Annotated in this window: 55 protein-coding genes (1 of these 55 cut by a window edge); 34 read left to right on the top strand and 21 right to left on the bottom strand. The window is 64.0% G+C overall.

The genetic code is table 11. The features are described from left to right. Together D2V07_RS06335 and D2V07_RS06330 are read left to right on the top strand one after the other, a co-directional pair. On the top strand, positions 1-732 hold the 3' portion of the coding sequence (locus tag D2V07_RS06335) for a TIGR02186 family protein (protein WP_119585819.1). The gene continues 36 nt to the left of window position 1, outside the view; only the last 732 of its 768 coding nucleotides appear in the window; the start codon falls outside the window, past its left edge; the stop codon is at positions 730-732. A gap of 97 nt (positions 733-829) precedes the next feature. After that, complete coding sequence (locus tag D2V07_RS06330) at positions 830-2,560, top strand: ATP-binding protein (RefSeq protein ID WP_119585817.1); 1,731 nt, start codon at positions 830-832, stop codon at positions 2,558-2,560. A 259-nt stretch (positions 2,561-2,819) separates the two neighbouring features. Here D2V07_RS06330 and D2V07_RS06325 read toward each other — a convergent pair whose 3' ends face one another. Further along, entirely contained in the window at positions 2,820-3,554 is a 735-nt protein-coding gene (locus D2V07_RS06325) for a 7-carboxy-7-deazaguanine synthase QueE (protein ID WP_119586131.1), read from the bottom strand. Positions 3,555-3,667: 113 nt separating this feature from the next. Further along, on the bottom strand, positions 3,668-6,481 hold the full coding sequence (locus D2V07_RS06320) for a valine--tRNA ligase (RefSeq protein ID WP_119585815.1): 2,814 nt from the start codon (positions 6,479-6,481) through the stop codon (positions 3,668-3,670). 86 nt (positions 6,482-6,567) lie between these two features. Between D2V07_RS06320 and D2V07_RS06315 the strand changes: the two genes are divergently transcribed. The 4 genes from D2V07_RS06315 to D2V07_RS06300 are packed head-to-tail and all read left to right on the top strand — an operon-like array spanning position 6,568 to position 10,090. Beyond that, entirely contained in the window at positions 6,568-7,677 is a 1,110-nt protein-coding gene (locus D2V07_RS06315; protein ID WP_119585813.1) for an MlaE family ABC transporter permease, read from the top strand. Next, positions 7,674-8,531 (top strand): ABC transporter ATP-binding protein, encoded by an 858-nt coding sequence (locus tag D2V07_RS06310; RefSeq protein ID WP_119585811.1) that lies wholly within the window; start codon positions 7,674-7,676, stop codon positions 8,529-8,531. The genes D2V07_RS06315 and D2V07_RS06310 overlap by 4 nt, the downstream gene beginning before the upstream one ends. Positions 8,532-8,540: 9 nt before the next feature. Further along, complete coding sequence (locus tag D2V07_RS06305; RefSeq protein WP_119585809.1) at positions 8,541-9,488, top strand: MlaD family protein; 948 nt, start codon at positions 8,541-8,543, stop codon at positions 9,486-9,488. A 17-nt stretch (positions 9,489-9,505) separates the two neighbouring features. Continuing rightward, entirely contained in the window at positions 9,506-10,090 is a 585-nt protein-coding gene (locus D2V07_RS06300) for an ABC-type transport auxiliary lipoprotein family protein (RefSeq protein ID WP_119586129.1), read from the top strand. A 1-nt stretch (position 10,091) separates the two neighbouring features. Here D2V07_RS06300 and D2V07_RS06295 read toward each other — a convergent pair whose 3' ends face one another. Genes D2V07_RS06295 through crcB form a run of 6 tightly spaced genes read right to left on the bottom strand, consistent with a single transcriptional unit; the run spans position 10,092 to position 13,814 of the window. Then, the gene (locus D2V07_RS06295; protein WP_119585807.1) at positions 10,092-10,787 is read right to left on the bottom strand and encodes an ATP12 family chaperone protein; all 696 of its coding nucleotides are present in this window, start codon (positions 10,785-10,787) and stop codon (positions 10,092-10,094) included. Next, a complete protein-coding gene (locus D2V07_RS06290) occupies positions 10,784-11,011 on the bottom strand; it encodes a hypothetical protein (protein WP_119585805.1) in 228 nt (75 codons plus the stop codon). Before D2V07_RS06290 ends, D2V07_RS06295 begins: the two co-directional genes overlap by 4 nt. Beyond that, entirely contained in the window at positions 11,004-11,657 is a 654-nt protein-coding gene (locus D2V07_RS06285; protein ID WP_199698735.1) for an HAD-IA family hydrolase, read from the bottom strand. Before D2V07_RS06285 ends, D2V07_RS06290 begins: the two co-directional genes overlap by 8 nt. Beyond that, entirely contained in the window at positions 11,654-12,253 is a 600-nt protein-coding gene (locus tag D2V07_RS06280; protein ID WP_119585803.1) for an FMN-binding negative transcriptional regulator, read from the bottom strand. The genes D2V07_RS06285 and D2V07_RS06280 overlap by 4 nt, the downstream gene beginning before the upstream one ends. Further along, entirely contained in the window at positions 12,253-13,404 is a 1,152-nt protein-coding gene (locus tag D2V07_RS06275; RefSeq protein ID WP_119585802.1) for an RluA family pseudouridine synthase, read from the bottom strand. The genes D2V07_RS06280 and D2V07_RS06275 overlap by 1 nt, the downstream gene beginning before the upstream one ends. After that, a complete protein-coding gene (crcB, locus tag D2V07_RS06270) occupies positions 13,401-13,814 on the bottom strand; it encodes a fluoride efflux transporter CrcB (protein ID WP_119586125.1) in 414 nt (137 codons plus the stop codon). Before crcB ends, D2V07_RS06275 begins: the two co-directional genes overlap by 4 nt. A 207-nt stretch (positions 13,815-14,021) precedes the next feature. On the opposite strand from crcB, the gene rpsU reads away from it, so the two are divergent. From rpsU to D2V07_RS06215, 11 genes are all read left to right on the top strand, one after another. Then, a complete protein-coding gene (gene rpsU / locus D2V07_RS06265) occupies positions 14,022-14,228 on the top strand; it encodes a 30S ribosomal protein S21 (RefSeq protein WP_119585800.1) in 207 nt (68 codons plus the stop codon). Between the two features lie 120 nt (positions 14,229-14,348). Then, entirely contained in the window at positions 14,349-14,936 is a 588-nt protein-coding gene (locus D2V07_RS06260) for an FKBP-type peptidyl-prolyl cis-trans isomerase (protein WP_119585798.1), read from the top strand. Between the two features lie 21 nt (positions 14,937-14,957). After that, entirely contained in the window at positions 14,958-16,628 is a 1,671-nt protein-coding gene (locus tag D2V07_RS06255) for a DUF4153 domain-containing protein (RefSeq protein ID WP_119585796.1), read from the top strand. Positions 16,629-16,668: 40 nt separating this feature from the next. Beyond that, a complete protein-coding gene (gene gatC, locus D2V07_RS06250) occupies positions 16,669-16,971 on the top strand; it encodes an Asp-tRNA(Asn)/Glu-tRNA(Gln) amidotransferase subunit GatC (RefSeq protein ID WP_119585794.1) in 303 nt (100 codons plus the stop codon). Between the two features lie 17 nt (positions 16,972-16,988). Then, positions 16,989-18,452, top strand: coding sequence for an Asp-tRNA(Asn)/Glu-tRNA(Gln) amidotransferase subunit GatA (gene gatA / locus D2V07_RS06245; RefSeq protein WP_407641588.1), 1,464 nt, complete (start codon positions 16,989-16,991; stop codon positions 18,450-18,452). Continuing rightward, entirely contained in the window at positions 18,449-18,811 is a 363-nt protein-coding gene (locus tag D2V07_RS06240; protein ID WP_147366915.1) for a hypothetical protein, read from the top strand. The genes gatA and D2V07_RS06240 overlap by 4 nt, the downstream gene beginning before the upstream one ends. Positions 18,812-18,972: 161 nt before the next feature. Further along, entirely contained in the window at positions 18,973-19,590 is a 618-nt protein-coding gene (locus D2V07_RS06235; RefSeq protein ID WP_119585788.1) for a hypothetical protein, read from the top strand. 58 nt (positions 19,591-19,648) lie between these two features. Then, positions 19,649-21,148, top strand: a complete 1,500-nt coding sequence (gene gatB, locus D2V07_RS06230) for an Asp-tRNA(Asn)/Glu-tRNA(Gln) amidotransferase subunit GatB (protein ID WP_119585786.1) — start codon at positions 19,649-19,651, stop codon at positions 21,146-21,148. A 72-nt stretch (positions 21,149-21,220) separates the two neighbouring features. Then, a complete protein-coding gene (locus D2V07_RS06225; RefSeq protein ID WP_119585784.1) occupies positions 21,221-21,763 on the top strand; it encodes a hypothetical protein in 543 nt (180 codons plus the stop codon). Then, positions 21,763-22,683 (top strand): hypothetical protein, encoded by a 921-nt coding sequence (locus D2V07_RS06220; protein WP_119585782.1) that lies wholly within the window; start codon positions 21,763-21,765, stop codon positions 22,681-22,683. Before D2V07_RS06225 ends, D2V07_RS06220 begins: the two co-directional genes overlap by 1 nt. Continuing rightward, on the top strand, positions 22,646-23,173 hold the full coding sequence (locus tag D2V07_RS06215; RefSeq protein WP_119585780.1) for a tRNA (cytidine(34)-2'-O)-methyltransferase: 528 nt from the start codon (positions 22,646-22,648) through the stop codon (positions 23,171-23,173). The genes D2V07_RS06220 and D2V07_RS06215 overlap by 38 nt, the downstream gene beginning before the upstream one ends. Here D2V07_RS06215 and D2V07_RS06210 read toward each other — a convergent pair. Next, positions 23,170-23,478 carry a hypothetical protein gene (locus D2V07_RS06210; protein ID WP_119585778.1) on the bottom strand — a complete coding sequence of 103 codons (309 nt, stop codon included), beginning with the start codon at positions 23,476-23,478 and terminating at the stop codon, positions 23,170-23,172. The two genes, D2V07_RS06215 and D2V07_RS06210, sit on opposite strands and share 4 nt — an antisense overlap. A gap of 24 nt (positions 23,479-23,502) precedes the next feature. Next, entirely contained in the window at positions 23,503-26,397 is a 2,895-nt protein-coding gene (locus D2V07_RS06205) for a M16 family metallopeptidase (protein WP_119585776.1), read from the bottom strand. Between the two features lie 277 nt (positions 26,398-26,674). Between D2V07_RS06205 and clpB the strand changes: the two genes are divergently transcribed. The 5 genes from clpB (at position 26,675) to D2V07_RS06180 (ending at position 35,469) form a co-directional block, all read left to right on the top strand. Next, complete coding sequence (gene clpB, locus D2V07_RS06200) at positions 26,675-29,254, top strand: ATP-dependent chaperone ClpB (protein ID WP_119585774.1); 2,580 nt, start codon at positions 26,675-26,677, stop codon at positions 29,252-29,254. A 245-nt stretch (positions 29,255-29,499) separates the two neighbouring features. Next, entirely contained in the window at positions 29,500-33,117 is a 3,618-nt protein-coding gene (locus D2V07_RS06195; RefSeq protein ID WP_119585772.1) for a TonB-dependent receptor domain-containing protein, read from the top strand. A gap of 131 nt (positions 33,118-33,248) precedes the next feature. Further along, positions 33,249-34,034: an SDR family oxidoreductase gene (locus D2V07_RS06190; RefSeq protein ID WP_119585770.1), complete on the top strand. Its 786-nt coding sequence runs from the start codon at positions 33,249-33,251 to the stop codon at positions 34,032-34,034. Between the two features lie 11 nt (positions 34,035-34,045). Then, the gene (gene mtnP / locus D2V07_RS06185) at positions 34,046-34,945 is read left to right on the top strand and encodes an S-methyl-5'-thioadenosine phosphorylase (RefSeq protein WP_119585768.1); all 900 of its coding nucleotides are present in this window, start codon (positions 34,046-34,048) and stop codon (positions 34,943-34,945) included. 47 nt (positions 34,946-34,992) lie between these two features. Next, positions 34,993-35,469, top strand: a complete 477-nt coding sequence (locus tag D2V07_RS06180; protein WP_119585766.1) for a MarR family winged helix-turn-helix transcriptional regulator — start codon at positions 34,993-34,995, stop codon at positions 35,467-35,469. Between the two features lie 81 nt (positions 35,470-35,550). Here the strand turns inward: D2V07_RS06180 and D2V07_RS06175 are convergent, their stop codons facing one another. From D2V07_RS06175 to D2V07_RS06145, 7 genes are all read right to left on the bottom strand, one after another. Continuing rightward, positions 35,551-36,555, bottom strand: coding sequence for a type II secretion system F family protein (locus D2V07_RS06175; protein ID WP_119585764.1), 1,005 nt, complete (start codon positions 36,553-36,555; stop codon positions 35,551-35,553). Between the two features lie 19 nt (positions 36,556-36,574). Beyond that, the gene (locus tag D2V07_RS06170; RefSeq protein ID WP_119585762.1) at positions 36,575-37,546 is read right to left on the bottom strand and encodes a type II secretion system F family protein; all 972 of its coding nucleotides are present in this window, start codon (positions 37,544-37,546) and stop codon (positions 36,575-36,577) included. A gap of 81 nt (positions 37,547-37,627) precedes the next feature. Continuing rightward, positions 37,628-38,923, bottom strand: coding sequence for a pilus assembly protein CpaE (locus D2V07_RS06165; protein WP_119585760.1), 1,296 nt, complete (start codon positions 38,921-38,923; stop codon positions 37,628-37,630). A 3-nt stretch (positions 38,924-38,926) separates the two neighbouring features. After that, complete coding sequence (locus D2V07_RS06160; RefSeq protein WP_119586123.1) at positions 38,927-39,577, bottom strand: CpaD family pilus assembly protein; 651 nt, start codon at positions 39,575-39,577, stop codon at positions 38,927-38,929. Positions 39,578-39,582: 5 nt separating this feature from the next. Continuing rightward, positions 39,583-41,157, bottom strand: coding sequence for a type II and III secretion system protein family protein (locus D2V07_RS06155; RefSeq protein ID WP_119585758.1), 1,575 nt, complete (start codon positions 41,155-41,157; stop codon positions 39,583-39,585). Positions 41,158-41,222: 65 nt separating this feature from the next. Continuing rightward, a complete protein-coding gene (gene cpaB, locus D2V07_RS06150; protein WP_119585756.1) occupies positions 41,223-42,347 on the bottom strand; it encodes a Flp pilus assembly protein CpaB in 1,125 nt (374 codons plus the stop codon). 75 nt (positions 42,348-42,422) lie between these two features. Then, positions 42,423-42,923 carry an A24 family peptidase gene (locus tag D2V07_RS06145; protein WP_119585754.1) on the bottom strand — a complete coding sequence of 167 codons (501 nt, stop codon included), beginning with the start codon at positions 42,921-42,923 and terminating at the stop codon, positions 42,423-42,425. Positions 42,924-43,074: 151 nt separating this feature from the next. On the opposite strand from D2V07_RS06145, the gene D2V07_RS06140 reads away from it, so the two are divergent. From D2V07_RS06140 to D2V07_RS06130, 3 genes are all read left to right on the top strand, one after another. Further along, positions 43,075-43,983 (top strand): alpha/beta fold hydrolase, encoded by a 909-nt coding sequence (locus tag D2V07_RS06140; protein WP_119585752.1) that lies wholly within the window; start codon positions 43,075-43,077, stop codon positions 43,981-43,983. Positions 43,984-43,992: 9 nt separating this feature from the next. Beyond that, positions 43,993-45,093, top strand: a complete 1,101-nt coding sequence (locus D2V07_RS06135; RefSeq protein ID WP_119585750.1) for an NAD(P)/FAD-dependent oxidoreductase — start codon at positions 43,993-43,995, stop codon at positions 45,091-45,093. A 79-nt stretch (positions 45,094-45,172) separates the two neighbouring features. Beyond that, a complete protein-coding gene (locus D2V07_RS06130) occupies positions 45,173-45,349 on the top strand; it encodes a YegP family protein (RefSeq protein WP_119585748.1) in 177 nt (58 codons plus the stop codon). A 3-nt stretch (positions 45,350-45,352) separates the two neighbouring features. On the opposite strand, the gene rnhA is transcribed toward D2V07_RS06130, so the two are convergent. The 3 genes from rnhA to ispH are packed head-to-tail and all read right to left on the bottom strand — an operon-like array spanning position 45,353 to position 47,743. Next, positions 45,353-45,787, bottom strand: a complete 435-nt coding sequence (gene rnhA, locus D2V07_RS06125; protein WP_119585746.1) for a ribonuclease HI — start codon at positions 45,785-45,787, stop codon at positions 45,353-45,355. Continuing rightward, positions 45,784-46,758, bottom strand: coding sequence for a homoserine kinase (thrB, locus tag D2V07_RS06120; RefSeq protein ID WP_119585744.1), 975 nt, complete (start codon positions 46,756-46,758; stop codon positions 45,784-45,786). The genes rnhA and thrB overlap by 4 nt, the downstream gene beginning before the upstream one ends. 10 nt (positions 46,759-46,768) lie before the next feature. Next, the gene (ispH, locus tag D2V07_RS06115; protein WP_119585742.1) at positions 46,769-47,743 is read right to left on the bottom strand and encodes a 4-hydroxy-3-methylbut-2-enyl diphosphate reductase; all 975 of its coding nucleotides are present in this window, start codon (positions 47,741-47,743) and stop codon (positions 46,769-46,771) included. Positions 47,744-47,848: 105 nt separating this feature from the next. On the opposite strand from ispH, the gene D2V07_RS06110 reads away from it, so the two are divergent. From D2V07_RS06110 to tatC, 9 genes are all read left to right on the top strand, one after another. Beyond that, on the top strand, positions 47,849-48,499 hold the full coding sequence (locus tag D2V07_RS06110; RefSeq protein ID WP_119585740.1) for a hypothetical protein: 651 nt from the start codon (positions 47,849-47,851) through the stop codon (positions 48,497-48,499). A 45-nt stretch (positions 48,500-48,544) separates the two neighbouring features. After that, on the top strand, positions 48,545-50,290 hold the full coding sequence (gene argS / locus D2V07_RS06105) for an arginine--tRNA ligase (protein ID WP_119585738.1): 1,746 nt from the start codon (positions 48,545-48,547) through the stop codon (positions 50,288-50,290). 3 nt (positions 50,291-50,293) lie between these two features. Further along, a complete protein-coding gene (locus D2V07_RS06100; RefSeq protein ID WP_119585736.1) occupies positions 50,294-51,007 on the top strand; it encodes an SPOR domain-containing protein in 714 nt (237 codons plus the stop codon). A gap of 85 nt (positions 51,008-51,092) precedes the next feature. Next, positions 51,093-52,112 carry a beta-N-acetylhexosaminidase gene (gene nagZ / locus D2V07_RS06095; protein WP_119585735.1) on the top strand — a complete coding sequence of 340 codons (1,020 nt, stop codon included), beginning with the start codon at positions 51,093-51,095 and terminating at the stop codon, positions 52,110-52,112. Between the two features lie 5 nt (positions 52,113-52,117). Beyond that, positions 52,118-52,936 carry a segregation and condensation protein A gene (locus D2V07_RS06090; RefSeq protein ID WP_119586121.1) on the top strand — a complete coding sequence of 273 codons (819 nt, stop codon included), beginning with the start codon at positions 52,118-52,120 and terminating at the stop codon, positions 52,934-52,936. Next, entirely contained in the window at positions 52,929-53,630 is a 702-nt protein-coding gene (gene scpB, locus D2V07_RS06085) for an SMC-Scp complex subunit ScpB (RefSeq protein WP_119585734.1), read from the top strand. The genes D2V07_RS06090 and scpB overlap by 8 nt, the downstream gene beginning before the upstream one ends. 31 nt (positions 53,631-53,661) lie before the next feature. Beyond that, positions 53,662-53,922: a twin-arginine translocase TatA/TatE family subunit gene (gene tatA / locus D2V07_RS06080; protein ID WP_119585733.1), complete on the top strand. Its 261-nt coding sequence runs from the start codon at positions 53,662-53,664 to the stop codon at positions 53,920-53,922. Positions 53,923-53,950: 28 nt separating this feature from the next. Further along, positions 53,951-54,397, top strand: a complete 447-nt coding sequence (gene tatB / locus D2V07_RS06075) for a Sec-independent protein translocase protein TatB (protein ID WP_119585732.1) — start codon at positions 53,951-53,953, stop codon at positions 54,395-54,397. Then, the gene (tatC, locus tag D2V07_RS06070; protein ID WP_119585731.1) at positions 54,397-55,230 is read left to right on the top strand and encodes a twin-arginine translocase subunit TatC; all 834 of its coding nucleotides are present in this window, start codon (positions 54,397-54,399) and stop codon (positions 55,228-55,230) included. The genes tatB and tatC overlap by 1 nt, the downstream gene beginning before the upstream one ends. Before the next feature lie 98 nt (positions 55,231-55,328). On the opposite strand, the gene D2V07_RS06065 is transcribed toward tatC, so the two are convergent. Then, positions 55,329-55,568 carry a hypothetical protein gene (locus D2V07_RS06065; RefSeq protein ID WP_119585729.1) on the bottom strand — a complete coding sequence of 80 codons (240 nt, stop codon included), beginning with the start codon at positions 55,566-55,568 and terminating at the stop codon, positions 55,329-55,331. Positions 55,569-55,570 lie beyond the last annotated feature (2 nt).

Genomic DNA, 55,570 nt, shown 5'->3' with positions numbered 1-55,570 from the left:
GTCGCCGCTCAGGCGCCAGCCTTGGCGCAGAGCGAGGATCCGATCCTCGTGCCCGACATCTCGCAGCACGAGATCGTCTTGCGGCAGGGCTTCACCGGGGCCAACCTCCTGCTTTACGGTGCGGTGCTGGATCCGGCGGACAGCGATGCGCAATACGATGTCGTCGTCGTGCTGAAGGGGCCGAGCGAGCCGATCCTGGTGCGCGAGAAGGACCGTTTCTTCGGCATCTGGGTCAATTCGGACGATACCGCCTACAGGTCCGTGCCCTCGTTCTACGCCATCGCCAGTTCGCGCCCCGTGCTCGACATCGTCGATGAACGCACGGCGGCCATCTACGAGCTTGGGCTGGACTACCTGCAGCTCTCGCCATCGGGATCCATCGATCCTGCCGAGCAGCAACGTTTTGCAGAGGGGCTGGTGGACCTGCGGCAGCGGCAGGGGCTTTACGGCCAGTACGACACCGGCGTGGAGATTTCACAAGGGGTGCTCTACCGCGCCGACATTCCCATCCCCTCGAACGTGGTTTCCGGACGGTACGTGGCCGAAACCTTCGCGATCTACGATGGCCGGGTGATCTCGTCTGCCACGTCAGAGGTGCAGGTGTTCAAGGAAGGCTTCGAACTGGGCGTTGAGGAAGCGGCGAACGATTACTCCTTTTTTTATGGCCTCTTCGCTGTCGGTCTTTCGGTTTTCATGGGCTGGGCCGCTGGCCGGCTTTTCGCCCTGGTATGATCGCCGGCGCCGCAGGCTTTTCTTCAGGATTTATGCGATCTTAACCTCGATCGGGGTATCGCCCGACCCGTAATTAACTGGGTCGAGAGCGTAACTCATGAATGAAATGCCTGGTCGTACGTCGAGCTTCAATTCGGTGAGAGCCACCGAAGCCGAAGCGCACGCGCCTTCCGCTCCTGCTCCGGCTGCCCCCGCCGGCTCTGGCGAAGAGGAAGCGCTGGAACTCGCCCGCCAGCCTATCGGCGTGGTGCTGGACGTTGCCGGTTCCGGCTCGCAGATCGCACTGGACCTGGAGCGGCTGAACGAGTGCATGGACCATTCCGACCCCTCTATCGCACTGGCGGGACAGGTCGGCAGCCAGATCAAGATCCGCACTCGCGACGGCTGGCTGCTCGCCAGTGTGCGTGACCAGAAACAGGACCGCCGCGGTGCGGGCAATTCGGTGGTCGCGAATATCGATTTCATGGGCGAGGGGATGGAGGAACGCCTGACGGGCAAGATCCACAGCTTCCGCCGCGGCGTGACCCGCTATCCCATTCCCGGCGCGCTGGTATTCCCGGCAACGACCGAAGACCTTCGCCAGATCTATTCCAGCGACGGGCGCAGCGCGATCCAGATAGGCACCGTCTATCCCACCACGGACATTCGCGCCGGCATGTATATCGACGCCATGCTGGGCAAACACTTCGCCCTGCTAGGCTCCACCGGTACGGGTAAATCCACCAGCGCCGCGCTGATCCTGCACCGCATCTGCGAGGCAGCGCCGCAGGGCCACGTGCTGATGATCGACCCGCACGGCGAATATTCCGCTGCGTTCAAGAACTACGGGATGATCTTCGACGTCTCCAACCTGCAGATGCCGTACTGGCTGATGAATTTCGAGGAGCACTGCGAAGTGCTGCTGAAATCGAGCGGTAACGACCTGCAGAACGACAAGGACATCCTGGCAAAGTGCCTGCTGGCGGCGCGCAGCAAGAACCGGCTGGCGCAATCTATGGGCAAGATCACCGTCGATTCGCCGATTCCCTACCTGCTGTCCGATCTCACCAACCTGGTGCAGGATGAAATGGGCAAGCTGGACAAGGCGACCAACACCGCCCCCTACATGCGTATCAAGACCAAGATCGAGGAACTGAAAGCCGATCCGCGCTACCAGTTCATGTTCTCGGGCATGCTGGTGGGCGACACCATGGGCGAGTTCATTTCCAAGATTTTCCGCATGCCCGGCGGCGGCAAGCCCATTTCCATCGTCGACGTGTCGGGCGTGCCGTCCGACATCACCAGCACGGTGGTCGCCGTGCTCAGCCGCCTGGTGTTCGATTTCGCGATCTGGGGCCGCAACGAGAAGACCAATCCCATCCTGCTGGTGTGCGAGGAAGCGCACCGCTACGTTCCCAACGAGCGGAATGCGGATGGAAACTCGGTGGGCCGCGTGCTTTCGCGCATCGCCAAGGAAGGCCGAAAGTACGGCATTTCGCTGGGTCTCATCACGCAGCGCCCGTCCGATCTTGCCGAAGGCGTGCTGTCGCAGTGCGGCACTATCATTTCGATGCGTCTCAACAACGATCGCGATCAGGCGTTCGTGAAAGCTGCCATGCCCGAAGGGGCGCGCGGCTTCCTCGATTCGATCCCGGCGCTGCGCAACCGCGAATGCATTATTTGCGGCGAGGGCGTATCGATCCCGATCCGCGTGGCGTTCGACAACCTTGAAGAAAGCAAGCGACCCGCTTCCGAAGACCCAAGCTTCGTCGAGCTGTGGAGCCACGGCGGCGGCGAGGAAGACGCGGTCTACCGCACCGTCCAGCGCTGGCGCGCACAGGGGACGTAGCTTGCTTTCCGCTTCGGCCTCCGCCGGAGCGTCCTCGGTGCTGTTCGCTCCGCTTCGCTGCGCGGCACCTGCGGTCGCGCAGTCGCGCTCTGTCGTTCGCTAGTCGCGACCGAATTGTGCGCCTTAAATGGGTTCGTAATCAGGACGCCCTGCGCCCAGCAGGGCGCAAGGCCGAACGGCCGTCCGCAGCGGGCGCGTAGCGTAGCGAAGCGCGTCTAGCGAGGACGATCCGACGGAGGTCGGATCGAAAAACAAACCCTTAACTCCCCCTCGTGTCACCGAACAGGTGGATATGCAGGCGGTCGGACAGGCGGAAGCCATGTTGCAGGCATAGCGGCACGAGCCATTCCATGCGGCTGCGCAAAGTCTTGCTGTCGGTCCCCTCGGGCATCAGGAAAACGCGCTGTGGGGGGATCATGTGTTCGCGCACGATGCGCAGGACACCATCGAGATCGTCCGGATGGGCCAGCACGAACTTGAAAAAAGCGCGCTCGTCCGTTGCCCAGCGATCCAGCATGTCCGGTTTCAGGGCGAGGTGGGCAGGGTTGCCGCTATGCGCCAGCTTGGGACTGACGTTGTACTGGTCCACCCGCACGTCCAACTGCGCGGGCGGGGCGACGGTGCCATTGGTCTCGATCTCCACCTGCATGTCGGGCAGGTGTTCCAGCATGGCGGCGAGCTTGCCCGCCTGCATTGTCGGCTCTCCGCCGGTAATGACGAGGCGCTTTTGCCCAAGCGCGGCAATGCGATGCGCCACCTCGGCTTCGTCGAGCTCAACCTGGTTGGCCTTGCGGTCGAAGTGCTCGCCGGAACGGTGCGGCCGCTCGTCACCTTCGAAACGCCAGGTATATGCGGTGTCGCACCACACGCAGGCAAGGTTGCAGCGCGACAGGCGGACGAAGGCGACCGGCGTCCCCGCGCTGGGCCCTTCGCCCTGCACGGAGGCGAAGATTTCCGGTCCGCCGGTGTCGTCTGTTGCGAGGATTAGACTCAAGAACCCGCTCACCCCGAGCTGGTCGAAGGGTTGGTCTTCGACTTCCAGCAATGCGCTAGAGGAAAAGGCAGCCCTTCGACAAGCTCAGGGCGGACGGTAATGGAGACTGAGACTTACCCCAGCCGCGTGAGCGCCGCCTCGAGCCTTGCGATCTCATCGAGGTGGAACCTGTGGTCTGCCTTGGCCTTCTCAACCGCCTCCGGCTTGGCGCGTTCGACGAAGTTGGCGTTGCCGAGGCGGCCCTCCAGCGATTTCGCTTCCTTCTGAGAAGCGGCCAGCGCCTTTTGCAGGCGAGCGCGCTCGGCATCGATGTCGATCACGCCTTCCAGCGGTACGATGAACACGTCGCTGCCGGTGCCAACCTGCATCGCCGCGCCCGACGGCGCTTTGCCCACGGTGATCGGGGAAAGGCGGGCAAGGCGCTCGATGGCCGCGCTGCTGCGGTCGATTACGCCCTGCGCCAGGGGGGAGGGGCTTTCGATGAAGGCAGGCAGCTTCTCTCCCGGCGAAATGCCCAGTTCGTTGCGCGCCCCGCGCGTGGCGGTGGTGAGGCCAATGACCCAGTCGATGGCGTCGGTCGCGTCCTTGCTCACCTCGGCACGGGGATCGGGCCACTTTGCAAGGATGAGGTCGTACTTCCGGTCCCCCTGTGCATGCCAGAGTTCTTCGGTCACGAAGGGCATGAAGGGGTGCAGCATGACCATGATCTGGTCTAGCGCCCACCCGGCGACGTCCCTTGTTTCCTGCTGGATCGGGCCGTCCTCGTCGGACTGGAGGACAGGCTTGATCAGTTCGAGGTACCAGTCGCAGAACCTGTCCCAGGTGAAGTGGTAGACGAGGTTGGCGGCGGCATCGAACCGCAGTTCTGCCATCGCCTTTTCCAGCGCTTCCACCGTCTGCTGCACTTCGCCGATGATCCACTGGTTGGCGGCGAGGCGGGCGGGCGGTGCCTTGATCGTGTTGCTCGCACCAATGCCGTAGCCCTGGCAGAAGCGCGTGGCGTTCCACAGCTTCGTGGCGAAGTTACGATACCCCTCCACCCGCTTTTCATCCATCTTGATGTCGCGGCCCTGGCTTTCCATTGCCGCCATGAAGAAGCGCAGTGCGTCGGCGCCGTACTGGTCGATCAGGCCGAGGGGATCGACGACGTTACCCTTGGACTTGCTCATCTTGGAGCCGTCAGCCGCGCGGACGAGGCCGTGCAGGTACAGCTTCTCCCACGGCCTCTCGCCCATGTTGTAGTAGCCCATCATCATCATGCGGGCGTCCCAGAAGAACAGGATGTCGAAGCCGCTGATGAGCAAGCTGTTGGGGTAGTGCTTCTGGACGCGCTCTTCCGCATCGGGCCAGCCGAGCGTGGCGAAGGGCCACAGGGCGCTGGAGAACCACGTGTCGAGCACGTCAGGATCCTGCCAGAGATGAATCGTCTTGCCGATGCCGTTCCCTTTCGCGTCAAGCGCGGCAGACTGGCTGGGTGCCATGACAATGTCCGCACCGTCATACGGAATGTATTCGCGAGCCTTCGCTTCTACCGCCGCCGTCTCCATCGCGACGAATGCCTTCGGTATGTCATAGCGCAATTCTCCGTCGAGAACCGACGGCCCGTACCAAGCCGGAATCCGGTGCCCCCACCACAGCTGTCGACTGATGCACCAGGGCTGGATGTTTTCCATCCAGTTGAAGAACGTTTTCTCCCAGGTCTTGGGGACGATCTCGATCTCACCGGACTTTACTGCGTTGATCGGTGGACTGGCGAGACGCTCCGCGTCGACGTACCACTGGTCGGTCAGCCACGGCTCGATCACCACGCCGCCGCGATCACCGAAAGGCGTCGCGATGGTGCGCGGTTCGGCGTCGAGTTCCTGCTCCTCGCCCTTCTTGGTCTTTGTGATGTGCGGCACGAGGTGGCCGCTTTCCTTCAGCATCTCGACAACGCGCTTGCGCGCTTCGAAGCGTTCGAGGCCGACCAAATCTTCGGGGATCAGCCCGTCGGCGGTCTGGCAGACGTTGGCATCCGCATCGAGCATGTTGAGCATGTCGGCAGGCGCTATCCCGGCGCGCTTGCCCACTTCGAAGTCGTTGAAATCATGCCCAGGCGTGATCTTCACCGCGCCCGAACCCAGTTCGGGGTCGGCGTGCTCGTCCGCCACGATGGGAATTTCGCGGCCCGTGATCGGCAGTGTCACCTTGGCGCCGCGCGCCACCAGATCCTTGTAGCGGTCATCCTCGGGATGAACGGCCACGGCCATGTCGGCCAGCATGGTTTCGGGGCGCGTGGTCGAAACGCGGATATCGCCGCTGCCATCGGCCAGCGGATAGATGAAGGTCCAGAAAGACCCTTGCACATCGTGCGTCTCCACCTCCAGGTCGGAGATCGCGGTGCGCAGCTTCGGGTCCCAGTTCACCAGCCGCTTGTCACGGTAGATCAGGCCGTCGTTGTAGAGGTCGACGAACACCTTCAGCACGGCCTTGGTGAAGTGCTCGTCCATTGTGAACTGCTCGCGGCTCCAGTCCATCGAACAGCCAAGACGGCGCAGCTGGCGCGTGATGGTGCCGCCGCTTTCTTCTTTCCAGTCCCAGACCTTCTGCACGAAGTCCTCGCGCGAGTAGTTCGTCCGCTTGTCCTGCCGTTCTTCCAGCCGGCGTTCCACCACCATCTGCGTGGCGATGCCCGCGTGGTCCGTGCCCACCACCCACAGCGCATCCTTGCCGCGCAGCCGTTCGTACCGGATCACGATGTCCTGCAGCGTGTTGTCCAGCGCGTGGCCGATGTGCAGGGACCCCGTCACGTTGGGCGGCGGGTTGACGATGGTGAAAGGCTCCGCATCCGGGCGATCCGGGCGGAACGCACCGGTTTCTTCCCAGTGGGAATACCATTTCGCCTCGATGGAGGCGGGGTCGAAGGTCTTGCTCAGTTCACTCGTCATGGGAAAGGCCACTGCCACCTGATTCCCCCAAGGGCAACACGCTAAAACCTTGCTGCGCGCCTGAATAATGCCCATAGCAGCGCGCAATGCGCGAATGGGCTGAATACACTATAGAGGAAGCAGGGGGCCGGGCGACTGTCGTCATCACCGGGCCGATGGTTGTGTCCAGTGTGGGCCAGATCGACCCCGAGCTGCGCGATATCGGCGATTCGATCCAGACCGTCGACATTTCGCAAGTCTCCCGGATTGATACCGTTGGTGCGTGGATCCTGTATCGCTTTGCCCAGCGCACTGGCGCGGATATCGTGGGCGGCAGCGAAAAGGCCGAAGTGCTGCTGGACGCGGTGGAAAGAGCGGAGAGCGAGGCGCCCATCGCCCCGCCGCGCAAGCGCAACGCCAAGCAGATCACCGAACATGTCGGCATTGCCGTCATCGACTTTTTCAAGGGCGTGGTCGCATCGATCGGGTTCCTCGGCTCTGTCATCGGTGCCTGCTTCAGCTTGCTGATCCACCCGCGCCGCTTCCGCATGAAGGCGCTGGTGCGGCAGATGGAGCTGGTAGGTGTGCAATCGCTGCCCATCATCGGTTTGATGAGCTTTCTGATCGGCATTGTCATAGCCCAGCAGGGCGCGGTGCAATTGCAGCAGTTCGGCGCGGAAACGCTCACCGTGAACCTGGTGGGACGCATTACCCTACGCGAACTGGGCGTGCTGATGACGGCGATCATGGTTGCGGGCCGGTCCGGCTCCGCATTTGCCGCGCAGATCGGCACGATGAAGCTGACCGAGGAGATCGATGCCATGCGCACCATCGGCGTCTCCCCGATGGAAGCGCTGGTGATTCCGCGTATTCTTGCTGCCGTACTGATGATGCCGCTGCTCGGTTTCTTCGCCTCCGTCGTCGCCATCATCGGCGGCGCGGTGATCGGCGATGTGATGCTGGGCATTCCCTTCCTCACCTTCCTTGCCCGCGTGCAGGAAGTGGTGCCGGTTACCGATTTCTGGGTGGGCATGGTGAAAGCGCCGATGTTCGGCCTGATCGTGGCCATGGCCGGTTGCTACCAGGGGATGCAGGTAAAGGGTAACGCGGAAGAGGTTGGCCTGCGCACCACGGCAGCAGTGGTGCAGGCGATCTTCATGGTCATCGTGCTCGACGCATTCTTCGCCGTCTTCTTCGAGAGGATCGGCTGGATATGAGCGAGCATATCGACAACGAAACCGATCACGAGGCAGCAGCGGGCGGGGAAGATTATCCCATCCGCATCCGCGGGCTGACCAATGCATTTGGCGATGTTACGGTTCACGAAGAGCTCGACCTCGACGTGCGGCGCGGCGAAATTCTGGGCGTCGTGGGCGGATCCGGCACGGGCAAGAGCGTGCTGATGCGATCCATCATCGGCCTGCAAATGCCGCAATCCGGCGAGATCGAGGTGTTCGGTCACAACATCACCGAGGCGGAGCCCGACGAGGAAATCGGCGTGCGCAACCGCTGGGGCATCCTGTTCCAGGGCGGGGCGCTGTTTTCCACCCTGACCGTGGCCGAGAACGTGCAGGTGCCACTGAAGCAGTTCTATCCCGAACTCTCGCAGAAGCTGCTGAACGAAATCGCCCGCTACAAGGTGGTGCTGACGGGCTTGCCGGAGGAAGCGGCGAGCAAGTTTCCTTCCGAACTGTCGGGCGGCATGAAGAAGCGCGCCGGCCTTGCCCGCGCGCTGGCGCTCGACCCCGAACTGCTGTTCCTCGATGAACCGACGGCGGGCCTCGATCCCATCGGCGGGGCCAAGTTCGACGAACTGACCCGCGAACTGACCGATACGCTGGGCCTGACGGTGTTCCTCATCACCCACGATCTCGACACGCTCTATGCCATCTGCGACCGCGTGGCGGTGCTGGCAGACAAGAAGGTGATCGCCGTGGGCACCATCCCGGAACTGCTGGAAAACGAGCATCCTTGGATACAGGAATATTTCAACGGCCCGCGCGCGCGGGCGGCCACGGCAACCCACGAGCGGGGGAAAGCGTTGGACAACGACGCCAGCGGGAAGGCATAAGGCAAGCGAATGGAAACACGGGCAAACCATATCTGGGTCGGCGCGATCACGCTGCTGCTGCTGGCAGCGGCGGCGGTGTTCTTCGTGTGGCTGGCACGGCTGGGCGAACGCAACAACAAGGAATACGACATCTTCTATGAACAGTCCGTTGGCGGTGTCGCAACGGGCTCTGTCGTGACCTATTCCGGCGTGCCGGTAGGCCAGGTGCAGGACATCTCGATCTGGGACCGCGATCCCGAATTCGTGAAAGTGCGCATCGCCGTGAACGGGGATACGCCGATCCTGGTCGGCACCACCGCCAGCATTTCCGCCAGCTTTACCGGCGTTGCCAACATCAGCCTTTCGGGCGGCCGTTCCAACCAGCCACCGATCTCGTGCGACACCACGGATTGCCCCGAAGGCGTGCCGGTGATCCCGCCCGCGCAAGGGGCAGTGGGCGAAATCCTCGCCAGCGCCCCGCTGCTGCTGGAGCGGCTGGCCACCCTGACTGACCGGCTGACCCGCGTGCTCGATGACGAGAACCAGGATTCGATTTCCGGCATCCTGGCCAATACCAATGCGATCAGCGCCGAGCTCGCCCAGTCCTCGCCGGAGGTGCAGCGCACCTTGCAGGAACTGCAGACCACTCTTGCGCAATCGACCGAAACGCTGGCAGCTTTCGAAGGCACGCTGGAGACGACCGACGCGCTGCTGGAAGGCGAAGGACCAGCTCTCGCGGCAGACCTGCGCGCCACGCTGGCCTCTGCGCGCCAGGCGGCCAGTTCGCTGGAGGGCTCGCTCGCCAATGTCGAACCGCTTACCCGCCAGTTGAGTGAAGACACGCTGCCTGCCGCCACCGCCACACTGCGTGACCTGCGGCGCACCAGCGAGAATCTGCGCACCATGACGGAGCGCCTTGAAACCGAAGGCGCCGGATCGCTGCTGGGCGGACAGGAACTGCCGGATTACGAGCCTTGAGGCCGGGAACGATGACCATGATGAAAAGCAAATTCCTAGCCGTCCTGGCGTCATTTGCCGCACTGTCCGGCTGTATCAGCCTGGGCGGCGGCGAAGTGCCCGACCAACTGCTGACCCTGACCCCTTCGGCCACGATCCCCGCCGGCGCTGCCGCCGAAGGCCAAGCCGCTGCCGGGCTTGCGGTGCAGGTGCCCAGCGTTACCCAGCGGCTCAACGTTACCCGCGTGCCTGTCACCACCAGCGACAGTTCGCTGGCCTACCTGCAGGACGCGGTGTGGGTGGAAAAGCCTGCGCAGCTGTTCCGCAACGTGCTGGCCGAAACCATTCGCGCCAAGGGCAACCGCCTCGTCGTGGGCGGGGGTGAACTGGAATATGCCGCGCAGACGCAGCTTTCCGGGCAATTGGTGGACATGGGCTACGATGCCAACAGCGGCAGCGTGATCGTACGCTACGATGCAGTCCTGAGGTTGCCTGACGGAACCCTCCGCACCCGCCGGTTCGAAGAAGCGGTGCCCGCCTTGCCCGAGGCCACGGATGTCGGTTCCGCGCTGAACCAGGCGGCGAATACCGTGGCGGACCAGGTTGCGGAGTGGGTGGGGTAGGCTAACCCCGCACAGCTTCGGCAAACCGGGCTGCCTGCCGGAATGCCTCCAGCTTGGCCTTACGTGCCACTTCCGCCTCGTGGTCCTGTCCCCAAAGCTCGACCTGCCAGTCTTCCTCCAGATTGGTGGCGGCGAACAGCGCGTCGGTCTGCGCACTGTCCTCCAGCACCGCCAGTGCTACCACCAGCGATGCGCCAAGCGAGGTAAGGGTCACCAGCGCGGCGAGGGTAAAGTCGTCCTCGCTCGCCAGTCGCGCACGCAGAGCTGCCAGCGCCGCATCGGACTGCTTGCGATGAATGATCCCGCTCGCTCGCTCCAGCCGGATGCCGTGCGCAGCTTCGCAGGCGGTAACGATTGGCTCCCACACCTCCTGCTGGCGGCGATAGAGCGGCTCGTCCGGGTCGGCGCGGTAGCACAGCGTATCGGTTTCGCCGTAGGATAGCAGCTTGGCCAGATGTGCCTCGCGATCCTCGCGCACCTTGTCGATGGCGAAATCGGCGAGATCCCGAAAGATGAACGCCTTCGGGTCGATCTTTTCTCCCTGGCCGGCGAACTCCGCTGCTAGCAAGTCGGCGAGGTCGCGCGTGGGCAGGATCTGCGGCTTGCCGCCCTGTGTCTTGATCGGCCGCGCGTCCAGCGTGACCTGCCAGCCGCCCTCGCGCGGCTCGACCCCGACATTGTTCCAGAAACGCTTCATCGTTTTTCGTTGGTGCTCCACATGCGCGAAAGCAGCGTGGGCGTGACGAAAGTCTCGAACACGCCAAGAACCAGCAGCACGTAGCCAGCCCAGTCGGGCAGCGACAAAACGTCGTTGAACACGGCAATCGCGGCTAGGATCATCACCACGCCGGCCACGCGCATGGCGCTGATCAGCATGAAGCGGCTCTTCGCGCGCGCCTCGGCATCTTCGCGGCTATTCATTGACGAGTTTCTCCAGTTCGGGAATCGTGTCGGCAACGGCGACTGCACCTGCAGCCAGCAATTCCTCGGGCTCGTGATAGCCCCACGATACGCCGATGGCGCGCACGTTCGCGGCCACCGCCATCTCGATATCGAACACGGTGTCGCCAATCATGCAGGTCGCTTGCGGCTCCGCCAGGACGGCAGCCATCGCCGCCTGCAGCATGGCGGGATTCGGCTTCGATGGGTGGCGGTCTGCCGTGTGGGTGGTGGCGAAGAGGTCGGCCAGGCCGTGGACGGCCAGCGTGCTGGCGAGGCCGCGGTCGCTCTTGCCCGTGGCGACAGCCAGCGTCCAACCCTCGCCGTGCAGGCGGCGCAGCATTTCGGCCATCCCTTCGAACAGCGGCTCGCGCAGGCTGCCATCCTCCCGGGCGCGGCGGAACGACGCCTTGTAGGCCTCCACCACGTCCAGTTGCCGATCCTCCGGCAGGTCGGGCGCAAGGTGCGCAATGGCCTGCGGCAGGCTGAGGCCCACGATACGGCGCACCTGCGAATGGTGGGGAGCGGGCGCGCCGATTTCGGCGAATGCGGCATTCATGGCATTGACCACGCCTGCCTGTCCGTCACTCAGCGTGCCGTCGCAGTCGAAAACGGCGAGCCGGATCATGCCGGCATGGCCCGATAGAGGCTGGCGATCTCCCGATGATCGGCCTGGTCAAGGCCGCCTGCGATCCGCGCACGCTCGTGCGGTGCCTTCTTCTGCGACAGCTTCACCGTGGAGCGCCGCTCCTCGACAGTCATTTCAAAACCGGCAATGCCCCTGAACAGCTTGGCCCAGATATCTGCCGGGGTCTCCTCGGCCACGAAGGGCGCACCGGGAATGCGGGCTTCGGAGCGTTCGATTAGTGTGTGCAGCAGGGCGTCCAGACCTTCATCGCTCATGCGCCGTACCTGCCCTTCCAGTTCCAGGGCGACGTAGTCCCAGGTAGGCACCGTGGTGCGGTTGTCGTACCAGCGCGGCGATACGTAGGCGTCAGGCCCGTTTACCACCAGCAGCGCCTTGCTGCCGTCCAGGTGCGGTGCCAGCGCGTTGTTGCGGGCGAGATGGAACTGCACGGTGTCCTGCCGGGCCCGGAGTATTGGCGTGTGCGCCACGCGCGGGCCTTCTGGCGTGGTCAGGAAAACCATGCCGAACCCGATCGGGTCGAGCAGCCACTCCTCCATGCCGTCGCCGTGCGCATGGTAGTTCGCATTGGGGTGCATCAGCGCGGCCTTTTCGTGCCCGGCTTGCTGGCGTTGGGCTTGCCCCGCTTCTTGCCATCGGGAGCGCCGCGACCCTTGCGCTCTCCGCGCCGGGCCTTGCGGTACTGCTTGGCGTGCTGCTTGGCCGCCTGCTTTTCCTCGGCCTTGGTCCGCTTGGGCTTCGGCGCTGCGACCGGCTTCGCATCGCTGAGGCCCGGATCGAAGCCCAGTTGTTCCATCGACTGGGCGAAATGCTCTGGCAGGTCGGCGCTCACGTCCAGCTTTTGCCCGCCGGGCGCCTCGATAATCAGGCGGCGCGCGTGGAGGTGCATCTTGCGGCTGATGCTGCCCGTCAGGAAGGCATCCTGCCCGCCGTACTTGCCATCGCCCACGATGGGATGCCCCATCGCCGCCATGTGGACGCGCAACTGGTGTGTGCGCCCTGTCAGCGGCTGCAGTTCGACCCACGCGGCGGCATTGCCGGCCCGTTCCACCACCCGGTAGACCGTTTTCGCGGGCTGGCCGTTCTCGGTGTCGACATGCATCTTCTCGCCGCCGGTGCCCGGCTGCTTGGCCAGCGGAGCCTCGATCTCGCCTTCGTAGACATCGGGCACGCCCACCACCAGCGCCCAATAAATCTTCTTCGCACTGCGACCGGAGAAACGCTTGGAGAAGAATGCCGCGCTGCCGGGCGTGCGGGCAACCAGCAGCACGCCGCTGGTATCCTTGTCCAGCCGGTGGACGAGGCGCGGGCGCGGCTCATCGTCGCCGGCGTAGGCGTCCAGCAGCGCATCGACGTGCTTCGTCGTCTTTGTGCCGCCCTGGGTGGCAAGGCCCGGCGGCTTGTTCAGAACGAGGGCCGATTTCGTCCGGGTGATCAGGATGTCGTCGGCCAGCGATTCTTCTTCCGGCGTCAGTTCGCGGCGCTGGCGCTGCGTGCGCTTGCCATCCTCGCCCCCCGGCGGAACGCGCAACTGCTGGCCTGCGGCAAGTCGGTCATCCACTTTCGCGCGCTTGCCATCCACGCGAAGCTGCCCGGTGCGCGCCCAGCGGCTGACCGTGCCGAAGCCGACCTGCGGCAGGTGACGCTTGAACCAGCGGTCCAGCCGCACGCCGTCGTCGTCTTCGCCAACGGTGAACTGGCGGACTTCGTCTGATGCGCCCTTGCTCATGAGAACAACCGCGTCATGGTGATGCCGAAGAAGAAGCCGGAGACGCCGAGGCCGATCGACAGCATGAGGTAGATCGCGGCGAGCCCCAGCTGACCGCGCTGCATCATGTAGGCCATTTCCAGGCTGAAGGCGCTGAAGGTGGTGAACCCACCCAGCAGGCCCACGCCCAGCAGCAGCCGCAACTGGTCCGCGTTTTCCGGATTGCCGCGCACCAGCCACCCGGCCAGCAGGCCCATCAGCAGGCTGCCGATGGTGTTCACCGCCAGCGTGGCAAAGGGGAAGGCGCTGACAGCAGGCGCACCCAGCCAGGAGGTGACGAAACGCCCCATCTGGTAGCGGGCCAGCGCGCCAATTCCCCCTCCCAGCGCGACGGAAAGGGAGGCATAGAGTTGCGGGGTTGCATTGGACATGCCGCTTCCCTTAGCGATGCACGCGGCCATGCGGAACCCAAAAGGCTCTGCCGCCTTGCATTTCACCCGCGATTCGCCTATCTGCGCCTCTGTGAAGCCGACCCCAAAAGGGATTCGGCGCAATTTTCGTTTTGTTTATCCGGTGCATCCCGCGCCTGACTGCGGCGGGCTCTCACGGTTTTTGAGATTAGAAGGTGGCTTAGATTTATGCAGATCATGGTTCGCGATAACAATGTCGAGCAGGCTCTCCGCGCGCTTAAGAAGAAGCTGCAGCGTGAAGGGGTGTATCGCGAAATGAAGCTGCGTCGCCACTATGAAAAGCCCAGCGAAAAGCGCGCCCGTGAAAAGGCTGCCGCCGTTCGCCGCGCCCGCAAGCTGGAGCGCAAGCGCGCAGAGCGTGACGGCGGCCGGTAATAGCGCCGGATTTCAGGCTCTCGAAGCTTGAAAGCACATCGCAGCTAAGCCAAAGGGGCGTGGACGCAGTTTCCGCGCCCTTTTCGTTTGGCGCGCCAATATTCACGGGATCACATTACCATGGCCGAAGTTACCCGCGTTCCTCTGCAACCGATTGCCAAGGGCTCGCTCACCAAGCTGTGGCTGGGCGTGCTGGTTGCCGTCCTACTGGCGGCGGGCATTGCCTGGGCCGCCACGCCGCAGGGCGTTTCCGTGGATACGGTGCGCGCGGGCGAGGGCGAAAGCCCCACCCAGGAGGACGTGGTTTTCGTGAATTACACGGGCAAGCTGGCCGATGGCACCGAATTCGACCGGTCGCAGCCCATGCCGCTGCCGATCCCCGGTATCTTCCCCGACGGCACGCCGCTGCCGCTCAGTGACATGATTCCCGGCTTCCGCGATGCGTTGCTGCAGACGCAGGTAGGCGGCCAGTACGAGATTTTCATCCCCGCAGACCAGGCCTACGGTGCCGATGTTCCTGAGGGCGGCCCCATTCCGCCCAACAGCGACCTCTATTTCGATATCGAGGTTATCGACATCATGAGCCGTGACGAATTCCAGGCCCGTGTGCAGTCCTTCCAGCAGCAGATGATGCAGCAGCAGATGGAAGCCCAGGGCGCAGGTGATGGCGCGGTTCCGGGTTCGCCGCAGGGCGCTCCCGCGCAATAAACGTCCCGGCGGGGTGAGGTCATGATCGACGAAACCCCGGCGGACCACGAACACTTCATCGAGGATTATCCCGAGCGGCCGTGGCTGCTTGCCGGGCTGGGCGGTCTGGCCGGGCTGGTCGTCCACCTCTTGCTCGATGTCGATAGCGAGGAAGCGTGGCGCTATGCGCTGGCTTCCTGCGCCTTCTTCGCCTTCGCTGCTGCCAGCTTCGTGCTCGGCCCCCGCCGCCTGGTCCAGTCGATTCTGTTTTCGCTGGGTCTCGGCGTGGTCATGGGCGGACTGGCTTGGCTGGCCGTCGATTCCGGAGATCGCGTAGCGGGTGAGGAATTCGCCTTTGCTGCCGGGGTGTTCTTCTCCCTGCTGGCAGTGCCGCTGTTCCAGGCAGGCTTTCACCGCAGGCTTTGGGCAACCCCGTACGAGGAAACCCATTTCCACGTCTGGACCGATGCCGTCACCGCAGGCGGTGCGCTGCTGTTCGTGCTGCTTTCGTGGCTGCTCCTGTGGCTGCTGGACGCGCTGTTCGGTCTGATCGGCATCGGTTTCATCGGCGACATGATCGAGGCGACCGGCTTCGTCGGCCTGTTCTGCGGGGCGACCTTTGGCGCAGCGATGGGCGTGCTGCGCAACCAGCTGGGTATCATCGGCACGCTGCAACGCGTGGTCATGCTGGTGTTTGCGCTGCTGGCGGTGCCCTTTGCCTTTGCCATCATGATTTTCCTGTTCGCGCTGCTGGCATCAGGCGGAAGCGCGCTGTGGGAGGCGACCGACGACGCGACGCCTGTCCTGCTTGCCTGCGCGCTGGGGTGCTTCGTGCTGGCCAATGCCGTGGTTCGCGACAACGACGAAGCGCGCAGCGACAACGTGGTGATGATCGCAGCGGCACTGGTGCTGTCCGCCGCGATCTTCCCGCTGACGGTGTTCGCGGCGATCTCCATGGGTATCCGTATCGACCAGCACGGCCTCTCGCCGGAGCGGCTCTGGGCGCTCGTCGCCATCGTGATCGCCTGCGCCTATGGCCTTGCCTACTGGGTCGGGCTGGCGCGGGGGCGGCTGGCGGACTGGAGCCGATATCTGCGCCGCGCGAACCTGCACCTTGCTGTCGGAAGCTGCGTGATCGCCCTGCTGCTGGCTCTGCCGCTGGTGGATTTCGGCGCTATCTCCGCGCGGCAGCAGGTTGCACGGCTGCAAGCGGGCGAGGTCTCGGTAGAGGACTTCGATTTCTCTGCCCTGCGCTGGGATTTCGGCGATGCGGGACGAGACGTTTTGCGGCGCCTGGCGCAGCGCGAGGGACAGATAGGGGACCTGGCAGCGACCGCTCTCGCCAAGCAAGAGCGTTACCCCGTCAGTATCGGGCGACCGCGTAAAAACTACGAACTCGCCTTCGATTTCGAGGATGCCGAAGTCAGGCAATGGGTCCGCGATCACGTTGCTGCCAGTCCCTGGCTCTGCAATGGCAAATGCGTGGTGATCGACCTTGGCAGCGACGCCGATCGGCGGCGGATTGCGCTGGTCAGCGCGGGACGCGTCGAGACCGTCGGTTTCCGCGACGATGGCGTTCCCGATCCGCCGCCACCGGCATCAATCGTACCTCCGTCCGATGCAGATTTGTCGCCTGAGGATGTGGAGGTTCGCGAATGGACCGGGCGGCAGATCTACGTCGATGGCAAGCCCGTGGGCAATCCGTTCCCGTAATCGCTTGAAGCGCGTCCCCGGCACGGCTAACGGAAGCGCCATGTCAGTCACCCGAGAAGAAGTCGCCAAGATCGCCAGTCTGGCGCGCATCAGCATGGACGAGGACGCGCTCGACCAGATGGTGCCCGAACTCAACAACATCCTTGCCTGGGTCGAACAGCTGGGCGAGGTCGACACCAGCAAGGTGGAGCCCATGGCAGCGGTCATCCCGCAGGACCAGCGCCTGCGCGACGACGTGATCGATGCCGACCCGCTGACAGGCGGTGGTCGGCGCGAGGACGTGCTGGCGAATGCGCCGATGGCCGAACACGGCTTTTACGGCGTTCCGAAGGTGATCGAATAGTGACCGATTTCACGCAAATGGGCCTGAAGGCCATCCGCGACGGCGTGGCCGCCGGCGATTTCACCGCGCGCGAAGTGGCAGAGGTGCACAACGATGCCGTTGCCACGGCGGCGGAACTGAACGCCTTTATCGTCACCACGCCCGACCATGCCCTGGCCGCTGCCGATGCGGTGGACGCCGCGCGCGCCGCTGGTGAAGAGCTTGGCCCGATGGCCGGTGTGCCGATCGGCATGAAGGATCTGTTCGCCACCAAGGGCGTGCAGTCCACCGCTGCCAGCCACATCCTCGAAGGGTTCGTGCCGCCGTACGAGTCCACCGTCTCGCAGAAGCTGTGGGATGCAGGTGCGGGGATGCTGGGCAAGCTGAACATGGACCAGTTCGCCATGGGCTCCTCCAATGAGACGAGCTATTTCGGCAATGTCGCCAGCCCGTGGAAGAAGCAGGGCAGCAATGCCACGCTGACGCCGGGCGGCTCCTCGGGCGGTTCGTCCGCTGCCGTCGCCGCGCGGCTGTGTCCGGCGGCCACCGGCACCGACACCGGCGGCTCCATACGCCAGCCCGCCGCGATCACCGGCATTACCGGCATCAAACCGACCTACGGGCGCTGTTCGCGCTGGGGCATCGTGGCCTTTGCCAGCAGCCTCGACCAGGCAGGCCCGATGGCCCGATCCGTCGAAGACTGCGCGATCATGCTGGGCGCGATGGCAGGCTTCGATCCGAAGGATTCGACCAGCATCGACGCGCCGGTTCCCGACTGGGCCGGACTGCTCGACGCCGACCTTGCGGGCAAGACCGTGGGCATTCCGCGCGAATACCGCATGGATGGCATGGATGCAGAGATCGACGCCAGCTGGGAGCAGGGCAAACAGTGGCTGCGCGATGCGGGTGCAAATGTGGTCGACGTATCACTGCCGCACACCAAGTACGCGCTGCCCGCCTACTACATCATCGCCCCTGCCGAAGCCTCCTCCAACCTCGCCCGCTATGACGGCGTGCGCTACGGCCTGCGCGACCTGCCCGAAGGGGCCGGACTGCAGGACATGTACGCCGCCACCCGCTCCGCCGGGTTCGGCGACGAGGTGAAGCGCCGCATCCTGATCGGCACCTATGTGCTGAGCGCCGGGTTCTACGATGCCTATTACACGCAGGCACAGAAGGTGCGCACGCTGGTGCAGAAGGATTTCATGGACGCCTTCGAACAGTGCGACGTGATTCTCGCCCCCACCACGCCCAATGCGGCCTTCGCGCTCGGCGAGATGACCGACGACCCGCTGGCGATGTACCTGAACGACGTGTTCTCCGTACCCGCGTCGCTCGCCGGGCTGCCTGCAATGAGCGTGCCCGCCACGCTCAACAAGGACGGCCTGCCGCTGGGGCTGCAGATCGTCGGCAGGCCGATGGACGAACAGGGCGTGCTCAACGCCGGCCTCGCCATCGAACAGCGTGCCGGGTTCACCGCCCAGCCGGAGAAGTGGTGGTGAGCTTCTTCGAAGTCCTCGTCATCGTGCTGCTGGTGGGCGGGCTGATCCTGCCGATATGGTGGCTGGTCGGCACCGTGCATTTCGCCAACCGCAGACAGCGCCAGCAGTTGCAATCGGCGCAGCGCTGCATGGCCTTTACCGCGGTGATGGACCGGCTGATGAACGAAATGCGCGCGGACAGGAAGCGGGCGCCCATCGTGGTCGCCTGCATCCGCGAATTGCAGACCTTTCCCGAATATCGCGACATCTCGGTGACCATGATCAACGACATCAACGTTAGCGGCAGCACGCCCTACGACCAGATGCTGAAGAACGAGCTGAAGAAGACGGAGGCTTTCCTTCTGGAGGCCAGTTCGTAGGCGAAGCTGCTCCCAGTGGCGCCTGTATCGCATAGCAAGCCGGAACGCGGTACGCTGCCGACCTCGTGGCAGGATGGGCTTTGACCTCGCGTTTTCGCGCTTGCAAGAACCGGGCTTCCCGCCTGCTCCGGGCCGCCCTTGCGCGGTCCCCGTCACTCTACATGAAGGTGCAAGGTCTGCGCCACGCCCCGTCTGGTCGCAAGACGCTGGTAAGCGCGAAGACAGACCTGCTGATCGAAGGTTTTCCGCGCTCGGCTAACGGCTGGAGCATCAGGGTGTTCGACCATTGGCAATCGGGCACGGCGCGTATTGCCCGGCACGAACACAGCGAGGCGCATGTCGTCGCCGGATGCAGGCTCGGCGTGCCTGTCCTCGTGCTGCTGCGCGAACCGGGCGATGCGATACGCAGCTTCCTGCAACGCGATCCGGATATAGATCCGGATCGGGCCCTGCGGCGCTGGACCCGCTTCTACCGGGTTGTCGAGCAGGTGGCAGACGACGTGGTTATCGCCACCTTCGAGCAGACGACCGGTGACTTCGGGCGTGTGGTGCAACGCCTCAATGCCCGGTTCGGAACCGCTTTTCACCATGGCCCAACCGACGAGGCGCTTTTTCGGCTGGTAACCGGTGCGATGTCGAGAAGCTCTATGCCCGATCCCGAGCGCCGCAAGGGGCTTGCAGCGATAGCCGTTGACTTCGACCCACGCCGTTTGGCCGTCGCCCGTTCACTGTACGAAAGGCTTGCGGCAATGGCCCTGGCCACCGAGACGACAAGGTAAAACGCAGGCCCCGGCATGAGCGATTGAACGGGCTCGCTGCTGCCGCTAAGTGAACCCCATGAGCAACTACACAGTCCAGGGCGCAACCGGCGAATGGGAGGTCGTGATCGGCCTCGAAGTCCATGCGCAGGTCACTTCCCACGCCAAGCTTTTCTCCGGTGCCAGCACCGCCTTCGGCGCGGAGCCGAACACGCAGGTCAGCCTCGTCGATGCCGCGATGCCGGGCATGCTGCCCGTGCCCAACCGCGAGTGCATCCGCCAGGCGGTGCGTACCGGCATGGCGATCGAGGCGCAGATCAACGCGTGGAGCCGGTTCGACCGCAAGAACTACTTCTATGCCGACCTGCCGCAGGGCTACCAGATCAGCCAGCTTTACCATCCCATCGTGGGCGAGGGGCAGCTGGTGATCGAGGCGGACGAGAAGGCCGGCATCCCGCAAGACAAGGTGATCGGGATCGAGCGCATCCATGTGGAGCAGGACGCGGGCAAGCTGATGCACGACCAGCATCCGACCATGTCCTATGTCGACCTGAACCGCACCGGCGTGGCGCTGATGGAAATTGTCAGCCGCCCGGACATGACCTCTCCCGCAGAGGCCGGCGCCTACATCCGCAAGCTGCGCGCGATCCTGCGCTATGTCGGATCATGCGACGGCAACATGGAAGAAGGCTCCATGCGCGCCGACGTTAACGTCTCCGTGCGCAAGGTGGGCGATACCGAGCTTGGCACGCGGACGGAGACGAAGAACGTCAATTCCGTGCGCTTCGTGATGCAGGCGATCGAGCACGAGGTGCAGCGCCAGATCGACGTGCTGGAGGACGGCGGCAAGATCGTGCAGGAAACCCGCCTGTTCGATCCGAACACCGGCACCACCCGTTCGATGCGCAGCAAGGAAGACGCGCACGACTATCGCTATTTCCCCGATCCGGACCTGCTGCCGCTGGTGCTGGAGCAGGACTTCCTAGACGAATGCCGCGCCTCGCTGCCCGAACTGCCGGATGCCAAGCGTGCGCGCTACGAGAACGAGCTTGGCCTGACGCCATACAACGCCCGCGAACTGACGGCAGAGGTGGAAACCTTCGCCCGGTTCGAAACGCTGCTGGCGGTCGCTGCCAAGGCCATCGGCAAGCCCGAGAAGGACGTGGCGACGCAGGTCGCCAACTGGTCGCTTTCCGTGGCACCGGGCGTGGTGAAATCGCTGGGTGACGAGGCCGACATGGCCAACGCCACGGCGGAGCGGCAGGCCGCCATCCTCGCCATGCAGGACAAGGGCGAGATTTCCGGCGGGCAGGCCAAGGAAATCTACGAAATCGTCCTGAAGGAAGGCCGCGAGCCTGACGAGATTGCCGATACCGAGGGCCTGAAGCAGGTCAGCGATACGGGCGCGATCGAAGCGGCAGTGGACGAGATCATCGCGGCAAACGGCGACAAGGTGGAGCAGTACAAGGGCGGCAAGGACAAGCTGTTCGGCTTCTTCGTCGGCCAGACGATGAAGGCCATGCAGGGCAAGGCGAACCCGGCGGTGGTGAACCAGATCCTGAAGGACAAGCTGGGCTAGGCGAACTCGCTTGTAGCTGCGGAGGATTCGGGATATTTCCGTTTCTTCCCGGTGCTTGGAGTTTCCTTCCAGATGCGGCGTTCCTGTTACCTGGCGCTGGCAGCGCTGATGGCCTCCCCCGTGCATGCGCAGGATGCACTGCCCGATCCCGCTACCGTCACGGTGCCCGACGTGTCGGGCGGGCGCGATCCGGACGTTGTGCGTAATGGCTGGAAGTATTTCTACTTCTGGCGCGCCGATACGACATACGAGCGGGCCTATGCCGATTTCGCCGACTGCTACCGTTTCCTGCCGGTGGCGGGCGGCGATGCCCTGCTGCCCATGTTCATCGCCTGGCAGGGAGAAGAGGCGCTGGACGAGAAGCCCGCTGGCGGCAACCAGTACGGCATCGTCGGGGCCGCGCTGGGGGCACTGGTGGCAGGCCCGATTACTCGCCGCGCCAGCCAGTCCCGGATGCGGCGCTGCATGGAACCGCGCGGATACCAGCGCTTCCCGGCTCCCGAAGAGACGTGGGAAGCCATCATCGATGGCTATTCGCAGGAATCCATTGCGGTGAACGCGGTTCTGGCCTCGGGTCCGCGCCCCGATGCCGACCCCTTGCCGGAGGACCGCTGATGCGCCTGCTGCCCACCGCCTGCCTGATCGCTGCCTGCCTGATCGGCGCCAGCCTGCCCGGCGTCGCGCTGGCCGATTCCCCGCCGGACGAACTGGTGGAGATCAGGAATGGTGCAGTCCCGCAGTTGCGGGCCGACCGCGCTTACCTGCTATTCCGTATTCCTCGTCCGCGCGGGGCCAATTCGATCGAGCCGCTGCTGATGCGCGTGCCCACGGCGGACGAGATTGCTCGCTACGAAAGCGCCCGGGAAGAGGCTTACGCCAGGGCGTTGCCCGGCCTGCAACGCGAATTCGAGCGCGAGTTGGAGCGCGAGCAGCGGCGGCGCCAGCGCGGGCAAGGAGGTGACGACCCGCCGCCCCAGCCGCCATCGCTCGAAACGTTCCAGTTCGCGTGGGATCAAGCGGCCAATCTGCAGGACGTCGATTTCAGCGACACCTTTTCGCGCGCCTCGGATGAAAACACCTACCTCGTGGAGGCGCTGCCGGGCGATTACGTGCTGTACGGCATGACCCCTTCGATGGGTCTGCCCCGGCTGATGGTCTGTTTCTGCCTCGGAACGGTCGGATTCCATGCCCCTGCCGGACAGATTACCGACCTTGGCTACATCATCGGCGACATTGCCCGCGAGCGCTCGGTCATTCCGGAACTCGCTGACGAAACCGGGTATGGCCCCAGCAGCGACGTTGGCCTGGGCGTGCTGTTGGCGGGTACGGTGCGACCTGCGCGGCCTGGCAGCTCCATGCCACCCGAACTGGCCGGGGCGCGGGTTGTGGCGGGGGAATACCACGCCGTGGGGCGCTTCCTTACGCCGAACACGATGGGCATCAATCGCCTTGTCCCGGTTCCCGGCGTACTCGAATACGACCGCGGCCGCGTGATCGATGCGCGGACCGGAAACGCCGTGCCGGACAACATGTAGCACCGCGCCGCAGGATCGTCTTATCTCCGCGTCTTCGCCAACCATCGTCCTCGTCCACCCGGAAATCCCGCACAACACCGGGGCCGTGGGGCGCACCTGCGTGGCGCTGGACATGGAGCTGGTGTTGATCCGGCCTTACGGCTTCACGCTATCGGACAAGCATCTGAAGCGTTCAGGGCTGGATTACTGGCAGCATGTCGCGTTGAGCGAATATGCCGACTGGGACGCTTTTCTCGCCGATCGCCAGCCGCGCGCAGGGCAGATGTTCCTGTTCGAGGATGATGCAGCCACCACCTTCTACGAGCTGGATTACCCGCAGGACGCCATCCTCGTATTCGGCAGCGAGACGAAGGGGTTGCCGTCGTCAATCCGGGACCGACACCGTGAATGCGAGGTCAGCCTGCCGATGCGCTCTTCGCACATCCGCTCGCTCAACCTCGCCAACACGGTAACGGCAGCGGCCTACCAGGCGCTGCGGGGCAAGTTCTAGTCCTGGCGCTGGGCGGTGAAGGGCATGGTGCCCATCATGCCGGCCTTGATCGTGCCGTTCACGGCATCGCCATCGACGGTCGCTTCGCAATCCAGCGTCATCGGCATGGGCATGCCCATCTTCATCTTCCAGGTCAGCGTATCGCCGCTGATAGTGCCATCCTGCACGTCCATCGTGCCCATGCCGCCGGAAAGCTGGCCGTTGAAGGTGTCTCCTCCAGGGCCGGGCACGACGGTAAAGGTCCCGGTCTGCTCCCCCATCGGGGACTGGGCGACGAAATCGTAGGTTCCACCCACTTCGGACATTTGCAATTCTCCTCTGGAGCGGACTTAAAGGCTGTCCGCCTCGACATACGTTACATCGATATCGAGGCTTTCCAGCTGCGGTTCAACCGTTTCCCGGTCGCCCACCACGACGATGGTGATGTTTTCCGGCTGCAGGTATTCGCGCGCGGCGGCGTTGATGTCGTCGGCATCCACGGCGCTGTAAAGCTGCGGCAGCATGACCTGATAGCGATCATCGCGGCCCGCGTTCTGGTTGCTGAGCAGCGCGCCGAGCACCTGCCCGTTCGTCTCGTAACGGTTGGGCAGGTTGCGCACGTTGCCGTCGGTCACGCGCTGCAGTTCCACATCGTCCACGGGCCGGGTGGCGGGGAATGCCTCCAGCTGGTCCAGGATCACGCGGATCGAATCTGCCGTGCGGTCCGCCTGCACCTGTGTGGCGATGCGGAACACGCGCGGGCCCTGCGCGCTCGGCACGCCGGAGCCGATGCCGTAGGTCCAGCCCTTGGTTTCGCGCAGGTCGTTATTGAGGCGGGAGAGGAAGCCGCTGCCGATCACCTCGTTGGCAAGGTCCAGCGCTTCCATGCCGGGCTGCCAGCCAGCGATACGCGCCGGGCGACCGAGCACCAGGTAGCTGGACGGCGAGTTCGGGCGGTCGACCACCACCACGCGCGGCGCATTGGCCAGCGCGGGGGTCTGGTCAACGTCCTTGGCAGGAACCGGCGTTCCCGGATCCTGCCAGTCGCCCAGGGTGGCTTCCAGCGCCGCGACCAGTTCGTCCATCGTCACGTCGCCCACGGCGGTAATCGTGGCCGTGGCGGGACGGATCCACTCGTCGTGTTCGGCCACCATGTCGGCACGGGTCAGGGCGCCGATCGCATCGGCATCGCCGGAGGTCGAGGCATAGGCGTAAGGGTGCGTCTGGCCGTAGACCAGCGGATAGAACGCACGGTTTGCGAGGCCGGCGGGGGAAGACAGTTCCTGCGCCACCCCGGCCATGCGCTGGTTTTTCACCCGCTCCATCGCATCGGGTGCGAATGCGGGATTGCGCACGACATCGGCCAGCAGTTCCAGCGAGGGAACGAGATTGGGACTGAGGGCGGAGAGGAAGGCTGTCGTGGTTTCCGTGCCGGCATTGACGCTGAGCGAAGCGCCCAGCGTTTCCTGCTCTACGGCGATATCCAGCGCGCTGCGCGTGGTCGTGCCTTCGGTCAGCAGGTCGACCATGGTTGCATGGGTGCCGTATTGCCCGGCAGGGTCGACGACCGAGCCTGCATCGAACGTCATCGCCAGCGAGACCTTGGGCACCGATGCCCGGCGCGCCAGCACCACATCGATACCGTTGGAAAGCGTGGCGCGCTCAACCTCGGGGAAGGTGAGTTCGCCCACCGGTTCGGGCGTGGGCAGTGCGATTTCGGGCCCGGTGCGCACGACTTCCACATCGGTTCCGGTGTCGGGTTCGGGTGCGGCGGCGCGATCCTCGTCGCCCCAGCCGCCCATGTCGGCACCGTCGAGCGTGCGTTCGCCGGGTACGATCGCGAGGTTATAGGCGGGACGGGTGAGCCAGCGTTCCATCGCCGCGCGCACGTCTTCCGGGGTAAGCTGCGCGATGCGTTCCAGTTCGGTGCGGTAGAAATCCGCGTTGCCCGTGTATAGCAGACCCTCGGCCAGGATCGCACCCTTGCCGCCAAAGCCGCCGATCTGTTCGAGCGAACCGACGAGGCTGGAGGCGATCTGGGTGGTGGCGCGGTCAAGCTCGTCCTGTGTCGGACCGTCCTCGATCAGGCGGGCGATCTCGGCCTCGAGCAGGGCCTGGGCCTCTTCACGTGTCTTGTCCGGGCGCACCTGGACAATGGCCTGCGCCATGCCGAGCTGTTCGTAGGCCTGGTAATAGGCAGAGGCGCTGGTCGCCAGTTCCTGCCCGCGCACCATGGCATTGTCGAGGCGCGAGGAATTCAGCCCGCCAAGGATGGACATGCCCACCTGCAATGCCGCGGCATCGGGGTGCTGCATGTCCGGCCCGGTCCATGCCCGCAGGATCAGTTCCTGCGGCACCTGGTCGGTCATGACGTCGGAGCGCGGCTGCGCCAGGGTTACCGGCCCGGCTTCGAATTGCTCGACTTCCGGCCCGCGCGGGATCGCGCCGAACCAGCGCTCCACCATCGGGCGGGCGGTCTCTGCATCGATGTCGCCGGTCAGCGCGAGCACGACGTTGTTGGGGCCGTAATTGTCGGTGAACCACCCGCGAACATCCAGCAGGCTGGCGGCCGAAAGATCTGCCATCGATCCGATGGTGGAGTGGCGATAGGGGTGGCCGACGGGGAACAGGCCTTCGGAAACCTGGTAGCGCAGCAGTCCGTAAGGCTGGTTGTCGCCCTGCCGCTTCTCGTTCTGCACCACCATGCGCTGGTTATCGAGCCGTTCCTGCGTAACCGCGCCGAGCAGGTAGCCCATGCGGTCGGCTTCCATCATCAGCGCCAGGTTCAGTGCGCCGGTGGGTACGGTCTCGACATAGTTGGTGCGATCGTAGCTGGTGGAGCCGTTGGTGCCGGTGGATCCCGCGGCTTCCAGCGGAATGTCGAAGTTCTCCACGTTCTCGCTGCCGGTGAACATGATGTGTTCGAACAGGTGGGCAAAGCCGGTGCGGCCGCGCGGCTCGTGCTTCGATCCGACACGGTAGTATACCGTTACGCCGACCAGCGGCGACTTGCGGTCGGTGTGCACGATGGTGGTGAGACCGTTCTCGAGCGTGAAGGTCTCGTACGGGATATCCACCGCCGCGATGATGTCGTTGAGCGAGGCGATCTGCGACTGCGCGGCAGATTGCGGCGCCGACCGACCGGATATGGTCTGTGCCGGTTCGCTGGCAGTCGTGGAGCATGCTGCGAGAGCAAGGGCAGCGGTGAAGGGGGCGAGCGTGCGCAGTGCGAAACGTCTTTTCATGTGAAACCGATAGCACGCTGCGGCGCTGACGGAAGCCGTTTCATCGCAGTATCGTGCATTTCGTCGAACCGCGTCAGCCGCTGGCCGAGTGCGGCGCTTGTCCTGTGTCAATGAACGGGCCGCGGGCAGCGGTAGCCTCTATTGAAACTTCGGACGCGCGACTGCATCTCAGGGTGGAGGAAAGATATGGGTGCCGGCACGAAATTTGCCGTCAGACAACACTTGTGTTGCTAAAATGTAACACTATCTGTTGGTGGAAAGGATTTGAGGGGACACTATGAACCTTGAGAAATTTACCGACCGCGCAAAGGGCTTTCTCCAGAGCGCGCAAACCGTTGCCATTCGCAACAACCACCAGCGCATAAGTCCGGAGCATATCCTGAAGGCCCTGCTGGAGGACGAGGAAGGCATGGCACCCGGGCTGATCCAACGGGCAGGCGGTGATCCACTGAAAGCCGTGCAGCAGGTCGACGCGCTGCTGGCCAAGATACCGGCTGTCAGCGGCGGCGGGGCGCAGCAGACGCCGGGCCTCGACAACGATGCCGTGCGTGTACTCGACCAGGCCGAGCAGGTCGCGGAAAAGGCTGGAGACAGCTATGTAACCGTGGAGCGCCTGCTGTTGGCGCTGGCCCTGTCGAAGCAGACCAAGGCCGGACAGGCGCTGGGCGATGCAGGGCTGAAGCCCGAAGCGCTGAACAGCGCCATCAACGAACTGCGCAAGGGCAAGACAGCGGACACCGCCAACGCCGAAGCCGCCTACGACGCCATGAAGAAGTACGCGCAGGACCTGACGCAGAAGGCGCGTGACGGCAAGCTGGACCCGGTGATCGGCCGCGACGAGGAAATTCGCCGCGTCATCCAGATCCTGGCCCGGCGCACGAAGAACAATCCGGTCGTGATCGGCGAGCCCGGCACCGGCAAGACCGCCATTGCCGAGGGCCTTGCGCTGCGCATCGCCAACGGTGACGTGCCCGACAGCCTGAAGGACAGGCAGCTGATGGCGCTCGACATGGGCAGCCTGATTGCCGGTGCCAAATACCGCGGCGAGTTCGAGGAACGGCTGAAAGCCGTGCTCGATGAAGTGAAGGGCGCCGAAGGCCAGATCATCCTGTTCATCGACGAGATGCACACGCTGATCGGTGCCGGTGCCAGCGAAGGCAGCATGGATGCCTCCAACCTGCTGAAACCCGCCCTTGCACGCGGCGAACTGCACTGCATCGGCGCGACGACGCTGGATGAATACCAGAAGTACGTGGAGAAGGACGCCGCGCTGCAACGCCGCTTCCAGCCCGTCTACGTGGACGAGCCGAGCGTGGAGGACACCATTTCCATCCTGCGCGGGATCAAGGAAAAGTACGAGCTGCATCACGGCGTGCGCATCACCGATGCCGCGATCGTCGCCGCAGCCCAGCTTTCCGAGCGCTACATCGCGGACCGCTTCCTGCCGGACAAGGCCATCGACCTGATGGACGAGGCCGCCAGCCGCATCCGCATGGAAGTGGAAAGCAAGCCCGAGGAAATCGAGTCGCTCGACCGGCGGATCATCCAGCTCAAGATCGAGGAATCGGCGCTGGCGAAGGAGTCGGACGATGCTTCCAAGGATCGTCTCGCCAACCTGCGGGCGGAACTCGCCAATCTGGAACAGCAGTCCAGCGAACTGACCACCCGTTGGCAGAACGAGCGGGACAAGATCCACGCCGAGGCGCGGATCAAGGAAGACCTCGACGCCGCGCGCATCGAACTGGAACAGGCTCAGCGTGCGGGCGACCTCGCCAAGGCGGGCGAGCTTTCCTACGGCACCATTCCCCAGCTGGAAAAGCAGCTGGCCGAAGCCGAAGGCCAGACCGAGAACGCGCTGCTGAAGGAAGAGGTCACCGAGGACGATATCGCCAATGTCGTAAGCCGGTGGACCGGCGTGCCGATGGAAAAGATGCTGGAAGGCGAGCGCGAGAAGCTGCTCAAGATGGAAGAGGCTCTCGGCAAGCGCGTGATCGGCCAGGAAAAGGCCGTGGAGGCCGTCTCCAAGGCCGTGCGCCGCGCGCGTGCCGGTTTGCAGGATCCGGGCCGTCCGCTCGGCAGCTTCCTGTTCCTCGGCCCCACGGGCGTCGGCAAGACGGAGCTGACCAAGGCGCTGGCCGCTTTCCTGTTCGACGACGACCAGGCGATGGTGCGCATCGACATGAGCGAGTTCATGGAAAAGCACGCCGTCGCCCGTTTGATCGGCGCGCCTCCGGGCTACGTCGGCTACGACGAGGGCGGCGTGCTGACCGAGGCGGTGCGGCGCAGGCCATACCAGGTGGTGCTGTTCGACGAGGTGGAAAAGGCCCACCAGGACGTATTCAACGTGCTGTTGCAGGTGCTTGACGATGGCCGCCTGACGGACGGCCAGGGCCGCGTCGTGGACTTTTCCAACACCCTCATCATCCTCACCAGCAACCTTGGCAGCCAGTTCCTGTCGAACTTGGGCGAAGACCAGAAGGTGGACGATGTCGAGGACCAGGTGATGGACGTGGTGCGCGGGCATTTCCGCCCCGAATTCCTGAACCGGCTGGACGAGATCGTGCTGTTCCACCGCCTTGGCATGGAGCACATGGCGCCGATCGTGGATATCCAGGTGAACCGGGTGCAGAAGCTGCTGAAAGACCGCAAGATCGTGCTGGACCTGACGCAGGGCGCGCGGGCGTGGCTGGGCCGGGTCGGCTACGATCCCGTCTACGGCGCAAGGCCGCTGAAACGCGCGGTGCAACGCTACGTGCAGGATCCGCTCGCCGAGATGTTGCTGGAGGGCAAGGTGCCTGATGGCAGCACGGTCCATATCGACGAGGGTGACGGTCAGCTGGAAATGAATGTTACCTGATAAGCAGCTCCGCACCGTCCCGCGCCGCCCCGCCAATGGTTGCACCGGTAACTGTGTGATTTTTGTTACATAAGCGACAAAATCACGACAGGCGCTTTGACAACACGCGTTCGCTATTGCAACTCTTCCCCGGTTATCTGTGGGCCGAGACTCTCAAAGCATTGTAATCGCAAGTGCCTCCGAACGTGGCGGTGTGTTGCATTGCGGCATTGGGGGTCCGGCCTGAAACTAGGGCTGGAGTCGTAATGAAAAAGTTTGGAAAGACCACCGTAACCGGTCTCGCCGCGTCGGTATCCGCCGTCGCCTTGCTGGCGGGCGCACCTGCTTACGCGCAGGACACCCAGGACGATGATGAAGTAACCGCGGACGGGGTAACCAATAACGACCCCGGCGACGTAACCGTAGTGACCGATGACGACACCGGCGCCTTCGGCGAAGTCACCGAAGGCGATACCATCGTGGTGACCGGTTCGCGTGTTCGTCGCGACACCTACAGCAGCACCTCGCCGCTCCAGATCCTCGAGACGGAAACGGCCCGCGACGTCGGTGAATTCGACGCCGCGCAGATCCTGCAGCGTTCGCAGGCGGCTTCCGGCCAGCAGATCGACGCGACTTTCCAGGGCTTCGTCCTCGACAACGGTCCGGGTTCGCAGACCCTCAATCTTCGCGGCCTCGGCGCGAACCGTACGCTGCTCCTGATCAACGGTCGCCGTCTTGCTCCGGCCGGTGTGGAAGGCGCTCCCACGAGCCCGTCCATCAACCTGCTGCCGTCCTCGCTGATCGCGCGCTATGACCTCCTGCTCGACGGTGCATCGTCGGTCTACGGTTCGGACGCGGTTGCCGGCGTGGGTAACATCGTGTTGCGCAACGACCTCGACGGTGTCGAACTGTTCGCTTCGGGCAGCTACAATCCCGGCGGTGGCGGTAACGACTACACCGTCAGCGGTTCCTGGGGTAAGCAGTTCGACCGCGGCTTCATCGGCTTTGGTGCTGAATATGCCTATCGTGACGAGGTCAAGCTCAGCGACCGTGAATACTTCAACGGTTGCCGCACCGACTATGAGCTCACCAACACTGGCGAAATCCGCCGCGTGGGTGTTGCTGAACGTGCCATTCTGGAAAACCAGACGGGCGGTGACCTCACCATTCCGAACAACGAATGCGTGCTGACGGGTTTCACGGGCCGTATCTTCCAGAATTACAGCTTCGGCGGCTCGGCCTACTACGCTGGCCCGGGCAACTCGAACTATCCGGGCTTCCCCGACTTCCCCTTCGCGGACTCTGCTAACGCATTCGGCACGCAGCTCGACCGTGACGGTGACGGCATTCGCGATGTCGACTTCTTCGACTACAACACGAACGGCACGAACCCGGAGCGTTCGTTCATCACCGAGCAGAAGCTTTACAACGTGATGGCTTACGGTGAGTATTCGCTGGGCGGCGACATGAACATCACGCCGTTCTTCGAAGCGCTGTACAGCCGTGCGGAGGTTTTCTCGGACAACACCGGCGCCCCGTCGGTCTTCCCGTCGGTGCCGAACCTCAACCCGTTCAACCCCTGTAACATCTCGGGCAACAATCCCGACGGTGTCGACTGTCGCCTGCTCGACAACTTCCAGGCCGATGACTTCGGCGACAATAACGGGTCCCGCCCTGGTTCGTTCGATGTCTACGCACCTCCGGGCTCGGCGTTCTCTCGCGGTGTCTACGGTATCTCGCTGCCGGTTGACGCCAGCGCGCAGATCCGCGGCGACCGTAACAATGTGGACGTGACGCAGGAACAGTATCGCGGCGTCCTCGGCTTCCGTGGTGACCTGCCGTTCATCGGCGATACCTGGAGCTTCGAAGTCTCCGGCGTCTATTCGCGCTCGGAAGGCCTTTCCATCCGTCGCGGTATCCGTGAAGACAAGCTGGCCTATGCGCTGGGCATCGATCCGACCGCCGACTTCGATGAAGACGGCGTGGTCGACAACAACGGTGACGGCATCGCCGACGACTACAACAACGATGTCGACATCTTCGCCGGCCCGATCGTGAACATCGGTGACACCCGCCCCGGATCGCCCAACGCTGACATTCGCGGCGGCGATCCGCGATACATCGGCCCGTGCGGCACCTTGTCGAACCCGAACCTGGCCGCGCCCGATCTCGTGCAGGGCTGTGTCCCGGTCAACCTGTTTGCCGACAGTATCTTCCAGCTTCCGTTTGGCGATTTCGCCACACAGGCAGAGCGCGATTACGTGTTCGGTCAGCGCGTCGTCGACACGACGTACGAGCAGGTCGTTCTTTCGGCTTATGCCACGGGTGAACTCTTCGAACTGCCCGCAGGCCCGCTCTCGGTCGTGCTTGGTGGCGAGTTCCGTCACGACAGCATCGCGACGACGCCGGACTTCAACGCCTCCAACGGCCTGTTCTTCGGTTTCTTCCGTGACTTCGGCACCAACGGTGACAAGTACATCATGGAAGCCTTCGGCGAAGTCGACATTCCGGTGTTCGACAGCGAGCGCTGGGGCGAGTTCAACGTCAACGCGGCTGGCCGTGTGAGCGAGGAAGAGTTCTACGGCACAGCCACGACCTACTCGGTCAAGGCCGACTGGCGTCCGGTCCAGCAGGTTCTCCTCAAGGCAACCTATGGTACGTCGTTCCGCGCGCCGAACCTTCGTGAGAACTTCCTGGGCGGTATCACCGGCTTCACTACCATCACCGATCCGTGCGCGGTTCCCGCCGCCGCGTTCCAGGCTCTGGATTCGGCTGATCGCGAGGCCGGCTATCAGGCCGATCTCGACACCCGCGATGCCGCGCTGCTCGCGGTCTGCCGGGCCGAAGGCCGCGATCCGACCCGGGTTGGTATCAACCCTGCTGCGACCAACACGGTAACGGGCAGCAGCATCGAAGTTGCGAACCAGGGCAGTCTCGCACTCGATCCGGAAACCTCGAAGTCGTTCACTGCAGGTGTCGCGATCGCTGAAAACTTCGGTGATTTCGATTTCTCGTTCAACTTCAACTACTACTCGATCATCGTCGAGGACTCGATCGCCGAACTGTCCGCCCAGTTCACGGTCGATGAGTGCTACGACACGGCCGACATCACGTTGACGGCCGATGGTGAACTGCCCGCCAACTACAATCGCAGTATCTATTGCGACCAGTTGGTAACTTCGGGCGGTCGTCAGCTGATCACGCTGGCCTTCCCGCAGTTCCTCAACCAGGACAAGGAAACCGTCCGCGGTATCGATATGAACGCCACGTTCGGATACGATGTGGTGATGGGCGGCGATGTGCTCGAACTGGGCCTCAACTTGCAGGCGAACCACCTGATCGAACGCAGCACGCTCTTCATTCTCGAAGACAGCGAGGATTTCGAGGACTTCACCGGCGAATTCGGCTTCCCGTCCTGGACGGGCCGTGCCATCGGTTCTGTCGGTTACGGTCCGGTGACCCTGACCTGGCAGACCCGCTGGATCGGCAAGACCGAACAGCAGGAAAGCGGTATCGATCCTCTTAGCGATGCCTTCGGTCGTGGTCCCGACGGTCTCCCGACCGGCGTGATCGGCGATACCTGCCTCGGTAACGGTTCGGGTTCGGTCGTTGATGGCGTGTTCGTCCCCAACGGTATTGTCCCGGGTGACGGCGTGTTCTGCCGCGACATCGGCTATGCGGACGATTACTTCGTTCACAATGCGTCGATCCGGTACGACTTCAATGACAAGATCACCCTGCGTGCCGGTGTCTCGAACATCTTCGACAAGAACCCGCCGCTGGTGGACGGTTCCGAAGTGTTCAGCGTGAACAACGTTCCGATCGGTAACGGTTACGACCTCGACGGACGCGAGTTCTTCGGTTCGGTATCGGTTCGCTTCTGATCGGTTCTCGACTGAACTAGCTAACAAGGCGGCCTCGCAACTTCGGTTGCGGGGCCGCTTTGCATTGGTGCGCTTGACCCGTGCGGCACGCGCCCTAGGACCGTGGGCACATCGCAGAAACGGGTGATCATATGAAAATAGATTCGGGAATTAGCGCCGTCGTGACCGGCGGTGCCTCCGGCCTGGGAGAGGCGACAGCCCGGGCCCTGGCCGCAAAGGGTGCGAAGGTGGCCCTGTTCGATCTGAATGAAGAACGCGGCGAAGACGTGGCCAGGCAGATCGGCGGCGTGTTCTGCAGGGTGAATGTGTCTGATGAAGAGTCGGTCGCCGCAGGATTTGCCAAGGCACGCGAGGCCCACGGGCAGGAGCGTGTGCTGGTCAATTGCGCCGGGGTCGCCACCGTTGGCAAGCTGACCCGCCGCGACCGCGAGACCGGCGCTGTCAGCAAGCTGCCACTCGACCAGTTCGCCAAGGCCATCCAGGTCAATCTCATGGGCACCTTTGCCTGCATGGCCGAGGCCGCGGCAGGCATGATGGCGCTCGATCCCATCGACGATTCCGGAGAGCGCGGCGTCATCATAAACACGGCCTCTGTCGCCGCGGAAGACGGCCAGATCGGCCAGGTTGCTTACGCCGCCTCAAAGGCGGGGGTGAAGGGCATGACCTTGCCGGTGGCCCGGGACCTCATGAACGAGGGTATCCGCGTCAATGCCATCCTGCCCGGCATTTTCATGACGCCGATGATGGCCGGCCTGCCCGAAAAGGCACAGGAATCGCTGGCCGCCTCGGTGCCGTTTCCCAAGCGGCTGGGCCAGCCGGAGGAATACGCTGATCTCGCGTGTTTCATGGTTGAAGCTGAATACATGAATGCGGAATGCGTCAGGCTCGACGGCGCCATTCGCATGCCGCCCAAGTAGGGGACCCGGCGATGAGCGGCTGGCATATCGGTGTCATCGGCGGATCGGGACTTTACGATCCGGGGGCCCTGGACGATGCGCAGGAAATCGCCGTGGAAAGCCCGTTCGGACAGCCGTCCGGGCCGATCACGACCGGGACGCTGGGCGGCGTGAAATTCACTTTCATCGCCCGCCACGGGGCGGGTCACGTGCTGTCACCCAGCCATGTCAACTTTCGCGCCAATATCGATGTGCTGAAGAGGGCGGGCGTGACCGACGTTCTCGCCATTTCGGCTATCGGCAGCCTGCGCGAGGAGATGGCGCCCGGCAGCTTCGTCGCAGTCGACCAGCTTATCGACCGCACGGTCGGGGGGTCGGGAGGGCGCGAGCGCAGTTTCTTCGGCGATGGCATCGTCGCGCATGTTCCGCTGGCAGACCCGGTCTGTCCGCGCCTTTCCGACCTCGCTGCCGCAGCGGCGGAAAAGGCAGGGGCGACGGTGCACAGGGGCGGAACCTATGTCGCGATCGAGGGGCCGCAGTTTTCTACCCGCGCCGAAAGCCATCTCTATCGCCAGTGGGGCGCGGACGTGATCGGCATGACCGCGATGCCCGAAGCGCGTCTCGCCCGCGAGGCAGAACTGCCCTATGCGCTGGTGGGGATGGTGACCGACTACGATTGCTGGCGTGATGCAGCCGAGGATGTCGATGTCGCGGATATCGTGCGGGTGATGGGTGAAAATGCAGACAAGGCGCGCGCCCTGTTGACGGAGCTTGCGGCCGCCCTTCCACCGGAGCGCACGGCCAGCCCGATCGACACGGTTCTGGACACGGCCATCATCACTCCGCGAGAGAAATGGAGCACTGAAGCGGCCCTGAAACTCGATGCGGTTGCGCGCCGGTTGGTCGATTTCTTCCCGAAGGCTAAAGACTGATGCGCGAAACTTGCAAACAGAATCAAAGTTGCGCAAGGTAGTTGCTTATGCAACCGACCACTTCTCTATCGCACTTTCTGCCCTACCAGCTATCGCTGGCGTCTAATGCCGTCAGCGGCCGCATTGCTGTCGAATATCGTCAGCGCTGGGGGCTCAGTATTCCGGAATGGCGCGTGATGGCGGTACTTGGCGACGTGGGCGCGCTGACACAGCGCGATCTTACCCGCCGCACGCTGATGGACAAGGTTGCGGTCAACCGCGCGTGCAAGGGGCTCGAAGAACGCGGCCTTGCCGAACGTACGCCGAATGAATCGGATGGTCGTTCGCACCTGCTCGACCTGACCGATAGCGGACGCGAGATGTATTCGGAGATCATGCCGCTCGCCCGTGAAATGGAGAAGCGGCTGTTCTCGGGTTTCTCTGCGGAGGAACTGGGGCTTTTCCGCGCCTTGCTGGACCGTGCGCGCCAGCAGGCGGAGGATCTCGATCCGGAAGAGCTTGGCGGGACTTTTGGCGTAGACTGATTGCGAAGCCTTCAGCGGCAAGAAAAAGGCCCCGCCGGATTGTCCGGCGGGGCCTTTTCTTTTGGCGATCCCGGCATCTCCCTAATCGTGGGAGAAAGCGTCCGAGATGGAACAGGCAGCCGGGCCAAGGATCACGATGAACAGCACCGGCAGGATGAACAGGATCAGCGGCACCGTCATGATGGCGGGCAGGCGCGCGGCCTTTTCCTCTGCGCGCATCATCCGCTCGTTGCGGAATTCGGCGGAAAGGACGCGCAGCGCCGAGGCCAGCGGCGTGCCGTAGCGTTCGGTCTGCACCATGGTGGTCACCACGCCGCGCACAGCCTCCAGGTTCACCCGGTAGGCGAGATTCTCGAATGCCTGGCGCCGCTCTGTAAGGAACGACAGTTCGATCGCGGTCAGGGCAAATTCCTCGCCCAGCTCGGGATAGGCACGGCCCAGTTCGCGGGCGACGCGGTTGAAGGCGGCATCCACGGTCAGACCGGCTTCGGCGCAGATCACCAGCAGGTCCAGCGCGTCGGGAAGGCCCTTCTGGATCGCGGCGGTACGCTTTGACGAGGTATTGGCGAGGAAGATTTCCGGACCCTTGTAACCCAGGATAACCAGGCCGGCGAAGCCCATGAACCGCTTCATGCTGCCCCATTCGGGGAACGTTTCGGTCCAGTAGAAGATCACCACGCCGATCAGGCCCAGCACGACCGGCAGCACCATGCGAGCAAAGATGATCGCGATCGCCAGTTCCTTGTTGCGGTAACCCGCCTGCGCCAGCTTCTGCTGGATCATCTTGACCTGGCTTTCCTGCAGCACTTTCATGCCCTGCAGGGTGTCCTTCATCTTGTCGGTCGTGTCGGTCCGGCGCGTCAGGCTCTGGCGCTTCTTGGTCGTCTGCGTCAGCATGCCGGTTTTCAGTTCGGCACGGCGATCGTTCAGCGCCTTGACGCGCTTGGCCATGGGGTCCTTTACGGTAACCGCGGCATAGATCGCCATGACCATGGCGAGAGCGGCTATCCCGGCCAGGATGGAGCCGACGAGGATAACGTCGACGCCAAGCAGCGTGGGGCCGGATGCGGGAGCAAGTGTCAGCATGGTTCCTGTTTCCTCCCGATCAGATTTCGAAGCTGACCATTTTGGCCATGATAAGGGCGCCGATGCTCATCCACACCAGGCCGCCAAGGCCGGTTGCGATCAGGCGATCGTCGGTGAAGAAGCCGCCGATGTATCCGGGGTTGATCCAGTAGATCATGCCGAACACGATGAAGGGCAGGGCGCCCACGATGTAGGCCGAAGCCTTCGATTCAGAGCTCATCGCCCTGATCTTGAGCTTCATCTGTGCGCGCTTGCGCAGCACGTCGGCCAGGTTCGACAGGGTTTCCGCCAGGTTGCCGCCCGTCTCGCGCTGGATGGCCAGCGTGATGACGAAGAACTGGAATTCGGCAGTGCCCAGCTTGTCGGCCGTTTCCTGCAGCGATTCCTCCATGGTGCGGCCGATCTTGATACGTTCGACCACGGCACGGAATTCGGAGCCGACCGGTCCCGGCACCTCGGTAGCGACGACGCCCAGCGTTTCGGTGACGGGCAGGCCGGAGCGCAGGCCGCGGACCAGCAGTTCGATGGCGTCGGGAAACTTCGCGTTGAACTGGCCGGTGCGCCGCTTGATGAACCGGCTCACGACGAAGTGCGGCAGGCCCGCGCCGGCGAGGATACCCACGCCAAGCGACAGCATGGCCGCCTCGCTGCGCAGGTAAACCAGCGCGGTGAACACCACGGCGATACCGACCGAGGCATAGAGATACTGCGACAGCGACCAGTTCATGCCAGTGCGGTCCAGCCGCAGTTGCAGGGCAGTGAGGCGCGAGTCGGCACCCGCGCGGCTGAACTGCTTGGGCTTGCGCGCGGCAATCGCCTTTTTCAGCTGGCTTTCCACCTTGTCGGTGGTGCTTTCCGAATGACGGTAGCGGACAGCCTGGAGCCGGCGTTGGCTTTCCTTTGCCGGAGACGCTCCTGACAGCAGCGTGTAGCCGATTACCATCAGGGCCATGAAGCCAGCGGCCATAAGCAGAAGCTGGATGATGTTCATCGGAACCCTTCTTTCACACGTTGGTCAGTTGCGGTCTGGATGGCGGGAGAGGACGTTTCTCCTCCCCGCGCATCGCGATGCCTATTCGGCAGGTTCGGCGGACGCCTTGTCCTTCTTGGCCGAGGAGCCAAGCAGGGACTTGAAGTCGAAACCGCCGAGCAGGGAGTTTTTCTTGCCGGCATCGGCCAGGCTTGCGCCGTCGTCTTCGCCCACGCCCACGATCATCTTGGCGATCTCGCGGATCGGGCCGACCGTCTTGCTGCTCTTGTTGGCCTCGATGAAGGTCTGGCCAAGCTTGGCGGCATTGGTCGCGGCCTTCTGGTCGAATGCGATCTGGAAGTTGATCTTGCGTTCGATCGAAGCCTCGAAATCGGCCTTGCTGATCTCGGCGGTGCCCGGCTGCATGCGGTTGCACACGATCAACGGGTGGCACGCCGGGGCATTCTGCTTCAGCCACGACAGGATGCGGATCGTGTCGCGCGCCGATGCCAGGGTGAGTTCGGTGACAAGGGTCACCACGTTCACATCCGTCAGCAGGTGCGGGAAGTTGATCAGCATGTTGCGCGGCAGATCCACCACGGTCATGTCGAAAGCCTGGCGGAACTCCTCCTGCAGCTGCAGGAATGCCGTGCCGTCGGTCATTAGCGGCGAATTGATCGGCGCCTCGGCAGACATGATGGCCAGGTTATCGTTGGCGCGGATCATGGCGCGTTCGATGAACAGGCCGTCGATGCGGCTCGGGTTCTCGATGGCGTCGGTCAGACCGCGTCCCGGCTCGAGGTCCAGCGCCAGCGCACCGGTGCCGAAGTGGACATCGAGGTCCAGGAGGGCGGTGGAGCGGTGGTGTTCGCTGGCAAACAGCCAGGCGAGCGAAGTGGCGAGGGTGGAGGCACCGACGCCGCCGCGCGTACCGACGACGGCGGTGGCGACATGTTCACGCTCGCCATCGCTTTCCGCATTGCGGGGCGAAGCGAAGACCGACTGCGCCTGCGTCAGCGCATCGCGCAGCTGGCCGGCGGAAAGCGGCTTCAGCAGGTAGTCGTGGATGCCGCTTGCCACCAGGTCGCGGTAAAGGCGTACGTCGTTCACCTGGCCGACCGCGATCACCACCGTGCCGGGTTCGCAAACCTCGGCGAGGGCGTTGATGTCGTTGAGCGGATCGCCGCTTTCCGACAGGTCGACCATCAGGATCGCCGGGCTTGCGGCGATCGAGAGCGACTGGATGGCGTTACGCAGGCCGCCCTTGTTGCACTTCTCGGGCTGCCAGCCCATTTCGATGACCACCGGGCGCAGCACGTCGAGCGCGCTTTCGTCGCAGATGAAGGCGGAGAAGGGCTCACGGTTGCCCATCGAACCGGTTTTGAATGGCGAGTTCATTGATCAATTCCCATCAGATGCGACTTGCGGAAGACCACCGGCGCCTGTCGGCTCCTGCTCGCGGTAGCTTTCGATTGCACGGTTCGAGCTCATCACCACGGTTTCACCCGTGCCCTCGGCGCCTTCGAGCAGGTGCTCCGGATTGGCGACCATGGCGGCGATGTTGCCGTTGACCGCGCAGCCGAAGCCGTCCGATGTGTAGTTGTCCTTGTGGAACCCGTAGCCTTCCGACCAGTCCGGGCAGCCCGGAACATAGGCGGTGGAGCGGGTCACCACGACGCGGACGTTGCCGGGATCGACATAGCCCTGCGTGACAGGCGCGCCTTCGGCTACCAGGATGCCGTAACGTCCGGCTGCCTCTGCCACGTCCTCGCGAACGGCGGGGCTCATGACGGCGGTATCGATGGCCACGCGGTCACCGTAACCAAGGTCGAGCATGTCGAACCAGTCGTTCAGGCGGGCCTGTTCCATGGCATCGAGGCCAGAGGGGCTGGTTTGCAGGTCGAGCACGTAATTGTTGCGTTCGACGACCGGCTGCTTGACGGAGTTGAGCGAGTAGTTGTTGCTCTCCACCCCGCCGCCGCAGGCGGCAAGGCCGAGGCCGAGCGAGATCGCCAGGACGGAACTGGCTGCACGTTTGAAGCTGTTGGTCATGGCGATCACTCTCCGTTTGCGATGCTGAAGCCGGGCGTGGCCCGTGCGGCGGTGCGGGTGGATGCGCCTTCAGGGCTTTCGCCACCGGCAAGCGCGGTTCCGTTCTGGTCGATCAGGCTGACATTCGGGCCGTTCGGGGCCGGGTTCGCCGCCTGCGGCATCGGCCGCTGGCCACCGCTGACGCCGTCCGTCTCGTGACCGAGCAGGAACTGCGAAGCCGCGGTGGGCACGTTGAAGCCATCGGTCGGCAGGTGGATGTCGCGGTCGTCGACCGGCTGCACCAGGTAAGGCGTGATCACGATCACCAGCTCGGTCTCCCCGCGACGGAAGTCGGTGGAACGGAACAGGTTGCCAAGGATCGGAATGTCACCCACGCCGGGCGTCTGATCGAGGGTGTGCTGCGCATTGTTCGACAGCAGGCCCGCGATCATGATGCTTTCGCCCGAGCCCAGTTCCACCGAGGTTTCCGCGCGGCGGATGGTGAGGGCGGGGATCTGGAAGCCGTTGAGCGTCACCGCGCCCTGGCTCGACAGCTCGGAAACTTCGGGGCGGACCCGCAGCGAGATGCGGCCGTTGGCCAGAACGGTGGGCGTGTAGGCCAGGCTGACGCCGTAGTTCTTGTATTCCACCGTGGTGGTGCCAAGACCCTGCGACAGCGGGATCGGAAACTCGCCGCCCGCCAGGAATTCGGCGGTCTCCCCCGAAAGCGCGGTGAGGTTCGGCTGCGACAGGGTGGTTACCAGGCCGCGCTGCTCGCCAAGATCCAGAGCGCCCGCGATATCCAGGCCCAGGAACTCGCCAATGCCGCCAAGCGTGGTCTGCGGCGAGTTGGGCAGGATGTTCGAACCCTCGATGGTCGTGCCGTCAGGCAGCGTCACGGTGGTCCCCGTACCCATGCCCAGCACGCCCGAACCGGGGGCGAAGGTGTCGACAGCCGCGCGGCCACGGTTGAGGCCGAACAGGAAGCCGCCGGTGCCGTCGATCGTCGTCAGGTTGGCGCCGATCTGGCGGGTCAGCGAGCGGCTGACTTCGGCGAAGCGCACGCGCAGGTTGACCTGCAGCGGCGTGGCCATGCGAAGGCGCGAGATCACGTTGGATTCGCCGCCAGTGAAGGCCGTTACCAGCCGTTCCGCTTCGGCTGCATCTTCGGGAGCGGCCACGGTGCCGGTCAGCAGCACCGTGTTGGTGCCCATCGTGGCAACGCGAATGTTCGCTTCCGGCATGGCCAGGTCGAGCATCTGGTCGATGCTGTCGATGTTGGAGCCGACGCGGATGTTGGCAGACCAGATGATGTCGCCTGCGGCATTGCTGGCGTAGACCGTGGTCTCCCCGCCAGAGATGCCGAAGACATACAGCTGGCGCTGCGACTTGACCTGCACATCGGCGACAGCATCGTTCGATACGAAGATGTCGGCCATATTGCCCGGAACCGTGATCAGTTCACCGCGGCCGATCGACAGTACGATATCCTGGGCCGGGCGGACGGCGGTCTGGGCGTTTGCGGGCCCTGCCGGCACGGCGGCCAGCGGTGCAAGGGCGCATGCGGCGCTCAGCACGGTCTTGAAAAGGCGGCTTTTCATCGTCTTGCCTCTCGGTGCGTTGACTGAAGAAATTGTGGGTGAGGTGTTGCTGATGGTCATGGCGTTCACCGCAGGGTCGACATGCCGACCGGGGCCACACGGGCACCTTCACCCATGGCACTGGCCTGCCGGTCGAGCAGGGCACCCGCGCCGCGATCGACGGGAGTGACGGTGGTGGCCTTGCCGCGGGTCACGCGAACGGTCGGGCCGGACGGCGTGGCATTGGCAGAGATCGCCGGGGTCATCGGCACGGCAGCTTCGCCGCCACCGCCACCACGGTTGTTGTTGTTATTGTTGTTGGAGCCGCCCTGCGGAGGCACGCTGCGGCGTTGGAAGCGCGACACGTCACCGCCGGTCTGGAAGGTGGTTGCACCTTCGCCGGGGCGCGACATGGCGGCGCGCAGCAGGCGCTCTTCCTCTTCGGGGGAGGCATTGCTGGGCAGGTTCACATCACCAGAGGCGATGGCCTGTTCCAGCTCGGCCTGGTTGTCGGCGATGGAGCGCAGCGACAGGCTGAGCGTACCGATGGTCTGGGCCACGGCAATCTTCTCGGCGATGCGCGGCGTCACTTCCATGGTTACCGTGCGGAAGGCGCGAACCACGGTGCGACCGTCTTCGGTCGTGGTGGTTTCGGTCGACTGGTCGGTAGCAAGGACGCGCAGGTTGGTGAGGATCGTTTCGGAAGTGCGCAGGGCTTCGCCTTCGTCACCCGAGACGGTCTGGGTCAGCACCATGTCCACACGGTCACCCGGAAACACGAAGCCGGCCACACCGGTGCGTGCGGAAACCGGCACGGTCACGGCGCGCATGCCCGGGCCAAGCGCTGCGGCCAGGAAGCCACGGTCGCCAGGTGCGACAAGCGATCCCTGGGTTACGGGTTCACCGGCAGTAATGGGGTGACGGACTACGGTGCCCAGAAGCGCTTCCATGTCGGCTTCGCCGTCGATGAAGTAGGCATCCTGCACCAGTTCCTGCGGCCACAGCTGATAAGCCACGGCATCGGCAGTCACGATCGTGCCGACGGGCAGGCCACGCTTGGCCACCAGCACTTTCGGGCCGGTCGGCTCGACTTCGGCGGCAGCCTCGGCCTGGGGTGCCGCGGCACCGGCGAACATGCTGCGGGCGAGGAATGCGGTACCGATCGCAACGATCAGCGCCCCCACCAGCAGAATAAGTTTCTTCTTGTCCATGGTGCGTCAAGCCCCCTCAGATGGTCCGTGCAATTTGCAATGTGCCGAATACGGCGGGATTGGTTAAAATCAGGTTCACTGGCCGGCTGCTGCCAGGGCTGATGCGTTCATCGTCATGGTGCCGATGATCCACAGGCCAGCGGCGGAGATCGCCACGCCGTAGGGCACCTGCCAGCGGGTCTTTTCCTTGTTGCGGCGCGTCATCACGTTGCGCGCGCCGACAACCAGGGTCAGCACGCCGCCCAGCAGGGCCATCATGATCACGAGCTTGAGCAGCACCATGGGTGTCATCCACAGCGACAGCGCGGTCAGCAGCTTCACATCGCCGCCGCCCATCTGGCGGATGGCGAACAGCAGGCTGCAAATGGTGAAGACGAGCAGGCCCAGCCCGATCTGGATGGCCACGTCGGGCCACAGGGCGAAGTCGCTGGCAAACCAGAACACCGGCGCGCCGATGGCGATGGCGGCGTTCAGCCAGTTGGCGATTCGACGGCTCTTTAGGTCCGTCACGGCTGCCCAGATCAGCGCAATTGCCAATGCGGCAAGCAGTCCGTACTTGATTGGATCGTCTAGCATCGAGGCCCCCGAATTGTCCTTCGAGCCTTGTGCTAGCGTGCATGGCTTACCAAAAAGTAACCACAGGCAGGAGGATGGAATTAGCCACGCAGATACCCTTGTTCCCGCGCATTTCGATCGTCGGGCCATTCCGCAGGACGCCAGGGAGAGCATGTGGGAGGCCGTCGACGGTCACCAGATTCGAATCATCGACTGGAGCGAACCGCCCGCCGGGGTAACCGTGCGCGGATCGATCCTGTTCATGGCCGGGCGCGGCGATGCCTATGAAAAGTACCTCGAAACCTTCGAGCATTGGCGACAGCAGGGGTGGCGGGTCAGCGCTGCGGACTGGCGCGGCCAGGCCGGATCGGGACGGCTCGGCAACGATGATGCCACCGGTCATATCGAGGATTTCAGCCTCTGGATCGCGGACCTCTCCCTGTTCTGGAAAGGCTGGGCACAGGGGCGCGAAGGACCGCTGGTGCTGGCAGGCCATTCGATGGGCGGGCACCTGACGCTGCGCGCCGTCATGGAAGAGGCGCTGGACCCTGTTCCCGATGCCATGATCCTTTCGGCACCGATGCTGGACGTGTTCCCCGAATTCGTACCCTTGCCGGTAAAGCGCTGGCTGTCGGGCGCCATGGCCCGCCTGGGCGATGCGAAACGCCCGGCCTGGAAAATCAGCGAGAAGCCCGGCAGCAAGATCGCCAACCGCCAGAACCTGCTCACCCACGATGCGGAGCGTTACGAGGACGAGTCCTGGTGGCGTGTGCACCGTCCCGAACTGCGGCTGGGACCGGGAAGCTGGGCCTGGGTAAGAGCTGCGGCTGTCAGTTCCACCGCGCTGTTTCGTCATGGCGCGCTCGAATCGGTAGCGATCCCTGTGTTCTTCGTCGCGACCGAGGCAGACCGGCTGGTAAGCCCGGCGGCCATCCGCACGGCGATTGCCCGGTTGCCCGACGCCGAGGCGCTGATTTTCGGTCAAGAGGCGCGGCACGAAATCCTGCGGGAAGAGGACGGTGTGCGAAACCGGGCGCTTGCCGCGATCGACGAATTTCTTGCCCGCCGTGTGCCGGGGTAAGTTCCAGAAGTGAGCGAAGTCTTCGATATCGCCGTTATCGGTGCCGGCATGGCGGGCGCCAGTATCGCTGCCGAGCTGGGCCCGCATGCCCGCGTCGTGCTGTGCGAGGCGGAGGACTATCCTGGCTATCACACCACCGGCCGCTCCGCCGCGTTTCGTGAGGAATGTTACGGCGGCCCGGACATCGTGCCGCTCACCCTGGCCTCCGGCGATTACCTGAGGGACGGTGGTTTCCTGACCCCCCGACGCGGTCTCTATCTCGCGCGGGAGGGGCAGGAGGCCGAGGTCGAGGCTTTTCTGGAGCGCTTTGCCGATTCGGACGTGACTATCCGGCGACTGGACCGGGACGTGTTGGAGCAGCGCCTGCCAGGCGTGCGCGCGGAATGGACGCAGGCGATCAGCCAGCCGAACTGCGCCGATATCGATGTGGGCGGCCTGCACCAGCACTACCTTTCCCGCGCCAAAGCGGCGGAGGTGGAACTGCGCACGCGGCACGCCTTGCACTCCGCCGAGCGCGAGGGGGACAGCTGGCGGCTCGATTTCGGTGCCGCAGGAGAATTGCGCGCGAACGTGGTGGTGAACGCCGCGGGCGCATGGGCGGATAGAGTGGCGGAGGCGCTGGGCGCACGCGCGCTCGGCATCCAGCCACTAAGGCGGACAGTGGTGCAACTGCGTGTCGATCCGGCCCCGCCAGCGGACCTGCCGCTGACGCTGGATATCGCGGGCGACTTCTATTTCCGGCCCGAGAACGGCCGCATCTGGCTCAGCCCGCACGACGAGACGCCGAGTGAAGCCTGCGATGCGGCGCCGGAGGAATACGACGTGGCCCTGGCCATCGACCGTTTCCAGAACGTTGTGGACTGGCAAATCGAGGCGGTGGAGCGCAAATGGGCAGGTCTGCGCAGCTTCGCTCCCGATCGCCTGCCGGTATACGGTTTCGACCCGGCGATAGAGGGGCTGTTCTGGTTTGCCGGGCAGGGTGGCTATGGCATCCAGACCGCGCCTGCCGCAGCCCGGTTTGGTGCCCAGTTGCTGCTGCGCCATCCGCGCGACGCGATGACGCGCGAACTCGACGAGGGCCTGTATTCACCGCGGCGTTTTGCCGGTTGAGGATTGGCTTCCCGCGCCCTAGCCAAGAGATTGATGTTTGTTATGTTGCCCGCTGAAACACCAACGGGAGACCATACGAATGGCACACCATTTCCAGATCTACAAAGACAAGGCCGGCGAATTCCGCGTTCGCTTCAAGTACAATGACGAGATCATGTTCTCGACCGAAGGCTACGCTTCCAAGTCGAGCGCCAAGAACGCCATCGAGTCGATCCAGAAGAACGGCCCCGGAGCCGAGATCGTCGACGAAAGCTGAGGCTTAGCGGGCGCTGTCGGCCGCGTCGCTGGCGAGGCGGTCGACACGCTCGTTTTCAGGGTGGCCGCTGTGGCCTTTCACCCATTGCCACGTGATCCTGTGCGGCTTGGCGGCCTCTATCAGGTCATGCCACAGGTCGGCATTGCGAACCGGCTTTTTGCTGGCGTTGATCCAGCCGCGCTTTTTCCAGCCTTCTATCCACCTGGTCATGCCGTCGATCAGGTAACGGCTGTCGGTGTGCAGGGTCACCTCGCAGGGTTCGATCAGTGCATTCAGCGCCTTTAGCGCCGCGGTCATCTCCATGCGGTTGTTGGTAGTCTCGGGATCGGAGCCGAACATCTCCTTCTCGTGCCGGCCCATGCGCAGCAAGGCGCCCCAGCCGCCCGGGCCGGGATTGCCCTTGCAGGCTCCATCGGTGAAGATTTCCACATGCTTCACGCGGCAAACACGTCCTTCCCTTCGCGCCGGTAGAATTCCAGCCTGCGCACGAAATCCATCGGATCCTTCTTCGTCACCAGCGCATCTGCCGGCGTATCGATCCAGTCCTGCGCCCTGCTGGAAATGAACCGCAGGGCAGCGCCCTGTGCCAGCAGCGGCAGGGCCTCGCGTTCATCCTGTGCCAGAGGCCGCACGGCTTCGTATCCCTCGATCAGCGCGCGTCCCACATCGGGGCGAAAGTCGCGGCCATCCCCGCTGAAGCTCCAGGCCGCATGGGTCACGGCAAGGTCGTATGCCATGGCATCGTTGCACGCGAAGTAGAAGTCGATGAGCGCGCTGACAGTTTCGCCCAGCATCAGCACATTGTCCGGAAACAGGTCCGAGTGGATGATCGACTGGGGCAGGTCCTGCGGCCAATTTTCGGCCACCTCGTTCGCCACGCCGATCATTGCCGGCAGGGCGGGATCGATCGCTTGCAGGGCTTCCTCCCCGCAATCGGCGAGCACCCGGGCCGAGGCATGGGGATCGAGATCGTTGGCGCGCGTTTCGGAAAAGTCCTGCGCCTTGGCATGCATTTCGGCCAGCACCCGGCCCACGCTACGCGACTGCGCCGGTGTCGGTTGCCCCACCGAAACGCCGGGCAGGAATTCGATCAGCGCCACGGCCTTGCCATGCAGCATGCGCGAGGAAGCGCCCGACCTGTCGTGGATCGTTCGCGGCACGGGGCACCCGTTCGCCGCAAGGTGATCGAGCAGGCCGAGGAAAAACGGCAATTCCGCGATATCGATGCGGCGTTCGTACATGGTCAGGATGAAGCGCCTGCCGTTGGCTGCGCTGCCGGTCGTCTCCACCAGCCAGTTGGAGTTGGATACGCCTTCGGCAATACCCTTGGCCGACACCAGTTCGCCGACATCGTACTGCGCGATCAGGTCGCCCAGGACTTCCGCCGAAAGCTGCGTGTAGACGGCCACGTCCGGTAGCCTACTCGGTAAGCTGGCGCGGCAGTTTGAAAGTCATCTTTTCCTCCGCCGTGCGAATCTTTTCCTCGCTCACCGCGCGCCATTCACCCAGCTTCGCGACAACTTCGCGCACCAGCACCTCGGGCGCGCTGGCGCCTGCGGTGATACCGATGGTGCCCACGCCATCCAGCCATTCGTGATCGATTTCGGAAGCACGCTGGATCAGCCGGGCTGTCGTTCCAAGGCGTTCGGCCACTTCCACAAGGCGCAGCGAGTTCGACGAATTGGGCGCGCCGATCACCAGCACCAGGTCGCACGCGGGCGCCATGGCCTTCACCGCTTCCTGCCGGTTGGAAGTGGCGTAACAGATATCCTCCGCCTTCGGGGCGACGATATGGGGATAGCGTTCCTGCAGGGCGCGCACGATTTCCGCGGTATCGTCCACCGAAAGGGTGGTTTGCGTGAGGAAAGACAGCTTGTCCTGCGCGGTGAAGGGCAGTTTCGCCACGTCGTTCACGGTTTCCACCAGCGTCATCTGCCCATCGGGCACCTGACCCATGGTACCGATAACCTCGGGATGGCCTTCGTGGCCGATGAAGATGATGTGCTTGCCCTTCTCGATCAGGCGCTCTGCCTGGCGGTGAACTTTCGACACCAGCGGGCAGGTGGCATCGACATAGATCATCTCGCGCCGCTGCGCCTCTGCCGGCACGGCCTTCGGCACGCCGTGGGCGCTGAACACCACCGGCATGTCGTCCGGCACCTCGTCCAGCTCCTCCACGAAAACGGCGCCCTTTTCCTTCAGGCCGTCAACCACATAGCGGTTGTGCACGATTTCGTGCCGGACATAGACGGGCGCGCCGTACTTATCGATCGCCTTCTCGACGATCTCGATAGCACGGTCGACACCGGCGCAGAATCCGCGCGGGGCGGCGATGAGCACCTTGAGCGGCGATTTTTCGCCGGGCGCGCGATTTTCCTGAAAGGGGGCGTTCATGGAGGTATCTCTAGCTGTTGTCGCCTACCCGCGAAAGGGCTAGGGCCACGCGGATCGAAATTACTGCCTGCAACCAGCAAGGCCGGAATGATACAAGGAATGGGAATGAACGCTCGGATCGCAATACTTACCGCTCTGGCTGGACTGACGGTTCTGGGCGGTTGCCGGAGTGAAGGCGATATCGTGGTCGATACAGGCGTTGGCATCACGGCCCTGCGCTCCGTCTGTCCGGCCGTTGGCGTTCCCGACTATACCGGCGACGTGACGCTGTTCTCTCCCGCCGATGCCCGTACGGCTGATGCGATTGATGTGAGCGCGGCGATCACCAACGTGCGCTCCACCTGCGACGAGTCGGGAGAAATGGTCTACTCGACTGCAACGTTCGATGTGGTTGCCACCCGCACCAACACCGCAGGCCCGCGCACGGTATCGCTGCCATATTACTCCACCGTGGTGCGCGGCAGCACTTCGGTCGTGGCGAAGCGCATCGGCACCGTCGATGTCACCTTTGCGCCCGGCGAAATGCGGGCGCAGGGAAGCGGCACGGCGGGTGCCTACATCAACCGCGCCGAAGCGACCCTGCCGGACGATATCCGTGAGCGGATTACCCGCAGGCGCCGCGCCGGCGACCAGTCCGCCGCCATCGATCCGCTGACCGAACCCGATGTGCGCGCCGCCATTGCCCGCGCCTCGTTCGAGCTGCTGGTGGGGTTCCAGCTTACCGAAGATCAACTGGCGTATAACGCCACGCGGTAAATCCGGTGCTTTGCCCAGCCAGCCAAACAGGCTAACGGCTCGCCCATGTCCGAGAACAAGACCCTGTACGCCGCCTATGCGGAAAAGATCGACGCCGTGCTGTCCGCGCTGGAAGCGGAAGGCGCGCTGCCGCCCGACACCAACCGCGACAATGTGAGCGTGGAGCCGCCGCGCGATCCCTCGCACGGCGACCTTGCCACGAACGCCGCGATGGTTCTGGCGAAGCAGGCCAGGAGCAATCCGCGCGCACTGGCGGAAAAGATTGTCGAACACCTGGATCGCGACCCCACGGTCACGAGTGCCGAGATTGCCGGGCCTGGCTTCATCAACCTGCGCCTTTCGCCATCGGTCTGGCTTGACGAAGTGGCAGCGGTTGCCGCCACCGGCGATGATTACGGAAAGTCGACCGTGGGCGCCGGAACGCGGGTCAATATCGAATACGTTTCCGCCAACCCAACCGGCCCCATGCACATGGGCCACTGCCGCGGCGCGGTGGTGGGCGATGCGCTGGCGAGTCTGCTGGAACATGCCGGGCACGAGGTGATCCGCGAATACTACGTCAATGACGCAGGCGGTCAGGTCGATACGCTCGCCCGCAGCGCGCACCTGCGGTATCTCGAAGCCTTGGGCGAGGATATCGGCGACATCCCTGAGGGCATGTATCCCGGCGAATACCTTATCCCTGTCGGCAAGGCAGCCGCCGATGAATTCGGCCAGCGCTTCGTGAATGAACCAGAGCACGAATGGCTGCCGATCTTCCGGGCCTATGCCGTCGAGCGGATGATGGACATGATCAAGTCCGATCTCGCGCAACTCGGCATCGAGCACGACGTGTTTTCATCCGAAGCCGCGCTTCAGGCCGCGCAAAAGCCCGAGTCTGCCGAGGCGTGGATGCGCGAGCATGACCTTGTTTACGACGGCGTCCTCGAAAAGCCCAAGGGCAAGACCGTGGACGACTGGGAGCCTGTGGAACTGCCGCTGTTTCGCTCCACAAGGTTCGGAGACGATCAGGATCGCCCGATCAAGAAGTCCGACGGCAAGTGGACCTATTTCGGTGCCGACCTCGCCTATCACATGCAGAAAGCCGAAAAGGCTGACGCGCTGATAGACATCTGGGGCGCCGACCACGCTGGCACGGTGAAGCGGATCAAGGCTGCGGTCGCCGCGCTGTCGGAAGGCGAAGGAAAGCCGATCCCCTTCGATGTGAAGCTGGTGCAGATGGTGCAGCTTCTTCGCGGCGGAGAGCCGGTGAAGATGTCCAAGCGTTCGGGCAACTTCGTGACTATCGCCGACATGGTGGAGGAAGTCGGCAAGGACGTGGTGCGTTTCACCATGCTGACCCGCAAGCCCGAAGCGCAGATGGATTTCGACTTTGCCAAGGTGGTGGAAGCGAGCAAGGACAACCCGGTCTTCTACGTGCAGTATGCCCACGCGCGCATCTGCTCGATCCTGCGCAGGGCGAAGGACGAGGGGCTGTCGCCGTCCAGCGACCAGCTATCCCTTCTGGGCGAGGACGAGTTTACGCTCGTCAAGCAGGCTGCACAGTTCCCGCGTGAGGTGGAAGCGGCCGCCCGCGCGCGCGAACCGCACCGCATCGCGTTCTACCTCTACGATCTGGCCGCCGCCTTCCATGCCTACTGGAACCTGGGGAACGACGACGCCGAAAAACGCATCATCGTGGCACAGGAACCCGATCTTTCCGCCGCACGGCTTTTCCTTAGCCAGCAAATCGGGCAGATAATCCGCAATGGCCTGGGCATTCTGGGTGTCGAGGCGGTCGAGGAGCTTTAGACAATGAACTTTCCGGCGGGGGGAAAGGATGGAGACGGCATCGAGGATGCCGAGTTCGAGGAAACCCTCGAGGCCGAAGAACAGCTCGCGCTGGATGACGACGATGACGCGCTGCCCTGGCTCGAGGACGACGGCGACTACGAGGACGAGGGCGGTTTCGACGCGCGGCTGATCTGGATCGGACTGGTCGGGCTGGTGATCATCGGGGCGCTGTTGTTCGGCGCCTGGTGGGTACTGCGCGATCGGCCCGACGCGGAACTCGTCGCTGACGGCAGCACGATCGAGGCCCCCGATGGCCCTTACAAGGAGCGTCCGGAGAACCCCGGTGGCCGCGAAGTCGCTGGCACCGGCGATACCGCGTTCGAAGTGGCGGAAGGACAATCCACGCGTGGCCGCCTGGCCGATAGCGAAGTGCCGGCGCCCAGTATCGATATGGCCCAGGGCAGCGACGACGAGGATGATGGCGAAGAAGCGGTGCCCAGCAATGCGGTCTATGTCCAGATCGGCGCATTCACCAGCCGCTCCGACGCTGACGAGGCATGGGTAAACGCCCGCGGGCGCTATTCCGCGCTTTCGGGCCTGCGCAGCCGGATTGTCGAGGCGGAGGTGAACGGGGCGACCGTCTATCGCCTGCAGGCCATCGCTCCCAATCGCGAGGCTGGTGACACCACCTGCCGCGCCATCCGCAATGCCGGCGGCGACTGCTATATTCGCTGATTGGACGCGTCCGGGCGTGTTTTCCCCGGCTGCCACCCGCAGAATGCTTGCACCCTGGCAATGATTTGGGCCTAATTGCAGGCTTATGACGCCTGCCATCTTCAGCCTGTCCGGCCTCGAACTGACCGAGGACGAGCGCGCCTTCTTCGCGGAGGCGCAGCCTGCGGGCTACATCCTGTTCGGACGAAACGTCAAAAACCGCAAGCAGCTGCGGGCGCTGACAGATTCCCTGCGCACTTTGCACGGGCGCGATGATCTGCTCATCTCCATCGACCAGGAGGGCGGAAGGGTATCGCGCATGAAGCCGCCGGAATGGGACGCCTATCCCGCGCCGGGGCGGTTCGCCCAGCTCTTCGATATTGCCCCCGCCAGCGCGATCCAGGCCATTCGTGCCAATGCGCAGCTGCTGGCGCTGGACCTTGCCGAGGTGGGCATCACCGTGGACTATCACCCGGTGCTCGATATCCCTGCCGAGGGCGCACATGACGTGATCGGAGACCGCGCGCTGGGCCGCGATCCGATGCAGGTGGCAGCGCTGGGGCGAGCCACGCTGGACGGGCTGGCGCGGGCCGGGGTCGTGGGCTGCATCAAGCACATGCCGGGCCATGGGCGCGCCACGGTCGACAGCCACAAGGATCTGCCCATCGTGGAGGCTGGCGAGGACGAACTTGCCACCGACATCGCGCCCTTTGCCAAGCTCTCGGACGCGCCGATGGCGATGACCGCGCACATCCGCTTCACCGCCTGGGATGCTGCCAATCCGGCGACGCAGAGCGAATTCGTCATTGCGGAGATCATCCGCAAGCGCATCGGCTTCGACGGGCTGCTGCTGTCGGACGATATCGACATGCAGGCGCTCGATGGCACGATTCCCGAACGCTCGGCACGCGCGGTGGCGGCGGGATGCGACCTCGTGCTCAACTGCTGGGGCAAGATGGACGACATGGTCGGCTCTGCCGAAATCTTGCCCGCCATGTCCGATGCGACGCGCAAGCGGCTGGACCGCGCAATGTCAGGCGCGGGCAAGATTGCCGACGATACGCCGCGCGGGGAACTGCTCGCCGCACGGGACTCGTTTCTCGCCCTGGTGGGAGTGCGGGCATGAGCGCGATGGACGAGGGCAGCCTGATCGATGCCGCCGAAGCCGGGGGTGGCCCCGGGGAAGAATGGCACGGCATCGCAGCACCCGGCACGACCGATTCCAGCGCGCTATATATCGAACTGGAGAACTGGGAAGGCCCGCTGGACCTGCTGCTGGACCTTGCCCGGCGGCAGAAGGTGGACCTCAAGTCGATCTCCATCCTGGCGCTGGTGGACCAGTACATCGATTACATCGAGCAGGCCGAGGCGCTGAAGCTGGAGATCGCCGCCGATTATCTGGTGATGGCAGCCTGGCTGGCCTACCTCAAGTCCGCGCTGCTGCTGCCCAAGGAGGAACAGGAAGACCCGTCCCCCGAAGAACTGGCATTGAGGCTGCAGCTCCGCATTGCCCGGCTTGGCGCCATGCGCGAGGCCGGTGCCCGGCTGATGGCGCGGGACAGGGTGGGGCGCGACGTGTTCTCTCGCGGTTCACCCGAGGGCCTGCGCACGCTGCGCAACAACGTGTGGCAGTGCAACTGGTACCAGCTTGTGCACGCTTACGGGCAGGTGAAGCTGCGCACGGAACCTGTGGTGCACATGGTGGCCAACCGCCCGGTGATGACGCTGGATTCCGCGCTCAACCGAGTCAGCGCCATGCTGGGTGTCTCGCTGGACTGGATGGAATTGCGGACCTTCCTTCCCGGCGATGCCGAGCCGCGGCTGAAAAAGTCGGCCCTCGCCAGCAGCTTTCTGGCCGCGCTGGAACTGGCCAAGCAGGGCAAGGCGGAGATTCGCCAGGAAGAGACCTTCGGTCCCCTCCACCTGCGACGGGTGAAAGCCGATGCCTGACAATGGGCCTGACAGCGCCGACGATCTGGCGCGGGCGGTGGAGGCCTGCCTGTTCGCCGCAGAGGAGCCGCTGACCCGCGAGCAGATCTCCGCGCATCTGGGCGATGCCGACGTGAAGGATGCCCTGGCTTTCCTGCAGGAGCACTATGCGAAGCGCGGCATACACCTGGTGGAGCGGGGCAAGCGCTGGTCGTTCCAGACCGCGCCGGACCTTGCCCACATCCTGCGGCGGGAGAAGGACCAACTGCGGCGCCTCAGCCGCGCGGCAACCGAGGTTCTTGCAATCATTGCCTACCACGAGCCGGTCAGCCGCGCCGAGATCGAGGCAATTCGCGGCGTGCAGACCAGCGGCGGCACGCTGGACGTGCTGATGGAAGCAGGCTGGGTGCGTGTGGCCGGCCGCCGGGAGGTGCCGGGAAGGCCGGTGATCTACGCCACGACTCCGGAGTTCCTCAGCCACTTCGGCCTCGAAAGCCGCAAGGACCTGCCGGGTCTTGCCGAGCTCAAGGCATCGGGCTTGCTCGATCCCGTCGACGATGCTTACGAAGACCTGATGGAAGAGAAAGCCGCCGCGAAGGCCGAGGCCCAGGAAGACGCGGCAACGGACGGGCAGGAAGACGCGTGGGACGAGGCGGAAGCCCCGGAAGACGAATCCCGTGCGGTGACGCTGGAAAATCCCGAAGAAAGCGCCTAGACTCCATTCTCAAGGATTTCGGAGAATATTCGTGGGTAGCATTGGACCATTCCAGATTTTGATCATCGCACTGGTGATCCTGGTGCTGTTCGGCCGTGGCCGGATCAGCGAGATGATGGGCGATTTCGGCAAGGGCGTGAAAAGCTTCCGCAAGGGGCTGAACGACGAGGATAACGCTGCCGAGGAGGCGAAGCCTTCCGCGCGTATCGAAGGCCCCTCTCACGAGGCGAAACCCGCTGGCGAAACGGTCGAGAGCGCTCCGGCAGCCACCGGCGACAAGACCGCCTCCTAACCTTCTGACAAGCGAGCGCCGCTGAGCCATGTTCGATATCGGCGCAACCGAATTGTTGCTGATCATTGTTGTGGCGATCCTTGTGATCGGCCCCAAGGACATGCCGCTGGCCATGCGAACGGCTGGCCGGTGGATCGGCAAGATTCGCAAGCTCTCCGGCCATTTCCGCACCGGTCTGGATGCCATGGTGCGCGAGGCGGAGATGGAGGACATGGAGAAGAAGTGGAAAGCGCAGAACGAGAAGATCATGCGCGAGCATCCGGAAGGCGTTCCTGGGCAAATGGAGCCGACCGGTGCCTATCCCCCGGAAAAGGCCGCTGAACTGAAGCGGTTGGCGCAGGAAAAGTCCGCCGCGAACGAAAAGGCAGCTTCGGCAGAGGCCAAGGCACCTGCCACGCCGGCAGGGAAGCCTGCTGCGAGCGAGGCGGAGAAGTCCCCCGGTGCAGCCGACGAGCCATCGAAGGGCGAGGGCTGATGGCGTTCAAGATATCCGATCTGGATGACACCCAGGCGCCGCTGATGGAGCACCTGATCGAGCTGCGCGGACGGCTGGTGAAAGCGGTGCTTGCTCTGGCCGTGGCCTTTGCCGTGTGCCTGTATTTCGCCGACGATATCTTCGGTATCCTCGTGCGGCCGCTGACCGAAAGTTTCGGAGAGGGTAACGGACGGCTTGTCTATACCCAGCTTTACGGCGCGTTCTTCGTGGAGATCAAGGTCGCGCTGTTCGCGGCCTTCTTCGTCAGTTTCCCGATCATCGCCAACCAGTTGTGGGCCTTTGTCGCGCCGGGTCTTTACGCGCGGGAGAAGCGCGCCTTCCTGCCGTTCCTGATCGCCACCCCGGTGCTTTTCACCATGGGCGCGTGTCTTGCCTATTTCGTGGTCATGCCGCTCGCCTTCCCTTGGTTCCTGGGTTTCCAGGGCAATATCGGCGGGATCGACGCCGAAGCACTGCCGGAAATGGGCGAATACCTCGACCTGGTGATGCGCTTCATCCTCGCTTTCGGGATTAGCTTCCTGCTGCCGGTGCTGCTGATGCTGCTCAACCGTGCAGGGCTGGTCTCGCGCGATCAGCTTGTTTCCGCGCGCAGGTACGTGATCGTGCTCGTGGTGGCTCTGGCCGCTGTCGTAACGCCGCCGGACGTGATTTCGCAGCTCGTGCTCGCTGGCCCGCTGCTGTTCCTGTTCGAAGGTTCGCTGGTCCTGATGAAGATCACCGAACGCCGCGATGCGCAGCGCAAGGAGGAAGAGGCGGCTGCCGATGAAGATAGCGCTGAGGCCGCTCCTGTGTCAGACGACAAGCAGGACTGAAACCCGGCGCGTTGGCGCTTTCCTCGCACGGAGTTCATGCACAAAAAGAAACGGGGCCGTAAACGACCCCGTTTCGAAAACTTGGCTGTCTCGCCAGCTTACGGGCTGGTGGGCAGGTCTTCGTCATCACCGCCGGTGGCGATAACGACGCTAGCAACGATCAGGCCGAGAGCAGCGATACCGAGCAGGATGTAGCTGCCGCCATCATCGTCGCCGCCCAGACGCTCTGCATTCTGGAATTCAGCGGCAGCGCGCTGAGCCATGTCGCTTTGTGCCAGAACAGGCGTGGCAACCAGCGCCACACCGGCGGCGAGGGTTGTAAAAAGCTTCTTCGTCATCT

Origin of the sequence: Aurantiacibacter zhengii (genome assembly GCF_003584125.1) — a bacterium.
Classification (GTDB): domain Bacteria; phylum Pseudomonadota; class Alphaproteobacteria; order Sphingomonadales; family Sphingomonadaceae; genus Alteraurantiacibacter; species Alteraurantiacibacter zhengii.
Note: the sequence above shows the minus strand (reverse complement) of the source record. Positions and strands in the feature narration are given on the sequence as shown.

Bases quoted from the DNA above. Each gene is read 5' to 3' on its own strand.
- D2V07_RS06330 (WP_119585817.1), top strand. From the start codon at position 830: ATGAATGAAATGCCTGGTCGTACGTCGAGCTTCAATTCGGTGAGAGCC.
- D2V07_RS06320 (WP_119585815.1), bottom strand. From the start codon at position 6,481: ATGACGAGTGAACTGAGCAAGACCTTCGACCCCGCCTCCATCGAGGCG.
- D2V07_RS06315 (WP_119585813.1), top strand. From the start codon at position 6,568: ATGCGCGAATGGGCTGAATACACTATAGAGGAAGCAGGGGGCCGGGCG.
- D2V07_RS06310 (WP_119585811.1), top strand. From the start codon at position 7,674: ATGAGCGAGCATATCGACAACGAAACCGATCACGAGGCAGCAGCGGGC.
- D2V07_RS06305 (WP_119585809.1), top strand. From the start codon at position 8,541: ATGGAAACACGGGCAAACCATATCTGGGTCGGCGCGATCACGCTGCTG.
- D2V07_RS06300 (WP_119586129.1), top strand. From the start codon at position 9,506: ATGATGAAAAGCAAATTCCTAGCCGTCCTGGCGTCATTTGCCGCACTG.
- D2V07_RS06295 (WP_119585807.1), bottom strand. From the start codon at position 10,787: ATGAAGCGTTTCTGGAACAATGTCGGGGTCGAGCCGCGCGAGGGCGGC.
- D2V07_RS06290 (WP_119585805.1), bottom strand. From the start codon at position 11,011: ATGAATAGCCGCGAAGATGCCGAGGCGCGCGCGAAGAGCCGCTTCATG.
- D2V07_RS06285 (WP_199698735.1), bottom strand. From the start codon at position 11,657: ATGATCCGGCTCGCCGTTTTCGACTGCGACGGCACGCTGAGTGACGGA.
- D2V07_RS06280 (WP_119585803.1), bottom strand. From the start codon at position 12,253: ATGCACCCCAATGCGAACTACCATGCGCACGGCGACGGCATGGAGGAG.
- D2V07_RS06275 (WP_119585802.1), bottom strand. From the start codon at position 13,404: ATGAGCAAGGGCGCATCAGACGAAGTCCGCCAGTTCACCGTTGGCGAA.
- crcB (WP_119586125.1), bottom strand. From the start codon at position 13,814: ATGTCCAATGCAACCCCGCAACTCTATGCCTCCCTTTCCGTCGCGCTG.
- rpsU (WP_119585800.1), top strand. From the start codon at position 14,022: ATGCAGATCATGGTTCGCGATAACAATGTCGAGCAGGCTCTCCGCGCG.
- D2V07_RS06260 (WP_119585798.1), top strand. From the start codon at position 14,349: ATGGCCGAAGTTACCCGCGTTCCTCTGCAACCGATTGCCAAGGGCTCG.
- D2V07_RS06255 (WP_119585796.1), top strand. From the start codon at position 14,958: ATGATCGACGAAACCCCGGCGGACCACGAACACTTCATCGAGGATTAT.
- gatC (WP_119585794.1), top strand. From the start codon at position 16,669: ATGTCAGTCACCCGAGAAGAAGTCGCCAAGATCGCCAGTCTGGCGCGC.
- gatA (WP_407641588.1), top strand. From the start codon at position 16,989: ATGGGCCTGAAGGCCATCCGCGACGGCGTGGCCGCCGGCGATTTCACC.
- D2V07_RS06235 (WP_119585788.1), top strand. From the start codon at position 18,973: ATGAAGGTGCAAGGTCTGCGCCACGCCCCGTCTGGTCGCAAGACGCTG.
- gatB (WP_119585786.1), top strand. From the start codon at position 19,649: ATGAGCAACTACACAGTCCAGGGCGCAACCGGCGAATGGGAGGTCGTG.
- D2V07_RS06225 (WP_119585784.1), top strand. From the start codon at position 21,221: ATGCGGCGTTCCTGTTACCTGGCGCTGGCAGCGCTGATGGCCTCCCCC.
- D2V07_RS06220 (WP_119585782.1), top strand. From the start codon at position 21,763: ATGCGCCTGCTGCCCACCGCCTGCCTGATCGCTGCCTGCCTGATCGGC.
- D2V07_RS06215 (WP_119585780.1), top strand. From the start codon at position 22,646: ATGCGCGGACCGGAAACGCCGTGCCGGACAACATGTAGCACCGCGCCG.
- D2V07_RS06210 (WP_119585778.1), bottom strand. From the start codon at position 23,478: ATGTCCGAAGTGGGTGGAACCTACGATTTCGTCGCCCAGTCCCCGATG.
- D2V07_RS06205 (WP_119585776.1), bottom strand. From the start codon at position 26,397: ATGAAAAGACGTTTCGCACTGCGCACGCTCGCCCCCTTCACCGCTGCC.
- clpB (WP_119585774.1), top strand. From the start codon at position 26,675: ATGAACCTTGAGAAATTTACCGACCGCGCAAAGGGCTTTCTCCAGAGC.
- D2V07_RS06195 (WP_119585772.1), top strand. From the start codon at position 29,500: ATGAAAAAGTTTGGAAAGACCACCGTAACCGGTCTCGCCGCGTCGGTA.
- D2V07_RS06190 (WP_119585770.1), top strand. From the start codon at position 33,249: ATGAAAATAGATTCGGGAATTAGCGCCGTCGTGACCGGCGGTGCCTCC.
- mtnP (WP_119585768.1), top strand. From the start codon at position 34,046: ATGAGCGGCTGGCATATCGGTGTCATCGGCGGATCGGGACTTTACGAT.
- D2V07_RS06180 (WP_119585766.1), top strand. From the start codon at position 34,993: ATGCAACCGACCACTTCTCTATCGCACTTTCTGCCCTACCAGCTATCG.
- D2V07_RS06175 (WP_119585764.1), bottom strand. From the start codon at position 36,555: ATGCTGACACTTGCTCCCGCATCCGGCCCCACGCTGCTTGGCGTCGAC.
- D2V07_RS06170 (WP_119585762.1), bottom strand. From the start codon at position 37,546: ATGAACATCATCCAGCTTCTGCTTATGGCCGCTGGCTTCATGGCCCTG.
- D2V07_RS06165 (WP_119585760.1), bottom strand. From the start codon at position 38,923: ATGAACTCGCCATTCAAAACCGGTTCGATGGGCAACCGTGAGCCCTTC.
- D2V07_RS06160 (WP_119586123.1), bottom strand. From the start codon at position 39,577: ATGACCAACAGCTTCAAACGTGCAGCCAGTTCCGTCCTGGCGATCTCG.
- D2V07_RS06155 (WP_119585758.1), bottom strand. From the start codon at position 41,157: ATGAAAAGCCGCCTTTTCAAGACCGTGCTGAGCGCCGCATGCGCCCTT.
- cpaB (WP_119585756.1), bottom strand. From the start codon at position 42,347: ATGGACAAGAAGAAACTTATTCTGCTGGTGGGGGCGCTGATCGTTGCG.
- D2V07_RS06145 (WP_119585754.1), bottom strand. From the start codon at position 42,923: ATGCTAGACGATCCAATCAAGTACGGACTGCTTGCCGCATTGGCAATT.
- D2V07_RS06140 (WP_119585752.1), top strand. From the start codon at position 43,075: ATGTGGGAGGCCGTCGACGGTCACCAGATTCGAATCATCGACTGGAGC.
- D2V07_RS06130 (WP_119585748.1), top strand. From the start codon at position 45,173: ATGGCACACCATTTCCAGATCTACAAAGACAAGGCCGGCGAATTCCGC.
- ispH (WP_119585742.1), bottom strand. From the start codon at position 47,743: ATGAACGCCCCCTTTCAGGAAAATCGCGCGCCCGGCGAAAAATCGCCG.
- D2V07_RS06110 (WP_119585740.1), top strand. From the start codon at position 47,849: ATGAACGCTCGGATCGCAATACTTACCGCTCTGGCTGGACTGACGGTT.
- argS (WP_119585738.1), top strand. From the start codon at position 48,545: ATGTCCGAGAACAAGACCCTGTACGCCGCCTATGCGGAAAAGATCGAC.
- D2V07_RS06100 (WP_119585736.1), top strand. From the start codon at position 50,294: ATGAACTTTCCGGCGGGGGGAAAGGATGGAGACGGCATCGAGGATGCC.
- nagZ (WP_119585735.1), top strand. From the start codon at position 51,093: ATGACGCCTGCCATCTTCAGCCTGTCCGGCCTCGAACTGACCGAGGAC.
- D2V07_RS06090 (WP_119586121.1), top strand. From the start codon at position 52,118: ATGGACGAGGGCAGCCTGATCGATGCCGCCGAAGCCGGGGGTGGCCCC.
- scpB (WP_119585734.1), top strand. From the start codon at position 52,929: ATGCCTGACAATGGGCCTGACAGCGCCGACGATCTGGCGCGGGCGGTG.
- tatB (WP_119585732.1), top strand. From the start codon at position 53,951: ATGTTCGATATCGGCGCAACCGAATTGTTGCTGATCATTGTTGTGGCG.
- tatC (WP_119585731.1), top strand. From the start codon at position 54,397: ATGGCGTTCAAGATATCCGATCTGGATGACACCCAGGCGCCGCTGATG.
- D2V07_RS06065 (WP_119585729.1), bottom strand. From the start codon at position 55,568: ATGACGAAGAAGCTTTTTACAACCCTCGCCGCCGGTGTGGCGCTGGTT.